Raw genomic sequence first — 57,671 nt, forward strand, 5'->3', positions numbered from 1 at the left:
TACGCAGATTTTTTCATACTAAACGCAAATTTTATCTTTGGGGCTAAATTTGAGTTTTTAAAACTTACTTTGCCGTTAGCGATTTCGTTTTTTACATTTCAACAAATCGCCTACCTAGTCGATAGTTACAAAGGCGAAACGAAAGAGTATGATTTTTTATCTTATGCTCTGTTTGTGTCGTTTTTTCCACAGCTCATAGCAGGTCCGATCGTCCATCACAAGGAAATGATGCCGCAGTTTGCAAAGCTCAAAAATAAGGTAAAAAACTATGGTAACATTTTACTAGGGCTTTTTATCTTTTCAATGGGGCTTTTCAAAAAAGTCGTCATCGCCGATACTTTCGCCGTTTATGCCACGCAGGGCTTTGATAAAATGGAAGTTTTAGAGTTTTTTACGGCGTGGCAGACTTCGTTATCTTATACTTTTCAGTTATATTTTGATTTTAGTGGATACTGTGATATGGCGATAGGTGCTGCACTTTTATTTAATATACGACTTCCTATAAATTTCAACTCACCTTATAAAGCTACTGACATACAGGACTTTTGGCGTAGGTGGCATATCACTTTGGGGCGATTTTTGCGTGATTATATCTATATTCCGCTTGGTGGAAATAGAGGCGGGCTTTATCAAACTTGTTTAAATTTACTAGCTACTTTTTTAATCGGCGGAATTTGGCACGGGGCTGGTTGGACATTTGTATTTTGGGGCTTTTTGCACGGCATAGCACTGGTAATCCACCGCCTTTGGTCTCTTACAAAAATAAAATTACCAAAAATTTTAGCTTGGATAATCACATTTAATTTTGTAAATTTCGCTTGGGTATTTTTTAGAGCAAATTCGTTTGATGATGCTATAAAAGTGCTAAAAGGTATGGTTGGGGTAAATGGGGTAAAATTTGATAAAATCTTAAATTTAACAGACAAGGCGATAAATTTAAATTTATCTTTTTTAGCTCTTTATCTTATTTTGGCTTTTGTTTTGGTGCTTTGTTTCAAAAATTCGCTTCAAATTTTAGAAAATAAACCAAAAATTTCTAATACTATATATTTTGCCATTATATTTTTAACCGCTCTTTTATCTATGAGTGTTGGTAAATACAGCGAATTTATATATTTTAATTTTTAAGGATAAAAAATGCAACGAAAAAAATTTGTTTTTATATTTTTTGGTTTTTCATTTTTTATGATTTTTGCATTTTTATCCATTATTTGGTATCGCGATCCGCTTCATTTGTATCACAAGCCATATTCTTGCAAAAACGAAATTTGGGATAATATGCGACTAGCAAGTGCAGGACTAATCAAGCATTATGATTTTGATAGTATAATTTTTGGCACCTCTATGCTAGAAAACAGTTCTGCCACAGAAGCAAGCGCAAATTTGGGTGGAAAATTTATGAATTTATCGCTTTCATCAAGTGATTTTTATGAAAGGGCGTTAATTTTAGATTTTGCATTTAAACATAAAAATTTTAAAAAAATTATTTATTCGTTAGATGCAAATAAATTTTTAGAACAGCAAAAAGGTAATCCAAACTACGCGCTTAGTGAATTTAAATTTTTATATGACAAAAATCCATTTAATGACATTAAGGTTTATTTTACAGATGAATTTTTAAAGAAAATTTTTAAATTTGGCAAAAAGTATCAATGCAAAAATAGTAATTTTGACAGACCAAAAGCTTGGTTTAAAAGTAAAGCTCATAGCGTTAGGTTTGGTGGTTTTGAAAATTGGTTAAAATACAAAGACAACTGGCAAATAAAGAATAGTTTTAAAGATATAAAAAACGCCGTATCGAAAATAAATAATAACAAAATTCAAAGCCTTGAAAATTTAGATGAGCAAATTTTAAAATCAAAACAATATGTCGATGAATATCTTTTAAAATTTGTTTCGCAAAATCCGAAAACCGAGTTTTATCTCGTCTTGCCACCGTATTCTCGCATACATAATGCCATAGAATTTCACACTAAAAAGCAAGATTTTTTGGTTACAAAAGAAGTTTTGCGTTATTTGGTAGAGCAAAGCCAAATTTACAAAAATTTAAAAATTTACGCTTGGGGTGATACCGACTACCCTGATAATATCGCAAATTACAAAGATTTAACGCATTATTCGCATAAATTTAACTCACAAATGCTTTTGTATTTAAAAGACGGCACAGGGCTTTTGACGCCACAAAATTTTGACAAATACTACGCAAAATTCGAGCAAAAATCTCGCGAATTCGACCTAATGCCGTATTATGAAAAGATAAAAGATTTGACAGAATAAAAAATGGAGAGATTTTAAATCTCTCCAAATATTTTAAAAAATTTACTGCGAAATTATGTCGAAATTTTGTGGAATTTCAGGGATCAATAAAGCTTCATTTACTTTTTGATCTTTTTGTGTCTGGGAAAGAGTGATTTCGACTTTGTTATCTAGTTTGTCTGTGTATTTTATTGTGTGCGGAAGCCCGTTTTTTAGCTCGATCTGATAAGTTACATCATCAAATTTAGCTTCATAAATTCCATTTTTATTTGGCTTTGCATTTGCCAAAATTTCGGTTAAATTTGGCGTGTTTTTTATCGTTGTGATTATGGCTTGTTCAAGGTCTGGTTCGATAACCACAACGCGATCAAAACTAAAATAAATGTCTTTTAAATTCGGGCTTTCGTAATGCCAAAAAGCATTGGTTCTTGTGGCGATAAAGTTTCCTGCGTATTCGATTTTGGCTTCTTCGCTTGTTACGCTTTGTTTGAAATTTGAGCTAAGCGTTTTAAATTCAAGCGGATTTGCTACAATAAAACTTGATAAAATCGATAAAGATAGGATAAATTTTTTCATTTTATCTCCTTTAAATTTGAAAATTTTGCATATTATAGCCATTTTTTGTGAGTATTTAATTAAATAAAAAATAAAATTGTGTTAAAATACCAAGTTAAATTTTTACAATACAAGGTGAATTATGATTAAATCAGTTATGCGTGGAATTTTTGGCACACAAAATGATAGAGTTGTGAAACGATATGCCACAAGAGCTTTACAAATAAATAAACTTGAACCAAAATATGAAAAAATGAGCGATGACGAGGTTCGTGGAGTTTTTAATGAATTTAAGGCAAAAGTCCAAGCAGAAGAAATTTCAATAGATGAAATTTTATATGATGTTTTTGCTATCGTGCGTGAAGCTTCAAAGCGAAGTTTAGGACTTCGCCACTTCGATGTTCAGCTAATAGGCGGTATGGTTTTACACGACGGAAATATCGCAGAGATGAAAACAGGCGAAGGAAAAACGCTTGTTGCAACACTTCCTGTTGTGCTAAATGCGATGACAGGCAAGGGCGTTCATGTCGTAACCGTAAATGACTATTTGGCAAAAAGAGATGCCGAGCAAATGGGCGTTTTGTATAACTTTTTAGGGCTTAGTGTCGGCGTTATCGTAGGTGGCGAATACGACGATACAAAACGCAAAGAAGCTTATAGCTGCGATATAACTTACGGCACAAATAACGAATACGGCTTTGATTATCTGCGTGATAATATGAAATTTAGCAGCGAAGATAAGGTTCAAAGGGGGCATAATTTCGTTATCGTCGATGAAGTCGATAGTATCTTGATTGACGAAGCTAGAACACCGCTTATAATCTCAGGTCCAACCAATCGCACACTTGATGGCTATATCAAAGCAAACGAAGTTGCAAAACAGCTAGTCCGTGGCGAAGCACCGCTTGATCCAAAAGAAAAACCAACTGGCGATTTTGTCGTAGATGAAAAAAATAGAACGATTTTGCCGACAGAAAGCGGAATTTCAAAAGCAGAAAAGCTTTTTGGCGTAGATAACCTTTATAGCCTTGAAAACGCCGTTTTGAGCCACTATTTAGATCAAGCTTTAAAGGCAAATTATCTTTTTGAAAAAGATGTGCATTATGTCGTTAGAGACGGCGAAATCGTAATCGTCGATGAATTTACAGGTAGATTAAGCGAAGGACGCCGTTTTAGCGAAGGTTTGCACCAAGCACTCGAAGCCAAGGAAGGCGTTGAAATAAAAGAAGAGAGCCAAACGCTAGCCGATATTACATTTCAAAACTATTTTAGACTTTATGAAAAACTAGCCGGTATGACAGGAACTGCTCAAACAGAAGCGACTGAATTTTCTCAAATTTACAAACTTGAAGTTGTTTCGATCCCTACAAATGTGCCTGTTATTCGCAAAGATCAAAACGATTTGATTTATAAAACAGAAGATGAAAAATTTGAAGCTGTGATAAATGAGATAAAAAGACTGCACGAAAAAGGTCAGCCTGTGCTTGTGGGAACTGCAAGTATCGAAAAGAGCGAAAAACTGCATAGTCTTTTGGTAAAAGAGAAAATTCCGCACTCCGTGCTAAATGCTAAAAACCACGAAAAAGAAGCGCAAATCATCGCAGAAGCCGGTGCAAAAGGCGCAGTAACAATCGCAACAAATATGGCAGGACGGGGCGTTGATATTCGCATAGACGATGAAGTTCGAAATTTGGGCGGTTTGTATATTTTAGGTACCGAACGCCACGAAAGTAGGCGAATAGATAATCAGCTCCGTGGTCGTTCAGGTCGTCAAGGCGATCCGGGTGAGAGTAGATTTTTCCTAAGCTTAGAAGATAATTTGCTTCGAATTTTTGGTAGCGACAAAATCAAAAATATCATGGATAGGCTTGGGCTTAAACACGGCGATAGTATCGAATCGAAAATGGTTACAAGGGCTGTTGAAAATGCGCAAAAGAAAGTCGAGAGTTTGCATTTTGAAGCTAGAAAACATATCTTAGAATACGATGATGTCGCAAACGAACAAAGAAAAACCGTTTATAAATATAGAAACGAGCTTTTAGATAAAGAATTTGATTTAAAAGAGAAAATTCTTTCAAATAGAGATGATTATATCGCAAATTTGCTCGATGAGCTTGAAATTTTTGATGGAGATTCGCAAGAAAGATTTGACTATGAAGCAGTTGCGACAAAGGTTATGAACGAAACAACCGAAGAAATCAGCCTTGAAGAGCTAAAAAAAGCGACTGATTATAAAGAGTTAAAAGGTGCGATTTTAGAAACACTCGAAAAATCCTATGAAGAAAAAATGTCGCAAATCGACCCAGAACAACGAAAAAATATCGAAAAAATGCTTTATTTGCAAATCGTAGATCGCGACTGGCGAGAGCATTTGTATCAAATGGATATTTTAAAAACAGGTATCGGTTTGCGCGGATATAATCACAAAGATCCACTAACCGAGTATAAAAAAGAGAGCTACAATCTTTTTATGGAACTTGTAATGCGGTTAAAATCTGATAGTGTGCGAACGCTTCATGCTATAAGGTTTAAAACACAAGAAGAAATACAAGCCGAGCAAAAAGCCTACGAAGAGCAAATGGCTAGACAAACAGCAGCCCAAGCAGCCTCAATGAGACAAAATTTAGGCGAAAATTCGGAGCTAAATAATACGCCAAGGCAAAAAAAAGTAGGTCGAAACGAGCCTTGCCCTTGTGGAAGCGGTAAAAAATATAAAGATTGCTGCGGCAAAGGTGGCCCTAAAAAAGGCATTTTTGCACAAAATGCGTAAAATTTTGCGTAAAATAAATTTCTGAAATAAAGGTTACAAATGAAAAAAATATCTTATTTTGTTACCTTTATTTTTATTTTGCTTTGTGCTATTTTTATCATTAACCAGCGAACAAATTACGGCATAATGTTTGGCGCATTGCAATTTTTAATACTATTTTTGGCTATGTTTGTTTTAAGCGGCAAAGTTTTAAAAAGCGTGAATTTTGCCGGTATTATATTGGTTTCACTTTTTTTTCTTAGCCGAATTTTTATGCACTATTACAAAAGACCACTTTTTTTAAGCGATTTTGTTTTATTTTCTAAGGTAGAAAATTGGGATACGATTTTGCAATACAAAGAACTTATTTTTGTAGTTTTAGCTTTTTTATTTTTGCTTTTATTTGCTATTTTTGGTTATGCGAAATTTAAAAAATTTGGATTAAAAAGTAGGATTTTTAGCCTTATTGTCTTGGTTTTACTTTCTATAATGCACCAAAATTTAATCTCAAACGAGAGAATCAAAAATTCTTGGTTAGCGACTTTTCCTGAACTTAAAGATAAATTTTTCAATTTTTCTATGTCGCTTGGTGCAATCGCCTATAAAAGCCCAAATTTTGGTGATAAATTCGAATATTTCAAAGAAAAATTAGGGCAAATTCAAAGTTACGAAACTTCAAATTTAAAACCAAATTTGGTTTTGTGGCTTAGCGAAAGCACGATGGACGCTTCGTTATTTAAAGGAAATTTACCCAAACTTTCTATGTTTGAAAATTCGCAAAATACCAAATTTAATTCGCTCGTTAGAGTTCATACTTACGGTGGCGGCACATATAAGAGTGAATTTGAAGTTCTAAGCGGATTAAGTCCTGATGATTTTGGAGTTTATTCATCGCTACTTTTTCATAGCGTAGCAGAGCATACAAAGTTTTCTTTGCCAAAAATTTTGAAGCAAAACGGCTACAAAACCATAGTTTTAAACCCTTTTGTGCCGGGAAATTACAATGCAGGCGAAGCGTATAAATTTTTAGGATTTGACGAACAATATCACCCGTTTGATTTAGGCTATGGCGATAAAAAGTCGAATTTATGGCATATTTCAAGCACCGATATGGCAAATTTGGTAAAAAAACTTTTTGAAAAATACGATGAGCCAATTTTTATCTATGTTTTGAGTATGAACGAACACGGACCTTACAACAGGGCAAAATCAATCAAATTTAACCTTGATAAATTCTATGATGAAAAAACGGCTCTGCAAATAAGCGATTATTACGAGCGTCAATCTGCTTTAAATGACGCTATTGAGAGCTTGGATAAGTTTTTAGCTAGTAACGAAAAAGAGTATGTTTTTGCATATTTTGGTGATCATCAAGGCGTTTTGGGCTTAAAAGAAAATGATTTTATTTACGACCATAAAAAGCCTTTTGAAATAACAAATTTTGTTGTTCGTGGTTCAAAAGGTATTAAAAAAATTGAAAATCCAAATTTAAGTGAGCTTGGGCTTATGGGTGGTGTTTTGCTAGAACTTATGCAGATTTCGCCTGATGAGTTTTTTAAAGCAAATTTTACTATGAGAAAATTTTGCGACGGGATTGATGATTGCGCTGATAAAAATCTTTCAAAATCCTATAAAAGCTATATTTTTGATGATTTGGATGTTGCAAATAGATAGAATTTCGTAAATTTACATAAATTTGGTAAAATTGCTGTTTTTTAAAATAAATTTGCAAATTTGGCTGGTTTGAGCCAAATTTTTTGACATAAAAAGGTTAAATTTGATTAAATATCTGCTTTTTAAATATTTGCGTTTTGATAAATCTCAGCCGTTTATCACGCTTTCGGCGATTTTGGCGTTTTTGGGCGTGAGTATCGGACTTATGGTTTTGATTGTGGCGATGGCGATTATGAACGGATTTGACAAAGAGTTCGAACGCAAACTTTTTACGATGAACTATCCGATTACCATTTTTGGGGCATTTAAAGGCGGAGTTAGCTTAGACGATGTAAATGAGCTAAAATCGCAGTTTGGTGATATGAAATTTAGCCCATATATTAGTTCGCAAGTTATCGTTAAAAACGGCGATAAGCTAGAAGGCGGGCTTGTTTTTGGCGTAAATTTAGACGATGAAAAAGCTATAAATTCGGTGGTAAATGACGGCATAAAAGAAGCAAATTTGGATAATTACGGCATTTTGGTCGGAAAAGGCATAAAAGATGAATTTATGCTAGAAAACGGCGAGAAACTGATACTAATTTTCACCAAAGGCGATCCGGGCGGATTTACGCTGATACCAAAAATGAAAAGATTTGAAGTCCGCGCGGATTTTTCATCTGGGCTTATTGCTTATGATAAGGCATATTTATATACAAACGCAAAAGATTTGGCTAGTGTTTTGGGCTATGAAAGCGATAAATTTGACGGAGTACATATTTATTCAGACGACCCTATGAACGATATTAAGCGAATTTCGGCTGTTTTGCCGAAGCATTTAAGAGCCATTGGCTGGTGGCAACAAAACGGAAACTTTTTTTCAGCCCTTGCACTTGAAAAACGCGCACTTTTTATCGTGCTAATGCTCATCATTTTGGTTGCGAGTTTAAATATTATTAGCTCACTTTTGATGACTGTTATGAACCGTCGCCAAGAAATCGCGCTTTTGCTTAGTCTTGGGGCGAGTAAAAATGAAGTAAAAAAGACATTTTTCGCGCTTGGTTCAGTCATCGGTGGAAGCGGGATTATTTTTGGGCTTATTTTGGGGCTTTTTGGTGTGTGGCTCTTTGGAAATTTTGACATTATAAATTTACCGGCTGATGTCTATGGAAGCTCAAAACTACCGATGGAGCTTTCAAGCGTGGATTTGGCGATGATTTTAGTGGGAGCTATTTTGATAGTGATTGCTTCGTCGTATTATCCAGCTAAAAAAGCCACGCAAATCGATGTTTTGCAAACTTTAAGAAATGAGTAAATTTAACTAAATTTAGTTTTATTGTCATTGCAAATTTTGAGAATTCGTTTGATTTGTCATTGCGAGTTTTTTGCAAATTTCGCTTCTATTATCATCGCAAGAAGCGAATCTACGAAGCAATCGCCTCTTTATTGTCATTGCGAGACGGCGAACGCCGTCGTGGCAATCGCCAATGGTTAAAATTAAAATTTGATTTTTTGAGAAAATTTATAAAATTCGGTTGTTTTTTGTAATTTTTTAAATTTGCAAATTTACATTATCGTTATTTTCAAATTTTTTTAATTCTGCAAATTCACATTTTTTATTTTAATACTGGCGATTGCCACAAATTTTGCTTTCGCAAAAATTCTCGCAATGACATTTGTTTCGCAAAAAATTTTTAATAACAAAAAATCAAAGCAGAATTTGCCAATTTTATCTTTAATTTTAAAAATTTTGTAACACTTTATTAAAATAAATAATTCTTTTAATTCATTTTATAAGGTTAAAAAATTTGCATATATCTTTTTTTAGCATACTTTAAGCTAAATAAAAATAAAAAAAGATAAAATTGACAGAATTTATATGTGAATTTAATTTAAACGACACAAAATGAGTTTCTATGAAGACGCGTTTTGTAAAGCTGAGTTTAGTAGCTTCGGCTGTGATTTATGCTGTAAATTTAAATGCCGATACATTTACTGTAACTTCAAGCGATACTTTCACTCATACCAAATCAGACGGCACAACTATCACTCAAAAGGTAACAAACAAGACTTTTAAACCGTCTTACGGAGCAATGAATGCAAGATATGCAGGAAGTGCAGGATTTTTTGATGTTATGGGTTCGGAAAATGCAGTGTCTATCGTGACTGGAACCCATGAGAACAAGCCATCGTGGTTTAATATAAATTTGGGTGCCAGTGGTGATACTACAAGTTTGGATAATATGGAAGCTTCGCTTGCAATTGCTAGTCGAACAAATGAACTAAGGGCGCAAGAAGCACTAAGAGAAGGTATAACTTTGCAAGAACAAAAAATATCCAACTCTGCAATGGCAATAACGCAAGCTAGAATAAATAAAGCTCGTTATGCTACGGGACACCCAGATAAAGACAATAATCATCATTGGTCTATCCCATGGGGAGTTGGTTATCAAAACTGGGGCGAAAATTTGGGTTGGGGTGGTTCATTTGCAAACAATCCGGCAGGAGTAGCCGATGCTTGGTATAACGAAAGAGTATGCTTAGATGATCCAAATAGTGCAGCTTGTGAAAAAGTCAAACGAGAAAATGGTAGTTATAGCCCAGAACAAGGCATAGAAAGTGCAATAGGGCATTATAAGTCTTTGGTTAAACCAGAAAACCTTATAACCGGCGTTGTGATAGGAAAATGGGAAGGAGCCAATAATTATGTTGTGGCTTTGGGTGCAAATTATTGGGGTCAAACATCAGAAGATACATATACCGTAGGTGAATACGAAGCTATGTTTAAGGCTTGGCGAAACGGTGAAGAACACTACAAAAATACTATTGTTATACTAGAAAGACCAAATCAAAAAAATGATGAATTTACTTTGATTGCAGGTGGTGCTAGTGCGACCAATGGCATTGTAGTAGAAAATAACGCTCTTAATATCACGGCTAATGAAAAAGTTAGAGAAGCTTTTGGCGGGTACCAAGTAGCCAACGGAAATGTTATAAACAATATCGTAAATATTGAAAGTGGAGCAACTATATATTTGATTGCAGGTGGTCAAGCCCAAAACGGCAATGCAAATTTAAATAAAGTTACACTAAATGGAGCTTCGGCGACAAATGTCAAAGGTGGCTTTACGACAACTGGCAACGCAAACAATAATGAAATAACCATAAGCGGTGGAAATATTAGTGGAGAAATAATAGCAGGACAAGGTTCTAGTAGTGCAATAGGCAATAAAATAACTATCAACAATAACACAAACATAAGTGGCACCTACATAATAGGTAGTAAAACTAACAACCAAAGCGCACAAGGCGAGTTAAATTTAATCTATGTAACAGCAAATAACGCAGATATAATCGGCGCAGAATCTACTTCCGGTGATGTCAAAGGAACTATCACGCTTGGCGGTAGCAATGTCGCCACAGCCAAAAATGTCTATGGTGGCAAAACAGGAAGCGGAAATGCAGACGAAAACACTGTAAATTTGGTAAATGTTGATATTAAAGGCGATGTTTATGGTGGATTTAGCCAAACTGGTTTAGAGACTAACAAAAATACAATCAACTTCTTCAAAGGCACAGTAGCAGGGACAATCTATGGTGCAAACAAATTTGGCTCAAACAATGTCCTAAACATCGGCTCAGCCACTAATAAAGTTGCTTCCGGTCTAAAAGCAGGAAACATAGCAAATTTCAACGATATAAATTTCTATCTAGCAGATAATGTGGCAAATGGCGCAACAATATTATCTCTAACAGGCGGAGTAAAAACAGAGTTAGATAATACTAATGTTTCTGTATATCTAGCTGATTCATCATCTATAACAGCAGACAATGTTAATTCGTGGGCTGTTCATTTATTAAACAATAGTGCAACTATAACAAATCCAAAAGGAACAAATACAAATGGTGTAGCTACCGTAAATTTATCAGGCTTTGCAACAGTAGATGCCATCATAGCTCTTGCTAATAATAATACAAATTTGGATTTAAAATTCAACGCTACCCCTGACAACCCTGGCGGTGACCAACTTGGTGGCGGTGACCAACTTGGTGGCGGTGACCAACTTGGTGGCGGTGACCAACTTGGTGGCGGTGACCAACTTGGTGGCGGTGACCAACTTGGTGGCGGTGACCAACTTGGTGGCGGTGACCAACTTGGTGGCGGTGACCAACTTGGTGGCGGTGACCAACTTGGTGGCGGTGACCAACTTGGTGGCGGTGAGCAACCTGGTGGCGGTGAGCAACCTGGTGGCGGTGAGCAACCTGGTGGCGGTGAGCAACCTGGTGGCGGTGAGCAACCTGGTGGCGGTGAGCAACCTGGTGGCGGTGAGCAACCTGGTGGCGGTGAGCAACCTGGTGGCGGTGAGCAACCTGGTGGCGGTGAGCAACCTGGTGGGCGGTGAGCAACCTGGTGGCGGTGAGCAACCTGGTGGCGGTGAGCAACCTGGTGGCGGTGAGCAACCTGGTGGCGGTGAGCAACCTGGTGGCGGTGAGCAACCTGGTGGCGGTGAGCAACCTGGTGGTGATACTGATAATCAACAAGGTGATAATAACGCAGATAATGACGGCGGAAATTCTGACGGCTTGACAGATGAAGAAAAGAAAAAAGCCGAAGAAGAAGCTAAGAAAAAAGAAATTCAAAAACAAAGAATGAAAGCTTCGCAAGAGGCTAAGTCTTTGTTAGAAACTAGACTATCAAATGTTGTATTTATTAACGCCGGTGGCAATATAGTATCAGATAATATAAATTCGTTACCGACCGGTGGAACATTTGTTTTATCGCAAGGAATTTCACAAGATGTTGAAACTGGTTCGCATATAGAGGTTTCAGGTCTTAATCTTAGTGCAGGTATAAGTAGTAAGAACGAAATAGGTAGGGGTAATTTAACAGTCGGCGCATTTGCAGAGTATGGAAAAGGAAAATATGATAGCTATTTAGATGACGGCACACACGGCAAAGGCGAAAGCATATACTATGGCGGTGGCGTGGTTGCTAAATTTATAGCAAATTCGGGTTTACATGCCGAGGGTAGCCTAAGAGCAGGTAGAACTAATTATGACTATGCCAATGATAATGGACTACTAAATACAAACAACTTTACATTTGATCTAAAATCAAATTACTTTGGTGCGCATTTTGGTCTTGGTAGAGAATTTTATAGCGACAACAACATATTTGATTTATATGCAAAATACTACTATTTGCGTGTAGGCGGAACAAGCTTTACACAAGGCGGTGTAGGTGTCGAATTTGATAGTGTAGAATCTCATCGTGCAAGAGTAGGATTTAGAGATAGAGTAAAACTTGGTGAATACAACTCACTATACATAGGTGCAGCTTACGAATATGAATTTAGCGGTGAAGCAAATGGCATAGTATCTCATCCTGCATTTGGTAGTGCCGACATCGCAAGTCCTAGACTAAAAGGTAGCACAGGTATCGGAGAAATCGGATATATCTTTGAAAACGGAAGATTGAGATTTGATATAGGTGCCAAAGGCTTTGTAGGCAGACAAAAAGGTTATAGTGGTAATATAGGATTTACATTTAAATTCTAGTTTAGATTTGTAAAAGAATTTACGGTTTTATAGCCGTAAATTCTTTTTTTAAGTATTTTAGAGTTATTTTCTAAGATAGTTTTTTGAATTCGCTCATTAGTTTTTCTTTTAGATTATCGCAAATTTCGGTTGAGTTTTGTAAATATTTTTCAATCACGCCGTCAATTTTGCTTAAAAAATTAAACAATTTTTCTTCCCAAACTTTTGCGTTTTTGTTCGTTGAGTGCATATTTTGGATAAAAACCAACTCTTTGCTTAAATTTGCTAGTTCGTTTAAAAATTCATCTTTTTCATCGCTGTTTTTAAGCTCTTCTAGCCTTAAATTCGAAATTTGCATATCGATTATATCGCAAAATTTTATATACTTGTCGTTTTGTGGCGAGAGTTCATAAATTTCAGCTTTTGCGACGATTCGTTTGATTTCACTATGCACTATGAGTGCTACGCCTACTATTACCAAAAAAATAATTGTAAAATTAACCATTTTTTGCCCCTTTTAAACTATCGATTGAAACTATTGCTATTCCTATCCAAATAATGATAAAACTTATTATTTTGTAAAAGTCTAAATTTTCGCCATACATAAAAACTGCTATGAGAATTTGCATAGTAGGGCTTATGTATTGCATAAATCCGAGTGTCGAAAGGCTTAGTTTTTTTGCGGCAAGATTAAATGTTATAAGCGGTAAAACCGTTACAATTCCACTAAAAATGAAAATCGGCGCAAGGTGATTTAGTCCAAATTCTGCGCTGCCACTGCCGCAAAGAAAAAGTCCATAAAGTAGTGCAAACGGAAATAAAAGCATGGTTTCGACAAAAAGCCCTTCCATCGAAGGCACGGCTAGTTTTTTCTTTAAAAGCCCGTATATCGCAAAACTTGCAGGCAAAATAATTGAAATAAAAGGCAATTTTCCAAGAGAGTAAATTTGGATAGCGATTGCGATAAAAACTAAAAAAACTGAGATTTTTCCTGCTAAATTCAGCCTTTCTTTTAAAAAAATTGCCCCCAAAAGCATAGAAAAAAGCGGATTTATAAAATATCCCAAACCGCTTTCAAGTATTTGATCTGAATTTACTGCATAAATATAAATTCCCCAGTTTGATGCGATAAAAAGCCCCGTTATAAAGAGCGTTTTGAGAGTTTTTTTGTTGTGGAGAATTTCTTGTAAAGTGCGAATTCGATTTTTGTATTTGATAAAGATTAGCAAAAATACAACCGACCAAATAATGCGATGAGCCAAAACTTCAAGTGCGCTAGCGTGTTCTAACATTTTAAAATAAATAGGAAAAACGCCCCACATAACAAATGTAGAAATTCCTAAAATAAGGGCTGTTGTTTGACTATTTTTTGGCATATCTTTCGCTTTTTTTGCGTGTATTTTAAAGTTTTTTGGTTTAATAAAAGCTTATTTTTGGTAAAATAATCCGCTAAATTTAAAATTAAAAGGAAAAATATGAGCTGGGATATAAATTCGTGGCAAAATTATAATATCTTGCAGCAGCCGACTTATCCGAATTTGGAGCAGTTGCAAGGTGTAAAAGATAGATTGCAAAAATTACCGCCGCTTGTGTTTGCGGGCGAAGTGCGAAACCTTAAAAAAGAACTTGCAAGGGCAACAAAAGGCGAAGCGTTTTTGCTTCAAGGTGGCGATTGTGCTGAGAGTTTTTCAAATTTTAGTGCAAACAACATAAGAGATATGTTTAAAGTTATGCTTCAAATGGCGATTGTTCTTACATTTGCAGCAGGTTGCCCTGTCGTAAAAGTAGGGCGCATAGCAGGTCAATTTGCAAAACCAAGAAGTAGCGATTTTGAAGAAGTTGGTGGCGTAAAACTACCAAGCTATCGTGGCGATATTATAAATGGCTTTGAATTTAATGAAGCTGCAAGAGTTCCTGATCCAAATCGTATGATAGAAGCTTATCATCAAAGTGCTTCTACGCTAAACTTGCTAAGAGCCTTTTCAAGGGGCGGTTTGGCAAATTTACACGAAGTGCATAAATGGAATTTGGGTTTTCTTAAAAAGGGCGATTTGCAAGATAAATTTAACGAACTTAGCGATGAAATTTCGCGAACGCTTAAATTTATGGAAGCATGTGGCGTAAATACCGATAACTCGCCAAGCCTAAGCGAAACCGTGCTTTATACTTCGCACGAAGCGTTACTTTTGCATTATGAAGAGTGCTTAACTCGCATAGATAGCCTAACAGGAGATCCTTATGATTGTTCTGCTCACATGGTGTGGATAGGCGAACGCACTCGTGGCGTTAATGATGCCCATGTGCATTATATGAGCGGGATTAAAAACCCTATCGGGGTAAAAGTCGGTCCAAAAATCGAAAGCGATGAGATTTTGCGTCTAGCAGATGCGTTAAATCCAAACAACGAAGCAGGGCGATTAAATGTGATAATTCGCATGGGAGCCGATATTATCGGCGAAAAATTGCCACAAATTTTGCGAAATCTTAAAAAAGAGGGCAGGGAAATTTTGTATAGTATCGATCCTATGCACGGCAACACCGTAAAAACTTCAAATAACTATAAAACACGCGAATTTGATAAAGTTTTAAGCGAAGTTAAGAGCTTTTTTGAAATTCATAAAGCCGAAGGCACCATTGCAGGTGGAATTCACCTTGAAATGACAGGTCAAGATGTAACAGAATGCACAGGCGGGGCGTTTAATGTAACCGAAAAAACACTAGAAGAACGCTACGAAACGCAGTGCGATCCGCGTCTAAATGCAGATCAAGCGCTTGAACTAGCATTTTTGATAGCAGACAACCTAAAAGATAGAAACAAATGAGATTTGTTACATTTAGGGATTTAAATCCAAAGCAAACGCTTGTTGAAACAGATAACGACGGCATAGGCGGACTGAATTTAGGAAAGCTGGAATTTGAAATTCCAAATGAAAAATTGGGCGTTTTAGGAAAAGACGAGAGCATTTTTGAATTTGGCGAATTTGGTTTAGAATTTGCCGATATGAACGATTTTATCATAAATAAAACCGAAAAAGATTTGCAAATTTTGCGTGAAATTTCGCAAAAAACCGGTGGAAAAAGCAGGGCAGAAGTGCAAATTCTTGCCCCCATTATCACGCCACGCCAAGACATAATTTGCTTGGGCATAAACTATATGGAACACGCAGAAGAAAGCTATAAATTTAAAAATATCAAATTTGACGGCAAACGCGAATTTGCCGTGTATTTTTCAAAGCGAGTAAATGAAGCTATCGGGGACGGCGCGTTTATAGACGGGCATTTTGATGTAACCGAAAAGCTTGATTATGAGTGCGAACTAGCCGTCATTATCGGCAAAGATGCAAAAAATGTTAGCACCCAAAACGCCAAAGACTACATTTTTGGCTATACGATTTTAAACGATATTAGCGCAAGAGATTTGCAAAATCGTCACAAGCAGTTTTATTTCGGCAAAAGTTTAGACGGCTTTACGGCAATGGGACCGCATATCGTTACAAGCGATGAAATCGATAGCTCAAATTTGGATATAAAATGCTTTATAAACGGCGAATTAAGGCAAAATTCAAACACTTCAAAGATGATTTTTAACGAGCATTTTGTAATCGCCGAGCTAAGTAGTGCAATGACTTTAAAAGCAGGAACAATCATATCTATGGGAACGCCAAGCGGTGTCGGTATGGGTTTTGAGCCTCCAAAATTCCTAAAAAGCGGTGATGAAGTGCTTTGTGAAATCGAAAAAATCGGAACTTTAAAAAATATCGTAAAATAGCAAATTTTTTAAATTTGCTATTTACTGCTGTTTTGTGTATATTTTTCTAATATTTCTTGCATTTTTGTTCGTGTGTTTTCAAGCCAGTTTTTGTCATTTAAATCGACTAAATCAAGACAGATAATTTTAACCAAACCACTTTTTAGCGTGAAATCGTGCGAATTCATAATCTCTTTTGTCCCAACTAACACGATAGGTTGAACCTTTAAATTTAGCTTTTCGGCGATGATTTTTGCACCTTTTTGAAATTCTAAAAGTTCATCGCCTCTTCGTCTAGTGCCTTCCGGAAACATCGCTATAACGCGTCCTTCGTTTAGGCGATCTTCGGCTTCTCTGACTATTCGAACGAGATCGCGTGGATTGTTTCTATCGACTGCTATCATTTTTGGAAGTGATAAAATTTTGCCTATTATTGGTATTTCGCCGATTTCTTTTTTGGCTATCCAGCATAAATTTGCAGGGTGCGTTTCTTCAAGTGCGATAATATCAAGTATGCTTTGATGATTTAGGATTATCATATCTGCTTCGTCACTAAATTCGCCGATTTGCTCGATTTTATATCCTATGCAAAAGCGTTGCACTTTCGCCCAAGCGCGTCTAAATTTGTGGTGGAATTTGTTAAACAGGGTCATTAATAGCACGACAAATGCGACTGTGCCGATGAAAATAGCCGCATAAATGAGCGCTCTAATTTTTCCTAATATCATTTTTTTCCACCCAGCCGATTTTCCCGTTTTCCAATAAAATTTTGTAATATTCGTTGTTTGCATCTAAAATTTCGGCATTTTCGCTTTTTTGCGTTACATAAAAAATCGTTGAATTCGCAATCGGCAAAATTTTAACTGCCGTTTTTTCGTTTAAAACTCCGTTGCCTTCGGGCTTTTGGAAATAAAAATTCACAGCCAAAACAAGTCCTGCAAATATAAGTGGTGTGATATTTTTACTAGCTATAAACATTACCACAAGTAGTGCAGCAAGGCTATAAATGGCAATATCTTTGTAAATTTTAAATTTGCTCTCTTTTGGATTTAGTCCGATTTGAGTGCTGAGATCTTCGGTTACTGCTCTTGCATCAACTGAAAAATTCTCCATTTTTTTGGTTTGCAAATTAAAATAACTAAAATCAAATTTAGTAATATTATTATCAAAAACGGCGAAATAATAACCGTTTTGATTTGCGTAATTTCCGCGAATGCTATCTACACCTTGTTTTAAAATGTTTGGATTTTCTAAATGAAATGAGCTTAAATTTGCGTTTTTTACGCTTAAATTTAGCGTTAGTAAATTTGAATTATCATCAAATTTGGTAGTTTTATAGTCTTTGACTTTAAGTTCATCTGCTGCGATATTTGCGTAATTATCTTTTTTTGCTATATCGATAAATTCTGGTGATTGTGGTTTGATACTGGCTTCTTGAAAAAACTCGCCGTTTCGATTTAGCACAAGCGTCATATCGTTTATTTTAGCGTTTTTATCACTTGCTTCAAACCAAAGCGTGGCTTCCAGCATATCTTCGCCGTTTATCCAAGTAAGATTTTCTGCATTTAGCCATTTTAGGCTTTCTGTTTTATCGATTTGTAAATTTGGCGTTACGCTGACTTTTTGTCCCAAATAAACGATGAAATCAATTTTAAAAATTTGATTAACATAGACTTTTTTTGGTGCATTTTCGGCTTTTAGTGTTAATTTTGTTATTTTTACACTTTGATAGACATCGCCCGTGCGATCTAGTTCGCTTTCATTTGTAGGTGCTAGCATATCCAAATCATCAAGGCTGAAACTATCTTTTTTTCTAATTTCTCGTTCGCTAAACTGGATAGGAATGCGTTTATTTGATTTTTTGATCTCTTTGTCGTTTTGCGGCGCAAATTTAGACAAATCTTCAAGCGAATTTATGTTTATATCGTCATTTCCAAAACTAAAACTAAAAAGTGCAAAAAGCACGAAAAGAACTCTTACCAAATCAAACCTTTTAACATTTTTGCGCCGTCATCGCCACCTAAAATCTTTTCGATAGCGCGTTCAGGGTGTGGCATAAGACCAAATATTTTTTTGTTTTTATCGCAAATTCCTGCTACGGCATCAACTGAGCCGTTTGGATTTGAAATCTCGCCGTTTTCATCGCAGTATTTTAGCAGAATTTGATCGTTTTCATACATCGATTTTAGCGTGTTTTCATCGACATAGTAGTTACCTTCGCCGTGCGCGATAGGAATATTTAAAATCTCATCTTTTTTGCAATTTGACAAGAATTTATTGTCATTTGAAACAACTTTTAGATGATGATATTTCGAGATAAAACTCAAATTTATGTTTCTATTCATCGCTCCGCTTAGAAGTTTAAGCTCTAAAAGCATTTGAAATCCGTTGCAAATTCCTAAAATATAACCGCCTTTTTTGGCATGTTCTACAACAGCGTTCATAATAGGGCTAAATTTAGCAATCGCAGCCGTCCTAAGGTAATCCCCATGGCTAAAACCGCCCGGAAGCACGACCAAATCAGCTTCCAAGCTAGTTTCTTTATGCCAGATTATTTCTGATTTTGCACCAAGCAAATCAAAAGCGTATTTTGTATCCCGTTCGCAGTTTGTGCCGGGAAAATTTATGATTGCAACTTTCATAGAACTATCTCGTAATCTTCAATAACTGTGTTTGCCAAAATTTCATCACACATATCGGTTGCGATTTTTCTAGCTTTTTCTTTATCGCTTTCTTCGATTTCTAAAACGATTTGTTTGCCGATTCTAACATCTCCAACGCCTTTAAATCCAAGTGAGCTAAGAGCGTGTTTGACGGCTTTTCCTTGCGGATCTAAAACGCCCGGTTTTAATTTTACATTTACTACAACTTTCATATTTTTCCTTAGTTTAAAATTCGTCTTAGAACTTCTTCGTAAGCAACTTTTACATTGCCTAAATTTTGTCTAAATACATCTTTATCAAGTTTTTGATTTGTTTTTGCGTCCCAAAAACGACAGCTATCAGGGCTTATTTCATCGGCTAGTAGGATATTTCCGTCTTTATCAAGTCCGAGTTCGATTTTAAAATCAACTAGTTTTAGCCCTTTTTCGGCAAAGAATTTAAATAAAATTTCGTTGATTTTTCTAGCGATTGCTTTTAGCTCATCGATTTCGCTTTGACTAGAAACTGCGCCTAAAATAATAGCGTGTTCATCATTTATCAGCGGATCCCCCAAATCATCGTCTTTATAACAAAATTCAACCAAAGTAAAAGGTAGTTCAGTGCCATCAGTAATGCCAAGTCGTTTTGTAAGTGAGCCTGTGGCGATATTTCGTGCGATTATTTCAAGTGGGAAAATTTTGCATTTTTTAACGAGTTGTTCGGTATCGTTTAGTGTTTCAACTAATGCAGTTTTAATACCATTTTGCTCTAATAAATGAAAAATTTGAGTTGAAATTTTGCAGTTTAGCGCACCTTTTCCGCTTTCTTCTGCCTTTTTAACGCCGTTAAATGCAGTTAGTGAATCTTTATACTCAGAGATAAGCAAATTTTCATCTTCGCTTACGCTCCACATTTTTTTGCCTTTTCCTTCGTAAATCATCTCTTTTTTAGTTGCCATGAAATTCTCCTATTTTTTTATATTTAAAACTTTAAGCGTATCTATTGCTGTTTTTAACTGAATATCATCGTTGATTTGAGCTTTTGTAATTATTTTTTTGTTATCTTTTTCTTTTGTTTCACTACTTTCTTCTTTTTTAGGCTCGATTTTAGCTAGTTCGCCCTCTAAATGTTTTTTCAAATCAGCTTCTTTGATAGAAAAATTATCTTCGCCTACTACTGGCACTTTGCCTGGATAAACTATGAGATCTGGCGTAACGCCGACAGCTTGGATAGTTCTGCCGCTTGAAAGATAATACCTTGCGATAGTAAGACGCAAAGCTTCTTTATTTTCTATCGGTAAAATTACCTGAACACTACCTTTTCCGAAAGTATTTTCGCCGACGACGACGGCTCGTTTTAAATCTTGAAGCGAACCGCTTACGATTTCACTTGCACTTGCACTTCCGCCATTGACTAAAACAACCAAAGGCAAATCGGTAACTTTTTTCTTTGGGTCTGCTTCGTGGCGTTCTTCTTTTGCGTCGCTTCTGCCTTTTTGAGATACGATTAAGCCCTTATCAACAAATAAATTTACTAGCCCGATAGCTTGATCTAAAAGTCCGCCCGGATTATTTCGCAAATCCAAAATAATGCCTTTTGCATTTGGCTGTTCTTTTATAAATTTAGTCGCATCGGCAGTTATGTGTTGATCAAAATTTGTAATTCTTAGATATAAAATATTTTCATCTTCAACCATTTTTGCATAAGCAGATTCGACTTTTATAATATCACGCACGATTTCGACATCAAAAGGTTTGCTTTCGCCTTTTCGCACAATCGTAAGCGTAATAGGCGTTTTTGGTTTTCCACGCATTTTGGAAACTGCTTCATCGATAGTTATGCCAAATGTCGCATTTCCGTCGATTCGCAAAATAACATCATTTGCTTTTATCCCTTTTTTATCGGCAGGCGTACCTTCAATCGGGGCAATAACCGTTAAAGCTCCGTCTTTCATACCAACTTGTATTCCAAGTCCGCCAAATTCGCCCTGAGTTTGCACTTTCGTATCATTAAAAGACTTTTCGTCCATAAAACTTGAATGAGCATCTAAATTTCCCATAAGTCCTGCGATTGTTTTATCCACGATTTCGGTAAAACTTAACTCTTCGACATAGTTATTTTCGATTATCGCCAAAGTTTTTGTAAGTTTTGCTAGTGCTTCTAAACGCGATTTTTCGCTAACTTCCTTTTTTTTCGTATCGGCAGCTTGAAGCTCTCCGCTAAAAAAAAGCCCCGCACAAAATGTTAAACACATACCGATTGTAAAAAATATTCTATTTGTTTTCAAAATTAGTTCGCCTTATAAATAAAATAGGCTGAATTTTATTAAATTTTGGCTAAAAAAAAGGTAAAAAAATGCAAAAAATTTAAATTTATTCATCGTAAAATTTTCAAATTTTGTTTAAATTTAGTTCAAAATTAAAAAATATTATTTAATAAACTTGACATTACTTGACTAAAAGTATATAATACGACAAATATAAAGTTAAGGAGAAAACTATGAAAGAAATATTCGAAATTTTAACTGACAAAATGCGCTCAGCTATCGATAGTGGCGTGTCTTTGGCTATTCACTCAAAAAATATAGAAGTAACAAATTTGCATATTTTTTGGGGTTTGGTTACGGACACTAGCTCGGTGGTTAATCAAATTTTAAACAAATTTGGTATCAATAAATCTGCCGTGGAGCTCGAATTTAAGAGTAAAATTTCAAATTTGCCGACTAGTTCAAATGTAAGTAAAGAAAATATAAAAATTTCGCAAGGTGTGATAAATTCGTTAGAAAATTCAAAAGGCTTAATGAAAAGTTTGGGCGATAGTTTTATTGCTGTGGATACTTGGATTTTGGCGAATTTAAGTAGCGAATTTGGCGAAATTTTGGCGAAATTTTGCGACATTAGCGAATTTAAAAAAGAGCTTGAAGCGCTTCGTGGTGGGAAAAATATAAATTCGCAAACTGCCGATGAAACGCTAGAAAGCCTAAGCAAATTTGGCGCAGATTTAACGCAAAAAGCCATGCAGGGCAAACTAGATCCGGTCATCGGTAGGGACGAAGTTATCAGCAGAGTTATGCAAATTTTAATCCGAAAAACAAAAAATAATCCTATTTTGCTTGGCGAACCGGGTGTCGGAAAAACGGCTATTGTCGAGGGCTTAGCTCAGCTCATCGCCAAAAAAGAAGTGCCACTTAGCTTACAAAACAAGCGAGTTATCGCGCTTGATATGAGTGCGTTAATCGCAGGTGCTAAGTATCGCGGCGAATTTGAAGATCGCTTAAAAGCCGTCATCGACGAAGTTATCAAAAGCGAAAATGTGATTTTATTTATCGATGAAATTCATACGATTGTGGGGGCAGGAGCCAGTGAAGGTAGCATGGACGCTGCAAATATCTTAAAACCGGCTCTTGCGCGTGGCGAACTCCACGCCATAGGCGCAACTACGCTTAAAGAATACCGAAAATATTTCGAAAAAGACGCCGCTTTGCAACGCCGTTTTCAGCCCGTAAATGTCGATGAGCCAAGCGTAAATGAAGCTATCGGAATTTTGCGTGGTATAAAAGAACGCCTTGAAGTCCATCACAATGTAACCATTACAGATAGTGCGCTCGTGGCAGCCGCAAAGCTAAGTCATCGCTATATCAGCGGTAGGTTTTTGCCTGATAAGGCGATTGATTTGATCGATGAAGCCGCTGCTGAGCTTAAAATGCAAATCGAGAGTGAGCCTTATGAACTTGCTAAAACAAAACGCGATATAATCGCTCTTGGCGTTGAAAAAGAAGCCTTAAAGCTTGAAAATGACGAGAAAAACGAAGCAAGACTTAGTGAAATCGAAAAAGAGATTGAGAATTTAAAAGAAAAGCAAAATTCGCTAAATGCTAAATTTGAAAACGAAAAGTCCGTATTTAACGGCATTAGCGAAGCAAAAAAACAAATCGATAGCCTTAAAAACGAAGCAAATTTGGCAAAAAGCAAGGGCGATTTAAGCAAAGCCGCCGAGATCGAATACGGCAAAATTCCCGCCGCACAGGCAAAGGTAAAAGAACTAGAAACTAAATGGGAAGCGATGAAAGAACAAGGTGTTTTGCTAAAAAATCGTGTCGATGAAGACGCTGTGGCTGAGATTTTAAGCAAATGGACGGGCATTTCGGTTAAAAAAATGTTATCTAGCGAAAAAGAGAAATATCTGCATATCGAAGAGCATTTAAAGAAGTCTGTAATAGGGCAAGACGCGGCACTTCACGCCATTGCAAGGGCTGTTAAACGCAACAAAGCAGGTCTTATAAATGAAAATCGTCCGATAGGAAGCTTTTTGTTTTTAGGACCAACGGGCGTTGGCAAAACCGAGAGCGCAAAGACTTTGGCGAAGTTTTTGTTTGACGATGAAAAGGCGATGATTCGCTTTGATATGAGCGAATATATGGAAAAACACAGCGTTTCGCGTTTGCTTGGTGCGCCTCCGGGATATGTCGGATACGACGAGGGCGGTCAGCTAAGCGAAGCAGTGCGAAGAAAGCCGTATTCTGTGCTACTTTTCGACGAAATAGAAAAGGCGCATAAAGATGTTTTTAATATCTTGCTTGGCATACTCGATGACGGCAGGGCGACCGATAACAAGGGCGTTACGGTGGATTTTAAAAATACGATTATCATTTTAACGAGCAACATCGCTTCTGATAAGATTATGAATTTAAACGCGAACGAGCGAGAAAATGCCGTTAAAATGGAGCTTAAAAACTATTTCAAGCCTGAATTTTTAAATCGCCTTGATGATATTGTGATTTTTAATCCTTTGGGCGAAGATGATTTGATAAAAATTGTAAAAATTATGTTTGCAAATTTGCAAAAAACGCTTGAAAATAGGGGCATAACTGCAATTTTGAGCGAAAACGGAGCTAAATTTATCGCAAGTGCGGGATTTGATGCAGAGTATGGCGCTAGACCACTTCGCAGGACACTTTACGAGCTAGTAGAAGATAAAATCGCCGATATGATTTTGCAAGATGAAATCAAATCAGGCGATAAACTTCAAATCTACGCAAACGGCGAAAATATCGAAATAAAGGTTGTTTCGTAGAATTTTTGCCGATAAGTTAAAACCAAAACTTCGCAATGACATTTGAAGCAAATTCGCTTTCCATTGTCATTGCTAGTGTCGTCAGACACGAAGCAATCGCCAATAATTAAATTCAGAATTTGGTTTTTGCAAATTTATTGCGATTAAAACTTGGTTGTTTTTTTTTGGATTTTTTAAATTCTGCAAATTTGCATTTTCGTTATTTCAGCACTGGCGATTGCCACGATTTTGCTAACGCAAAATCTCGCAATGACAACATCGTGTCATTCTGAGCTTTTTGAAAAAAGCGAAGAATCTAAAAGTTTAGAAATTTGCAAAAACCAAAACTCGGCTTTTTGTGAATTTTAAAAATTTATCAAAAAGCCGAGTTTTCCAAATTTATCTAAATTTAGAAATGTCGATCGCAGGGTCGGATTTTGGATTTTTTACCAAATTTTTTGCATTTAATGTGTCTTTTTGCGTAACTTCGCTGAAAATATCGCTAAATTCGCTAAAATTTGCAACTTCTACGCCAAGCCAACGAGCGAAATTTTGTGGAAAATAGTTTGCAAAGCTTTCGTTTTTTATAAATTTTTGCCCCACATCGTCGCTAGAAATTTTTATCAAAGGCACGGCAAAATGCTCTTTTGAAGCGTTTTCTAACACTATTAGTTCTATCGGATTTATATTGTGGTTTGTGCTAAGTCCGTGGTCACTAAAATAAATTATAGAAAAATTCTCGCCCGTTTTTTGCTGATTTTGATATAAAATTTCATAAATCAAACGCAAATTTTCATCGGTTTGAGCGATACTTTCGACATAGCAATTTATATTAAAAGTATTTTTATCCGAATATTTTTTATACTCGTTAGAAGTTAGTTTTTTGCAGGTTATCGGGTGCGAACCTATGGTGTGTAAGAAAAAAACTCTTGTATTTTCGCTTTTTTCTTCAAATTTTTTGGCAAATTGTTTTATCAAATTTTCATCGGATTTGTCATTTTGATTTAAGTCATTTTGCAGAAAATATGAAAATTTCGCCCTTTTTGCCACAAGGGTATTTGGCGTATCTGCAAAATCGATATAGCCTTGATTGCTAAACCAAAAAGTATCAAAATTCGCCAAATTTGCCAAATCTACAATGTTTAAATTTATATCTCCGTTTTCATTTAAGACAAATTTTAAGGCAGGAAGCGTATTTAAGCCGACAGCCGTAAAACCATCTACAAAAGTGCCGTTAATTTGGCGTAAAAACTGGGTATTTTTGAGCGGATAGCCGTAAATTTCAAAATAATCTCGCCTAGCGCTTTCGCCGATAACCACGACGAAGTTTTTGTATTTTGGTTTCACGCTATTTATTTGCCATTTTGGCGTGATTTCAACGCTTTTGTAATGTTTAAGATATTCTAAACTTTCGCCAAAATATCTAATCGCTTTTGAAAATGAACTAGTTGTTGCACTTTGCCAAATTTTTCCCGTTGCAGTCGTAATAATAAAAATCGCCAAAAATGCGATTATTTGGTGTTTTGATAGCGATTTTTTGTTTGTTATAAAATAGAAAAATATTATCAAAACAATGGATAAAATGGAAAAAATTATGTATTTAAGCGGAAAATTTTCTAAAAATTCCTTTGCTTCGTTGCTGTAAGTCCCCCAAAGAGTAAGCATAAAAGCGTTATTTATCTGCCCGTAAAGTAGCCCAACTGGTGCATAAAATGCCAAAAACAGAACAAAAACAAAAAAGAGCCAAAATAGCCTTTTTAAATGGATAAAAAGCAACGCCGAAAGCGTTAAATAGGCTACATTTACGAAAAACGGCACTCCACCAAAAAGGGCAAACCTTCCCGTGCCTAAAACCAAATAAATGCTAATTAAAATTAACGCAACAACGATAAGAGCGTATTTTGCTCTCTCTCTCTCTCTCTGTGTGTGTGTGTGTAAATTCACGATTTTTCCTTTAAATCAAAGTTACTTTTAGTTTGTGTTCGCTTAGGCTTTGTGGTTTTTCGCCTTTGGCAAGGGCTAAAAATTCATCGCATTTTAAAACATAAAATCCACTCAAATTTCGCCCAAAAAAGTTGCAAATTTCGCTGTTTTTGCCGTCAAATAGCTCAAATTCTTTTTGACTGCCGACAAGCAAAAAATCAGCCCCGCTATCATAAGCGTCAAAAATAATCTCGCTTAAAATTCCAAGCGCACACTCTTTGTCGATTTCGTAAATTTCTGAGTTAAATTTAAGCTCTTTTGCTTTGAAATTCAGGGTTTTAGCACCTAAATTTTGTGCGATTTTTTCCAAATTTTCATCGCCATAGACTGCAACGCTAAATTCATCAAATTTATGCTTAAAATCGTTTTTACTCAAATTCTCGTCAAGGTCGCAACGAGGCGTGATTTTGGGCTTTTTATAGTTAAATTCTTTGCAAAAATATTCAAACGCTTCGTCGCCGTTAGCCAAATTTAGCACCTTTGCAGGGGCAAAATATGCCATTTGTGGCTTGATAATTTCGCAAATTTGCGATTTTTTCTCAGGGTGTTTTTCGCACAGATATTTTGCAAAAATAAAGCTAGAATTTCCAAGATAATTTTCACTAAATTTAGCCATTTTATCGCAGTAAAAATTCGCTACCAAACTCTCATAAAATGCCTTATCATCGCTATTTGCAAATTCTTTAAAGATTTCAAATTTTGCATTAAATTCATCAGCGTGAAAATTTAGATCTTTATACGAAAATCTTTCGCTAAGTGGCGAAATCACAAGCTCTTTTCCAAATAAATTTATCAAATTTGATAAATTTTCGTCCAAACTCACACCAAAATCATTAACTTTTGCAAATTTCGCTTTCGAAAAGTCGAAATATGGGTCATTTGCCTTAATATCATTTAACAAATCTTTTAGCGTAGCAAATTCTAAATTTTCATAAAAATATGGCTTAAAATAGCTTAAAATATCGATTTTTGGCTCAAATCTAAAAACTCGCAAGTCAAACATAATTTCTCCTTAAAAAGTCGCATTTTACAAAATTTTGGCTTAATAAATAAGTTTTTTAGCCCAAATTTACTAAAATTCACCAAAAAAATTACCAAAGGTAACACTATGCCAAATTTTTTATATTATCTAAACCATAGCCCGATTAACGCACATTTTAGTAAAAACTCGGCTGATTTTATCGTGCGAGAAGTTCCGCTTTATGAATTTAGCGGTAGTGGCGAGTGGTGCGTGATTTTGGTGCAAAAAAAAGATCTTACAACTAGCCAAGCCTTGCAAATTTTTAGCGAACATTTGGGCGTGAAAATGCGTGAATTTGGCTATGCTGGGCTAAAAGATAAAGAAGGCTTGACGATACAATATATCTGTTTTCCTGCGAAATTTGAAGCGAATTTAGCGAATTTTAGCCACGAAAAGATTAAAATTTTAAGTCAAACTCGCCACGAAAACAAGCTTAGAATCGGGCATTTAAAGGGAAATAACTTTTTTATCCGTTTAAAAAAGGTTTTGCCGGTTGAAGCGCAAAAAATTAAAAATGCCTTTGAAAATATCGCAAATCAGGGCTTTGCAAACTATTTTGGTTATCAAAGATTTGGCAAATTTGGAGATAATTTTGAGTTAGGTTTGGCGATACTGCGCGGCGAAAAGTCTATGAAAAACCCTAAAATGCGAGATTTTTTAATCAGTGCGTATCAAAGCAAACTTTTTAACCTTTGGCTTGAAAAACGAGTTGAGATTTCAAAATTTGCTAAGGAATTTAGCCTGAGCGAACTAGCAAAAATTTATGGTTTTGATAAAGATAGTGCTAAGCAAATCGCTTCGCAACCGCAGTTTTATAAGCTTTTAAAGGGCGAAGTTTTGGGACATTTTCCGCACGGCAAATTTTTTCTTTGCGAAGATTTGGACGCAGAAGTGCAGCGTTTTTTACGCCGTGATATAACTAGTGCAGGGCTTTTAGTGGGAAAAAGCGGTATCGCTTCAAGCGAAATCGCCAAAAAATTTGAAGATGAAATTTTTGGCGTTGCTAGTGAATTTACGCACAAAATGACGGGCGGACGGCGATTTGCGTGGAGTTTTATCGAAAATGCAAAATTTTCTTACGATGAAAACAAGGCGCAGGTTTGTTTGGAATTTTATCTGCCAAAAGGCTCTTACGCCACCGTTGTGCTGGAAGAGATTTTGCATTGCGACATTTTCGACAGACTTGGTGAGATTTGATATTTATCATTACATTTAATTTAGCGAGAAACATCTTGAATAAATTTGCAATAGTAAGTTTAAATTTGTAAATTTAAATAAATTCAGCATCAAACGATACTTACCGAATTTAAATTTGCTAAAATTTGTCATTGCGAGAGTTTCGTAGAAACTCGAAGCAATCGCCAAAATTTGAATTTACAAAACAACTCAATCTAAAAATTTGCATTAGCAAATTTTTTATAAAATCAAATTTAAATTTGCGAATTTACATAGCGATTTCGTAACCATTGGCGATTGCCACGACTTTGCTGTCGCAAAGTCTCGCAATGACAGTTGAGACAAATTTAAAATTAAATTTCTAATTTTAAAAAGCTAAATTTTAACCATTTTTTGATACAATTTCGGCTCAAAAAGGCATGGCAAACGGTCGCTTGAAAAAGAGGAAAGTCCGAGCTGCAATAAGACAGTGTCGCGTCTAACGGACGCCGAGGGTAACCTTAGGGAAAGTGTAACAGAAAGCAAACTGCCGAGACCAACGGAATTTAAGCATTTCAAATCTTTTGAAAGAAATTGGCTCGGTGATGGTGAAACGGCGAGGTAAGAGCTCACCGGTATCTTTGGCGACAAAGATAGCCTTATAAACCCGACACGCAGCAAGAAGGGGTGGTTTTGTCTTATATTTTACCCTTCGCTTGAACTTGGTTGCAAAATCAAGTCTAGATAAATGGCCGTTACAACAGAACTCGGCTTATCGCCATGCCTTTTGTGAGTTTTTGCTTAAATTTAAAAGAAATCTCATTTTTAAATCTAACTTTCAATAACTTTTTGCTAGACTATTTGGATTATTTTTATCGGAGATTTTATGGATAATTTTTTGGATAAAATTTGGGGGATAAATAGGCTTTATATCGATCAAAATTTGCTTTTTAAAACTGAGCCGAGTGTCGCTGCTATCGTGCTTGGTGCGAACTGCGAAAATTTTGAAAAGTTTAAGTCGTTAAATGCTTTTAAAGAGATTTTAAAATCACTTGGATTTGAAGTGGGAATTTACGGCGTTCAAGCCCTGCAAATCGGCATTATAAATGCTATAAGGAAGCTAAAAATTTCCAAATTTGAGATTTTGCTCGATATGGAGATTTTAAAAAATGAAAATATCATTTGTGAGAGCGAATTTGCAAGGATTAGCGAGTTTTTGTATGGTTTAAAAACTGATGATTTTGCGAATTTATCGGTAGAAAATTCGGAATTTGCTTTTTATAAAAAGATTGATTTGTTAAATGAAAGTGCCGATAAACTCTCGCAAATCGATGAAAATTTTAAAAGTAGATTGCAAAATGCAAAAATAAGGGCAAATTCTAGCAACTTTACCGTTTCGGTTACAGGCGTGATAAACGCAGGAAAATCAAGTATGCTAAATGCGCTTTTGGATTTTAATGTGCTTGGCACTTCAAATATACCTGAAACGGCGAATTTAACGCTACTTAAATACGGCGAAAAAGCATGGGCGAAGATCAAATTTTATGATGAAAACGAAATGCAAATTTTGGGATTTTCCGATAAATTTAAAGACGAAATCGCTAAATTTAAAGCCGAATTTGGCGATAAAAATATCGAAATTTCCGAACTTATAAACTACACTTCGGCGAAAAATGAGATTTCAAAATATATAAAAATGATAGAAATGAGCCTAAATTCGGACATTTTAAAAGATAACATTAGCATTGTCGATACCCCGGGTCTCGATGATACGGTGGTTTTGCGTGAAGAGCTAACAAAAAATTTTATGTATGAAAGCGATGCGATAATCCACCTTATGAACGCTTCGCAAAGCTCGACAAAAAAGGATATGAGCTTCATCGTCGATACGCTAAAAAACTCAAAAAACAACTCGCTGATGGTCGTTTTAACTCACGCTGATTTGCTTAGCGATAAGGATTTAACCGATGCGCTAAAATACACTCGCAAAAGCATACAAGAAGAGCTTAGCGAGTATGAATTTGATGAAAATTTGATTTCAAATGTTTCGTTTTTTTGTATCGATAGCCTTAGCAAAAGGGGCATTAGTGAGCTTAAAAACCACATTTATGAGAGCTTTTTTGGCGAAAATTCGATTAAAGCCGGTGCGATTTTGGATTCATTTAGCAAGGAAATTTTGATTGTGGCGGATTTGATGATTTCAAATTTGCAAGAACAAAGGGCGAATTTACTAAGCGGAAAAGAAGAAATCATCGCAAAATCGGAGCAAATTTCAAAAGAAATTTGTGCGTTAAAGGCGAATTTAGAGCAACTAAGCATTTCGTTAAACGATACGATTTCAAAGCTTGATTATAGTAAAAGTTTGGATTTTTCTTCGCTAAAATCGGCTCAAATAGTGATAAAAGATCGAATTTTGAGCGATTTAAGATATGCAAAAAACAAAAAAATAAAACCTGATTTTGATAGATTAAAAATCATAGCAACAAGTGGCTTAAATGATTGTATTACCGATATTTTTAGATCGTTTTCGCAACGAATCGCAAAAGATAGTGCGAATTTAAAAGCCATGCTTGGCGAGAGTTTTTACGGGATTTCTGATTTTAAATTTGATACCAAAAAATTTATGGAAGAAAACTTTAAAAAGCCCGATTTTAGTTTAATGAATTCAAATCTCATAAACACACTAAAATCAAATTCCGACTTTAACGCACTTTCAAACGAGCTAGACGGGCTTTTTGGCGAATTTATAAGTGGGCTAAATTTAAGCGATGAATTTGCTAAAATCGCAAAAGATTGCACTCAAAGTTTTTTAAACGAAGTAAAAGAAATTTTCAAAAACCAAGAAGATAGCTTAAAACAAAAAGAATTTGACCTTAAATCGGCGTTAGAAATTTCGGGCAAAGACGCACAAAACGCTCTTAGCCAAGCAGAAAATTTACAAATCAAATTAAACGAAGTTTTAAGTATAAAACAAAGGATTTTAGCATGATTTTAAAGAATTTCATCGCCGAATATAAAGAAAAATACAACCCTGTTTTCAAAGACGGATTTTGGGGCGAGTGCGAGAGAATTTGCGCGAAATTAAAAGATCCTAGCTTTCACCCGTCAAAAAAATTAATCGAAATTTTAAGCGGGATTAGTGCAATCGAACACGAAGCCGTTAAAATTGCCGCAATAGGGCAGTTTAGCAGTGGAAAATCGACATTTTTAAACACGCTTTTAGGTAGTGAAATTTTGCCAACAGGTGTGGTGCCGGTAACTGCAAAACCAACGCTTATAAAATACGCTCCAAATGAAATGCTAAGCGTAACGCACACAAACGGGCAGGACGAAGTGCTTGAAATATCGGCACTAGCGAATTTTGTCGATCAGCGAAAAGATTTAAAAGATATAAAAAATATTACGATTTTTTGCAAAAATGAGATTTTAAAAAATATCTCATTTATCGATACTCCGGGGCTGAATTCTCGCTCAAATGCCGATACAAACGAAACTTTGGCGATATTTGATGAAGTTTTTGGCGTTTTGTGGATAAGTTTGATCGATAATGCTGCAAGAGCTAGTGAGATTAGCGAAATATCGCTGCTGCCTGAGTTTTTAAAAGATACTTCAATCGCGGTTTTGAGCCAAAAAGATAGGCTAAATGACGAAGAGATAAAAAGAGTAAGCGAGTATGCCAAAAATACAATCGGAAATCATTTTAGCGCTATCGTGCCGATTTCGTCGCACCAAGAGCGAAAAAATGAGCCACATAGCGGTTTTAGCGAAGTTAAGGGCTTTTTAAATTCGCTTGAAAATAGACGGAAAAATTTTGCTATAAATAAGCTAAATTTGATTTTAGATTCGCTTAAATTTGAGCGAAAATATTTGATTGAAATTTATGAAATTTTAGAAAATATTATCAAAACAAATGATGAAAAAATGCAGAATTTAATCACGCAAAAATCGCAAATTTACGCAGAAGAATTTGCAAAATTTTATGCCGAGATTAAAGAAATGTCGAATTTCATAAGCAAGATTATGGTTGAAAATGTTAGCTCGAAACAAGCCTCATATTTTCGCAAGAAAAAGGGCTTAATCTCAAAAGAAAATTTTGAAAAAATCGATTACGAAAGCCCGTATTTTAACAAAGACGGCGCACTTTCAAATCTCATTTACAACGACGATCGCCTAGCAAATTCGTTTAGAAAATTTAAAAATCGTTTGGCTAAATTTGGGGAGCAAATTTTGAGCGAATTTGATGAAATTTACGCTAGTTTTGAAAACGAAATTTTGCTATTTAAGGGTAAATTTGAAAGCCTAGAACGCCAAAATGAGATTTTTTCTATGGAAGAGATTTCATCTTTAAATAAAATCGCAGGCGAAGTTTATGAGCTGTTTTTGAAAGATTATGAAAGGGCATTTTTCGAATTTAAGGGAAAAGTAGAGCTATTTTTTGAAAAAATTATGATTAAAATCGCCACAAACTACACAAACGCCGTGGTTTTAACGGCAGATTTTATCGATAATAAAATCGCAAAATCGATTTCGGATTACGAAGATGATAGCGCTACTTTTTCGCTATATTATCCTAAATTTGAAGATTTTGAAAAGGTTTTGCTAAATAATTTGCACTATTATGAGTTTGAAAATGATTTTTTAGGCAACGGCGCGTTTATAAATAGAGCTTGCAAAAGCCTAGTTTTGGCTAATCAAACCACGACGGATAAAAATTTAAACTACATTTCCCAGCTAAAAAATCGTCAAATTTCTGCCTTTGATAGGCTGGAAAATATAAATTTGGATTTGATTTAGTTTAAATTTTGCACGAAAAATGAAATCAAAAGCAAATTCGTGCTAAATTTATCAAAAAATTTAAAGGAAAATGGTGTTTTTAAACTCTTTTGAAATTCATAGCGCAAAAGCAACACTTGGTTTGATAATCGCAAATATCGCAGTTTTTTTAATAGTTTTGCTTTGTGAAATTATTAAATTTAAATACGATTTATATATGATTTTTGGGCTAAATTTTCTCTTTTTTCAGGGATTTTTTTGGCAACTTTTAACGACTATGTTTATGCACGGCGGAATTTTTCATATCGCTATGAATATGGCGGTATTGTGGCAGTTTGGAAGCATTTTAGAAAGAGTTTTTGGGACGAAAAAATTCTTGTTTATGTATTTTATAACGGGGATTTTAACTTCGCTTTTGTGCCTAATTTTTATCTATATAAGCGCAAAAAACGGAAATATCGTAAATATGGTTGGCGCAAGTGGCGTAATCTGTGCGCTTCTTGGCGTTTTAGCGTATTTTGACAAACGCAACGCAAAAGGCATTTTTGTTGCGATTTTGCTTATGAGTTTTGCGCCACTGCTTGTAGGTTTAAAAGTAGCGTGGTATGCCCATATACTTGGCTTTTTGGTTGGATACGGCTATGGTTTTTTAAATAAGAGATATGGAATTTTTTAAAAGTATAGAAGAAATTTTAGAAGCCGGTAGCGTTGCAGAAAAAAAGGAAAAATTTGCAAAATTTTACGCAAAATTTTGCGTAAATGAAGTGGAATTTGAGCAAAAATTTAGCCCAAAACCACTTACCGAGCCGTTTTATGCAAAATTCTTAAAAATCGAGCAGGTAAAAGATATAAAGATAAAAAATAAAAATCTCAAAAAACAAAGTATGGATAAAAATGCTCTGTTTTTGCACTCTGTGGCACATATCGAATTCTCGGCAATCGACCTTGCGCTTGATGCGTGTTATCGCTTTGTAGGGCTACCGCGCGAATTTTATGCAGACTGGCTTGAAGTAGCAAGTGATGAAATTCGCCATTTTGATATGATAAATGCTGAGCTAGAAAAAACAGGCTTTAAATACGGCGATTTTAGCGTTCATGACGGACTTTTTGAAGCGTTAAAAAAGACGCAAAATTCGCTTTTGGAGCGTATGGCAGTAGTGCCTCGCCACCTTGAAGCAGGTGGGCTAGATGCGAATTTTTACCTGCTTTCAAAAATCGATGAAATGCCCGATAAAAAGCCTTTAAAACCACTTTTAGAAATAATTTTAAATGAAGAAATTTCGCACGCTAGTAAGGGCGATAAATGGTTTAAATTTGAGTGCGACCGACTTGGAATTTCGTATGATATTTTCTTTGAAATCGTGCAAAAACACTACCCAAAAGCTTACAAAACCACTCGCATGATAAATGAAAAAGCTAGACTAAAAGCCGGTTACTCGCCAAAAGAGATAGAAAAAATCAAAGAGTTGCAAGGGCAAATTTAAAGGACAAAAATGAAAGAAATTTACTTTATAAGACACGCAAAAACCGAAAAAATCGCAACTGCTGAGAATTTGCAAATTTTTTGTGATGAATTTGGAGATGAATTTTTAAGTGGTCGTGGTTACGACAAGGCAAACTTTGGTAGCGATTTTGTGCGAAATTTAAACGAAATAGGGCGCGAACAGGCAAAAATTTTAGCCCAAAAATTCGCTAGAAACGGCATTTTGCCTAGCGTTATCATCACAAGCAGTGCAAATAGGGCAGTTCAAACAGCCCAAATAATCGCAAACGAGTTAAAATTTAATGGCGAATTTATCACAAATGACGAGCTTTACGAAGCAGGTCAGGGCGAAATGCTAAATTTTATAAAGCAACTTAATGATAAATTTGAGCGAATTTTTATCGTCGCTCATAACCCAACCATAGCTCTTGCGGCTGATTTTTTATGCTTTGATTTTGAGATAGAGAGTTTTCCGCCAAGCTCGTGTTTGGGTGTAAAATTCCAAACTCAAAATTTCAGCCAAATCTCGCGAAATAGCGGTAAAATGGTATTTTATCATAATCCAAAAATAAATTTATAAAGGAATTTCAATGAAGAAACTATTTTTAACGGCGTTTTTAGGCATTATTGTTTTTAGCGGGTTAGGCAAAATAAATGCCCAAAATGTTTGCGAACTAGATTTTGTCAAACAAGAGCTACAAGCAAAATTCTCAAATGAAATGCTAACGCTCAAAAGTGCAAAATGCGAAAACGACACACTTATCTATGATTTCGCCTATTCAGCTAAGTATTCTGCCGCAATCGAAACAGCAAATGCAGAGCAAAAGGCTCAAAATGCGACAACCGTGAAAAATATGCTTAAATCAATGTATTGCGGTATGCCTGAATTTGAGCCTTATCGCACAAACAATATTGCTATACACTATAACTATTCGACAAAAAACTTTGCTAAATTCATAGAAGTTGAAATTTCAAATAAAGATTGTGAAAACTGATCTTTTTGAATTTTTTGCATTGTCAAATACTATGTCGAATTTGGAAAATTTTTAGGCTCTTAACTTGGAATTTACAAATTTGGCAATCTTTCAAAAAATCGTTTTTCGATAGCAAAGAATACGACCGCAAGTCGCAAAACGCCAAATTTCGTAATATTTTGTATTGAAAACTGCAATTTTCAAACTTTTTTATATTTTTCTTTTCGGCTACTTTCGCACAACGGAATTTACAAATTCATTAAAAAATTTAGTTTGTATCAGAAAAAAATAGTTAAATTGTTTTAAATATATTTCATCGTTCTTGCGATAATCCAAAACACAATAAAAATAATCACCGTTTTCGTTTAAATTCATAGCGCACCTACTCAATCACAAGTTGCATTAGGTAGAGATCTTCGCCGTCGGTTACTCGCAAATTTCTGCTCTCGCATTTTGGACAGATGAAGTTGTTTTGCTCCAAAACGCCGTTGTATCCGCACTTTTCGCACTCTATTACGACATCTTGGATATGGATTTTTAGCTCGGCATTTTCGCAGACCGTGCCCTGCCTAAACACATCGTAGCAACTCTGCAAATAATGCGCTTCCACGCCACTTAGCCTGCCTACTTTGACTACGATTTCTTTGATTTCTCCGCCACCGTTTTCGTTTAAATTTTTCTCGCAAAGCTCCACTAAGCTCTGCACTATCGACATTTCGTGCATATTTTTCCTTTTAAAATTTTTATCTTTTTAACAATGGTATTTTTTTATAAATGTAATAGTCAAATCCATTGTTAAGTCCCTTTTTTTCGGAATTTATAAGTAGAATTTTCTCATTATTTGAAATTTTGTAAAGGGTTTGTAAAAAACTATTTAGCTCATCTTCTTTCCATATTGGCACCAGAAGCCAAATTGATTGAATAAATTTTTCTTTCGTATAAAAATTTAAATCAGTTGTTTTTAAATCCCTGCTTCTGGAACCTGTATTTATAAGTATATCTTCAAGCAAAAAACTTTCGCCATTAAAGGCAATTAGCCTTTGATTTGTAATATAAAATCCTTGATATTTTATATTTTTTATTTCTCTTGATACCCAATAATAAAAATTAAAACAACCTATACATAACACAATCAAGGCTGATAAAATCGAAAATAAATCAGTGTGTGTAATTAAAGTTGCCCCTATGTATAATATCGTAAAAAAAGCTATGCCGACCCATGCAAATATATGCAAATAGGCATCGGATTTTAAATTGCACTTATATTTCATTAAAACAATTTCCTGCTCATTAGGTTTTATATGAAATTTTTCAAACAATTCTTGTTCTAAAAGCATAATTTACTCGTCTAGTTGCAAACCTTAGCAAATTCTAGGCAAAAGCTCACCCTTTGGAAGCTCCAAAAACCGCCCTGAGCCATACGCATTTTGGATTATCACCCTATTTTGCGATTTTGCCGTGCCTGTTACTTCGCCGATGATTTGCGCATTTTTATCAAATTTACGCAAAATTTCTAATGCTTTTTCTTCATCGCCGTTAGCAACGACTGCGACAAAAGTGCCTTCGTTTGCCAGTTCATAAGGCTCAAAACCTAGCAACTCGCACACGCCCACGACTTCATCGCAAACTGCGATTTTTTCTTCTAAAACTAAAATTTCATTGCCCGAAATCTCGGCAAATTCGTTTAGCACAGCGCTCAAACCCCCGCGCGTGGCATCTCTCATGGCTCTTATTTTCACGCCACTTGCTAGTAGCTCCCCTACTACGCCATTTAGCGGTTTGCAGTCGCTTTTAAGCTCACTTTCAAGCGAAAGCTCATCTCTGGCTGCCAAAATCACAGCCCCGTGTCTGCCCACATCTCCGCTAAGCAGGATTTTATCGCCGATTTTGATATTTTTTGCTTTGATATTTGGTGCTAGAATTTGCCCTATTCCGCTAGTGTTTATGAAAATCTTGTCGCATTTACCGTGCGGAACGACCTTGGTGTCGCCACAGACGATTTTTACGCCACACTGCTTTGCTGTTTCGGCAATGGAAGCTAAAATTCGCTCAAATTCGGCAAATTCCAGCCCTTCTTCGATGATGAAACCCACACTGATAAAAAGCGGTTTAGCTCCGACCATACAAAGGTCGTTTATCGTGCCACAAACTGCGATTTTACCGATGTCGCCACCGCTAAAAAATATCGGCGTAACGACATACGAATCAGTCGTAAAAGCTAACTCGCCACCGAAATTTGGCAAAATCGCGCTGTCGTTGCACTCACGCAAAATTTCATTATCAAATGCCCTAAAAATCATATCATTGATGAGTTTATTCATCTCTTCGCCACCACCACCATGGCTTAAAAGTATCGTTTTTTTCAAAATTTATCCTTATTTTGTAAAATTTTACGCAAAATTTTATGAATTTCGTGCATATTTGAAATACGCAGCACATGCGCCCTCGCTACTTACCATGCACGAGCCTATCGGGTTTTGCGGGGTGCAGACCTTGCCAAAAACCTTGCAATCATAAGGTTTTGCCTTGCCACGCAGTATCTCTCCACAGATACAGGCTTTGCTCTCGCCCTTACTTTGGATATTTTCCAAAATTTCAGCAAATTTAACTCTTGCATCAAATTTAGCAAATTCGGTTTTTAGCTTCATACCACTTTTTGGGATTTCGCCAAGCCCACGCCACGAAAAATCACAAATTTCAAAATATTTATCTATCAAATTTAACGCAGTTTTGTTGCCACCTGCCTTAACCACGCGGTCGTATTCGTTATAAACTTCATGTGTGCCATTTTCAAACTGAGTTACCAAATTTAGCACACCTGCCATAATATCAAGCGGCTCAAATCCGCTCACGGCGATTGGTTTTTTGTATTTGACGGCGATATTTTCGTAAATTTTGCTTCCTGTGATGACGCTGACATGGCTAGGTCCTAAAAATGCGTCGATTTTGGCATCTTTGTCTTGCAAAATGGCTTCTACTGGGGCTGGAACGGTTACATGATTTATATGAAAAAATAGATTTTTTAGCCCCAAATTTATCGCTTTATCCACCAAAACCGCACTCATCGGCGTGGTCGTCTCAAAGCCAATCGCAAAGAAAATGACATTTTTATCTGGGTTTTCTAGGGCGATTTTTATGGCATCGAGTGGGCTATAAAGTGCGCGTATGTCGGCTCCGTTCGCGCGCAGTTTTTGCAAGCTCGTGGTGCTTCCGGGGACTCTTAGCATATCAGCCAAAGTGCAAAAAATCACGCCGTCAAGACTAGCTAACGCAATCGCTTCATCTATGCGAGCTCGTGGCATTACACACACAGGACAGCCGGGGCCATGCACGAAATTTATATTTTCGCCTACCAAATTTGGCAGACCAAATTTCATAATGCTGTGCGTATGACCGCCGCAAATTTCCATTATATTTATGGGCTTTTTGCTTTTTTGCTTTATCGCTTCTGATAGCCCTAAAATCAGCTTTTTATCTCTAAAATCTTTAATTAAATCCATTTTATAAACTCTTTATTGCCAAAAATTTTATATTCAAATATTTTTGTAATATTTTATTTTAAAATTTCAGCTAATTTAGGATTTTTCTTTTTTATAAATTCATATACACTAAGTTCTTTATATGAACTTGAATATGGGTCGCTAATTTTAATGTTTTTAAAATTTTTGTTATGCTGCGAAATTGCTTTTAAGCATTTTTCAGAATTATGCTTTATTGCCTCAGCGACCAACATTGAAGTCCAATAGCTATCTTCTAAAATGCTCGTATCATTAACACTTTCAACACAAGCAGGCGCTTCATCTTTTTTAACAATATCAATGATGCTAGAATAATCAATTTCTGCTTCCAATCTAGGGTCTAGCTGAACTTCTATTTCTGTCGCATTTCCCAAACTAGACGCAACTGCAACTGATAGTAAAATCTTTGAAATTTTCATTTCTAACTCCTTAAAATTTAAATTAATTTTATTTTAAAATTTTCGCTTTTGCCGAAATTTCGTAAATTTTAAATTCATAAATTTTAGTGTGATTTAACGCACCCAAAGCCGCCGTCTTAAAAGCGCTCATAAATTTCGCACAATATTTTTCACTCAAAATTCGCAAAGCTTCCAACTTTGCCTTTTCGCCCACAATTTCATACGCTTTTGTTTTTACAACCGCACTTTTGTATTCGGTCGTAAAAACCTTATTTCCAAGCTCTTTTGGGTTATTTTTTATCGCTTCAAATTCGGCGTCATTTAAATTTGGCACAGCATTAAAACTAACGCAAACCACGCTCACATCGCGTCCGCCAGTGAAAAGCTCGGCTTTGCTACCGTGCGACGCACCGTGAATAAAAATACTCTCGCCACTACGCACGATTGAAAGCGGGATTGAAAAAATATCGCCGTCATCTTTTACGCACGAAAATACACCAAATTCGCTATTATCGATTATTTCATAAGCTTCATTTTGCGAAAGTTCTCTATCTTTTCTACGCATTATTTTTCCTTAAATATTTTTTAATCCTATACTTCCAATGACCCCACTTTTTTCTTAAAAACCACTCAAAATCGGCTATTACTTTTTTGATTTTATTTATCGGTTTGCTTTGAAATTTCACAAGCTCTTTGTAAAGCTGATCTAAAAGTTCAGCCATAATGCCATCTTCACACAAACTATATGTTAAATTTCCATGATACCGCTCAGTATAAAGCACCTTGCCAAAAACCGCCAAAGCTTCCGTTAAATCGTATTTTTGTATGTTTTCAGTGTTAAAAACATCGTCATTGTATTTTTCGCTAACGCCATGGTAAATCGCCGCACCATAAGGTGCTAACATATGCCAGTGCATAAAGCCTACGACTTCTGCAAAGTTGCCGTAGCAGTGCGTTTCATCGCCTATGGCTTCGCTTTCGGATACGCAAAGCTTAAAATCACGCCTTAAATCGCCAATCGTGGCTTTTAAAAGTTTCGTGTCAAATTCCATTAAACTTGAAAGTGGGCTATACATTTAAATTTGGCCTTTGAAATTTGCAAGTCCCATATCGCCTTCATTTTCGTCAATTTCGCCGTTATTCATTTGCTCGGCGATTTGCTCGTAAATTTTCAGGCTCTCTAACGCAATTTGCGTGTCGATTTTTTCCATTGCGAAGCCAACATGAATAAGCACATATTCGCCCACACTAACAGGCTCAGAAATCAAATCCAAACTCACACCACGCTTTACACCTAGCGTTTCGACGGTCGCGAAATTATTTTCATCGATTGAGATTACTTTTGACGGGATTGAAAGGCACATTATCTGAATTCCTTTTTAAATTCCAAAAATTTTAGCCATTTTTCTAGACCAGCACCTGTTTTACTATCAAGTGCGATAACAGCGGCTTTTGGATTTAGTTTTTTAACTTCTTTTTCGACTTCGCTAACGCTAAAATCAAAATGCTCTATTAGCGAGTGTTTAGTTACCACGACAAGGTCTGCTGTGCGAAACATTACAGGGTATTTTGCTACTTTATCGCTTCCTTCGGTTACGCTTAGAAGCACGACATTTGCGTGTGCGCCGACATCGTAGCTTGCAGGACAGACGAGATTTCCGACATTTTCGATAAAAATCAAATCAAGCCCGTTGGTATCAAGGTGATGAAGACCTTCATGCACCATAAAAGCGTCTAAATGACAGGCTTGTCCTGTGGTGATTTGGTGCGCTTTTGCACCAGCTTTAATGACGCGATCGGCGTCGCGGTTGGTTTCTAAATCGCCCTCGATTACGCCGATATTAAATTTACCGCTTTTTATAGTAGCTTCTAGTAGCGTTGTTTTGCCACTTCCAGGGCTACTCATTAAATTAATGCACAAAATTCCGTCTTTGTCGAAATGCTCTCTGATATGCGCTGCTTCGGCATCGTTTGCTGAGAGAATTTTTGTTATAACATCTATCGTTTTTTGTTCGTTTAATGTCGGGTGGGCGTGTTCGCCGTGCGAATGACCGTCGTGGCTGTGGTCGTGCGAATGACCGTGAGAGTGGGTGTGAGCATGGTTATGCTCGTGAGTGTGCGTAGTGCCGTCGCTGTGCGTGTGGCTGTGAGTGTGTCCTGTAAGAGAACAACCGCAATCTTTACACATTTTATGTCCTTTTTTTTAAGTTGAAATCAGCCTAGCTTTTGCAAGAGTTTCGCTGTTCGCTACGCCCGATAGACATAAGTCTTATCTCGCTACTCACAGCTCGCAACTTGCAAAATCGTCGGCATAAGCCGTTAAATTTTGCAAATTCACAAAATCGTCGGCATAAGCCGTTAAATTTGCAAATTTGTAAATTATCGGCATAAATCATTAAATTCGCCGAATTTATCAAGCCTTTGTTATGGCAACTTTTGTTAATTTTGCGAATTTAACACCCTTTAAACCTGCTATTTTAGCGCTAAATTTTTCTATTTCATCAGCAGTGCCACGCAAATTTAGCACTTCTAAGCAATTATCGTGATCGACATGCAGATGATTTGTGCAGATGATTTCCACTTTTGCGTGGTGTTCAAGTTCTAACATTTGCGAAACCAAATCACCTTGATGATGCGAATACGCAATGCAAAGCACTCCAAGCATTTTTTCTTTGCTTTTTTTATCCCACTCATCTTGCACCATTTTTTCGCGGATTAAATCACGCACATATTCGCTTCTTGATGAATATTCAAGGTTTTCAACGCGCTTGTCAAATTCGACAAAAAGTTCGCTAGGAAGCGACACGCTAAAACGAACAACTTTTTCTTTTTCGCTCATATTTTATCCTTTTAAACTTGATATTTTATTCAAATTTAGTTGAAAATTTGCCTAAATTAAAGCATTATAATTTTTTGTTAGATGAAATTAAGAAATATTGTAAGAATTTAAGGTCGTATCGCTGGGCGATACGACAAAGTTTATCTTTTTATATAGTCATTTTGGTTATATTCTTTTGCGTCGTTAAAATCTTTCAAAAGCTTTACGACCGTTCCGCTAAGCAACAAAATAGCAATCAAGTTCGGAATAACCATAAGTCCGTTAAAAAGATCGGCTAATTCCCAAACAAGGTCGATTTTAAGAAGCGAACCCGTAAAGACAAAGGCGATAACTAAAATTTGCAAAAATATAATGCTTTTTGGTCCAAACAGGTAGCGAACATTGATTTCAGCGAAATAATACCAGCTCATAATCGTTGTAAATGCAAAAAACAAAAGACAAATCGCTACAAAGCTATAACCAATGCTTTTTCCCAAAAGATGCGAAGAAAAGGCCTCTTGCACAAGTGCAATTCCACTAAAAACTGCCGTTCCGTCAGCATTAAAGCTTACCACTCCGGAAGTTAAAATCACAAAAACGGTAATGTTTAAAACTATAAAAGTATCGATAAAAACGCTTATAACGCCTAGCATTGCTTGATCTACTGGATGTTTTACCTGTGCAACTGCGTGAGCGTGTGGGGTCGAGCCCATACCTGCTTCATTACTAAAAAGTCCCCTAGCTACGCCGTATCGCATAGCAGCAGCTATACTAGCTCCCGTTACACCGCCCCACGCAGCAGAGGGATCAAAAGCTGCTTTAATGATAAGTGCAAATGCGTTTGGAAGCTCAGAAATATTTGCTCCTATTATACAAAGCCCAACAATAATGTATAAAATCGCCATTAACGGCACTACTTTTTCAGCAACTCTTGCGATAGTCTTAACACCGCCTATAAAAATCACGCCACAAACTATGGCTAAAAGTGCGCCAAAAAAGCGTTTATCTATATCAAAAGCCTTGCTAAATCCATCGCTTATGGCGTTTGCTTGAACCATATTTCCCATACAACCAAGTGCCAAAATAATGGCTACGGCAAAAAATATAGCCAAAATTTTGCCAAATTTACCGCCGATTCCTTGCGAAATATAAAACGCAGGACCGCCTATTAGATGACCGCTTTTATCCCTTTGGCGATAAACTTGTGCTAAGCAAATTTCGGCGAAATTTGTCGCCATACCAAAAAATGCAGCTAACCACATCCAAAAAATAGCTCCTGGACCACCCATAATGAGTGCTGTTGAAGCTCCCACTAAATTTCCCGTGCCGACTTGTGCTGCAATCGCGGTGGTGATTGCCTGAAATGAGCTCATACCGTGTTTTCCTGCTTTTTCGCCGTGCAACGAAAAATCTCCAAAAAGTCTTTTTGAAGCTTGTTTAAATTTAAAAATTTGAACAAATTTAAGTCTGATTGTAAAGTAAATTCCGGTACCACAAAGCAGAGTAATCAAAAAATATGGTCCCCAAATAAACGAATTTAGATCGGTTACAAATTTGGTTAAATTTTCCATTAAAATGCCTTTTTTATGCCTTAATTTTATTTTAAAAAACTTGTTATTTTACTTATTTAAGGCTTAATATAACTTAAAATTTGATAAATTTAAGTTATATTTTATTTGGAAATTTTAATTCACTTTCCCAAATCCTGCGAAGCGATTTGAAGTAAGGCAACTTTTATCATTTCTTTTACAAACAACTATATAGCTATTTTCGATTTTTTTGCCGTTTAAATGGATATTTTTCTTATTTAAATTCATATAATCACTTTTATTTTTTCCGCGCGTATTATGCACAAAGCGAATTCGTCCGTCAGGGTAAATTTCACGAATAACGCCGATATGGCTAATCTCACCATTTATTTTATGTTTATTTGTGCGAAGCGTATTTTGAAAAAACACCAAATCACCGATTTGTGGTTTTTCAAGGCTTAGGCGTTTTTTGTTTCTATAATAATTAAAAATCGCCTGAGTTTTGCGTTTATTTGTGTAAAATTTATTTAGTTCGTTATTATCAAAAAAAACCGACCTATGCTCATTATTTAGCACAGTTATAAAACCACTACAATCCCCGCCCTTTTTCGTGCCGATATATTTATCAATACTTGCTAGCAAACCGGCATGTTTTTTTGCCCTTTGTTCTGGGCTTTGAGCCAAAAGAAGAGCTTCGAATTCTTTATCTAACTCAAAAAATTCAGCTTCACTTATATCATTATACGGGCTTTTAAAAAGCGAACAACCGATAAAAAGTGTCGCAAAAAGAAATAAATTTACAAATTTAAACATATCAAATTCCTAAATTTTAGTTTTCACGAAAGCGATTTTAACATAAAAAAATAATGAAATGGTTAATTTATAAGCTAAATTTTGTATAATTATAGGATTTTTTATTTTGGAGAGATTATGTATTACTTACAAATTCAAGGCGGAAGCAAACTTAGCGGCGAAGTGAAAATCAGCGGTGCAAAAAACGCTGCATTGCCACTTATCGCACTAACTATATTATCTAAAAATGAAGTAAATATTAAAAATTTGCCCGATGTTTCTGATATAAAAACACTTATTTTATTACTTTCAAATTTGGGTTCAAAATTTGAATTTATTACGCCAAATCACGCTAAAATCGATACAAAATCTATAAATTCGACAAAAGCAACTTATGACATAGTTCGCAAAATGAGAGCTTCGATTTTAACTCTTGGACCACTTCTTGCTAGATTTGAGCATTGTGAAGTAAGTTTGCCGGGGGGTTGCGCGATTGGGGCTAGACCTATTGATTTGCATTTAAGTGCATTAGAAAAAATGGGTGCAAAAATCGATATTAAAGAAGGCTATGTCGTTTGTGATGCAAAAGGCGGTTTAAAGGGCGCAAATATATCTTTTGATAAAGTAACCGTTACAGGAACGGAAAATATCATCATGGCAGCAGCCCTAGCGCACGGAGAAACAAAGCTAATAAATGCCGCAAAAGAACCAGAAGTGGTCGCACTTTGCGAAGCTTTGGTAGAAGCAGGAGTAAAGATTAGCGGTGTCGGAACCGATGAAATAACAATACAAGGAAGCGGCGGAGAGCTACTTGATATAAAAGAAATCAGCGTAATCCCCGATCGCATAGAAGCTGGAACCTACCTTTGCGCTGGTGCCATTACAAAATCAAAAATCACCGTAACTAGCGTAAATCCAAATCATTTGGGCGCAGTTTTGGCTAAATTTGAAGATATGGGCTTTAAATTTGATATAAATGACGATAAAATCACTATTTTGCCGCCTGAAATAATAAAACCTGTTAAAATCACAACTGCTGAATATCCGGGCTTTCCGACCGACATGCAAGCGCAATTTATGGCACTAGCGTGTGTGGCTAACGGCACAAGTGTCATCGACGAAAGGCTTTTTGAAAATCGCTTTATGCATGTCAGCGAACTTTCACGCATGGGAGCTGATATTAAACTAAACGGGCATATTGCCACCATTAACGGCAAAGCTTTAAATTCAGCCGATGTTATGGCGACTGACCTGCGTGCTAGTTCTGCGCTTGTTTTGGCTGCCCTTGTAGCAAACGGCACGACAAAGGTGCATAGAATTTATCATCTAGATCGTGGTTATGAAAAACTCGAAGAAAAATTTCGAAAACTTGGCGCAAAAATAGAAAGGCTTGAAGAGTGAAAAGCTTAGATGAAGCGATAAATTCGGTAATCTCGTACTTAAATTTAGACCTAAAAAGTGAATTTGTAAATTTAAATGTAGCTTTGGGACGAATTTTGGCTATGAGCTTTAAGGCATTACGAAATTCGCCCGTTTTTGATAACTCGGCACTCGACGGATATGCTTATAATGCCGAATTTAAAGGCGAATTTTTACAAATAGTAGAACCTACTATTTTTGCAGGTTGCAAAGAAATTTATAAAATAAAAGAAAACGAAGCGCAAAAAATAATGACGGGTGCGCCGTTTCCAAAAGGCGCAAACTGCGTAATTCGCCTTGAAGATGCCGAATTTGAAAACGGAAAATTAAAAATGCCAAAAGATCCAAAATTCGGCGACGGACACCGAAAAATGGGCGAAGAATTCGCTAACGGCGAAATTCTCATAAAAAAAGGCGAAATTTTAACTCCGCCAAAAATCATGCTTTTAGCTTCGCAGGGCGTAAGCAAAATAGAAGTTTTTACTAAACCCAAAATCGCCCTATTTTCAAGCGGAGATGAGCTTTTAAATTTAGACGAAAAGGCTGATAAATTTGGCATTTTTGATGCAAATTCTCATGGCGTATCTGCCCTGCTTTTATCTAACGGCTTTGAGTGCGAAAATTTAGGTATCATAAAAGATGATTATGGCGTGGTTTTAGATACTTTGAAAAAGATTTGCGAAAACTATGACATTATCATTACAAGCGGCGGTGCTAGTGTCGGAGAAGCCGATTTTATGGAAAAAGTAGCACAAAAACTTGGCTTTGAAAATATTTTAAACGGCATAAATTTAAAACCGGGCGGAAAGCCTATGAAATGCTTCAAAAACGGCGAAAAACTATTTTTTATTCTTCCTGGAAACCCTATGGCGGCTTATATTTTATCGCTTGTTTTTATGTTGCCGATTTTAAGGTATTTAAGCGGAAATTCGCACTTTAAAAATATCGAATTTAACGCCGTTTTGGAAGGAAATTTAAAATTTAGCCCAAAAAGAGCAAATTTGATTTTAGGCGAATTTAATGAAGGTAAATTTATCCCAAAATTTGATAAATTTAGCTCTTTTATGATCTCGCCGTTAGCAAATTCTAGCTTTGTTTTTTTAACTCCGCTTGGTAAAGAGTGCCTAAATAACGGCGATTTAATAAAAATTTTAAAGGCATATTGACAAATGAGAAAAATTTTAGTAAAATCACATTTCTTTTTTTGCGGGAATAGCTCAGTGGTAGAGCGCGACCTTGCCATGGTCGATGTCGCGAGTTCGACTCTCGTTTCCCGCTCCACTTCCTTTTTTAAAAGATCTCAAAAATGAAAATCTTAGTTTGCATTAGCGGTGCTAGTTTTGCTGGTTTGGGGCTTGATTTATTACAAAATTTATCAAATACAAATCACGAAATTTACGCAATCGTAAGCCAAAATGCAAAAATAGTTTTACAAAAAGAAGAAAATATCAAATTTAACCAAAACGAATTTAAAAATGTCATTTTTTTTGATAATGACGACATTAGCGCAAGTGTCGCATCAGGGTCATTTGGCATAGAAAAAACGATAATAGCGCCGTGCTCTGTAAATTCTCTTGCAAAAATCGCCAACGGAATTTGCGATACGCTTATCACAAGAGCCGCCGCAGTTGCACTAAAAGAGCAAAAAAAGCTGATTTTAGGTGTCAGAGAAATGCCTTTTAGCCCTATTTCGCTTCGCCAAATGAGCGAATTATCAAATTTAGGCGTAATAATCGCACCGCCTGTGGTCGCAAACTACGCAAACTGCGAGAATTTAGGTAATTTAAAAAATTTTATAATCGGAAAGTGGCTTGATTTATTAAATATTGAAAATGAAATTTATAAAAGGTGGAAATGATGAAATCGTGCATTTATCCGGGGACTTTTGATCCTATCACAAACGGACATGTTGATATTATAACACGGGCTTTGGGAATTTTTGATAAAGTCTATGTGGCAGTGGCAAAAAGCGAGAGCAAAAGTCCGCATTTTGACCTTGATTTGCGTGTAAAAATGGTAAAAATAGCACTTAAAGATATGCCAAATGTCGAAGTCATGGGTTTTGATAACCTGCTTGTTGATTTAGCAAAAAGCCTAAATACTAAATTTGCAATTCGCGGTCTTAGGGCGGTTAGCGACTTTGAATATGAACTTCAACTAGGCTATGCAAATAACTCGCTTTGGAGCGAATTTGAAAGCGTATATCTTATGCCAAGCCTTAAAAATGCTTTCATTTCAAGCTCAATTGTCCGCACTATTTTTAGACATGGCGGCGATGTTTCGCATTTGGTTCCCAACGAAATTTTGCCGTATTTAAAAGGATAAGAGTTGCTAGTTACATTTGAAGGCATTGACGGCGTCGGAAAAACCACGCAAATGGAGCTTTTAAAGCAAATTTATCCAAATGCAATTCTCACACGAGAACCGGGCGGAACCGAATTTGGTAAAATTTTGCGTAAAATTTTACTAAATGAAAATGGCGAAAAAAACGAGATAAAATCAAAAAATGCAGAAATGTTTCTATTTTTAGCCGACCGTGCCGAGCATTACGAAAAAGTCGTAAAACCAAATAAAAATGAGCTTATTTTATGCGATCGTGGCTTTATCTCAGGTATTTCTTATGCTTTGGCAAATGATAAAAATGCAGATTTTAACGAGCTTGTAAATTTAAATAAAATCGCACTGCAAAACGATTTTGGCGATAAATTTATATTTTTTAAAATCGACGAAAATGATTTAATATCGCGACTAAAAGAGAGAAATATAGAATTTGATCGTATCGAAAAACGGGGAATTTCATATCTTATGCAAGTCCAAGAAAATATGCAAATGTGCCTAAAAGCCCTAAATTTAGACTTTTTAACAATCAATGCAGTAGAAAAAATAGATGAAATTCATAAAAAAATCAAGGAGTTTATAAAATGATAAAAGCACTTCGCGGAATGAACGATTTGTTTGACGAAAAAGCAAAACTTTACACAAAAATAGTCCAAATTTGCGAACAAGTAGCAAAAAACTACGGATATGAATTTATAGAAACACCGAAACTCGAAGAGACAGCACTTTTTAGAAGGAGCGTAGGCGAAAGTAGCGACATTGTCGGCAAAGAAATGTATGAATTTAGCGATAAAGGCGGAACTAGCGTGTGTTTGCGACCAGAAGGCACAGCTGGTGTTGTTAGAGCCTTTATAGAAAATAAATTTGATAGAGCCGGCGGTGTGCGAAAATATTATTATTTTGGTAGTATGTTTCGCTACGAACGCCCACAAAAAGGTCGTTTGCGAGAGTTTCATCAATTTGGCGTCGAGTGCTTCGGACAAGAAAGCGTTTATGAAGATGCGAGTGTGATTTTAATGCTAAATGAGATCTTAGAACGCCTTGAAATTCGCACTACGCTAAAAATAAATTCGCTCGGCGATAACGAGTGTATGCCAAAATATAAAGAAAAATTAGTGCGATTTTTGGACGCAAATAAAGCAAATTTATGCGAAGATTGTTTGCGCCGCATTGCGACAAATCCGATTCGAGTGCTTGATTGCAAAAATGAAAATTGTCAAAAAGTCTTGCAAAATGCACCTTTGATAACCAAGAATCTAAACGAAATTTGTCAAAAAGATTTTGAAAAACTACAAGTTATCTTGCGCGAGAATGGCGTTAAATTTGAAGTCGATGCGAAGCTCGTTAGGGGGCTAGATTATTACTGCAAGAGCGCGTTTGAGTTTATTAGCGATGAAATTGGTTCTCAAAGTGCAGTCGGCGGCGGCGGACGATATGATAGACTAGTTGAATTTTTAGGCGGACGCCCTACTTTTGGGGTTGGCTTTGCGATTGGTATTGAAAGATTGATGGAAATTTTATCGCTAAAAGAAGCTAAAAAAGAGCGAAACGGCGTTTATATCTGTGCGATGGATGAAAAATATATCGATAAAGTCTTTGCTATCGGACAAGAACTTCGCAAATTTATAAAAACCGAAATCTCTTACGAAGCAAAAAATTTAGCCAAACACCTTAAAAACGCAGACGCAAAAGAAGCGAAAATTTTCCTTTGCATGGGCGAAAACGAAGCCCAAAAAGGTGAGCTTTGGTGTAAAAATTTGGTAACAAAACAAGAAAAAATGGTAAAATTATCAAATATTAAAACGGAGATTGAAAATGCATGATTATGGATTAAATATCTGGGGAAATTCGAATTTTACGGTTGATAGCGGTAAAGTTTGCATAAATTCAGACTACAAACCGGCACTTGTCGATATTATAAAAGAAATTCGAAGCGATGGAATAAGAGGCCCTATTTTGCTTCGTTTTCCACACCTAATCAAAAAACAAATTGTCGATATTTATTCGAATTTCAATCGCGCGATAAAAGAATTCGAATACGAAGGTAAATTTCACGCAGTTTATCCGCTAAAAGTAAATCAATATCCCGGTTTTGTAAAAAATCTTGTCGAGCTTGGTAAGCCCTATGGATACGGGCTTGAAGCCGGTTCTAAACCTGAACTTCTTTTAGCTATGGCGTATAATAACGAAAATGCGCCAATTACCGTAAATGGCTTTAAGGACAAAGAGCTTATAAATATCGGCTTTATCGCAGCTGAAATGGGACATAATATCACGCTTACAATCGAAGGTCTAAACGAGCTTGAAACAATAATCCAAACCGCAAAAGAACGCTTTGCGCCAAAACCTTTTATAGGGCTTCGAATTCGTCTGCACAACTCAGGTAGTGGAATTTGGGCGAAAAGTGGCGGTATAAATTCTAAATTTGGTCTAACTTCGACTGAACTTATAGAAGCTATAAATTTGCTAAAAGAAAACAATTTAATCGATAAATTTACAATGATTCATTTTCATATCGGCTCGCAAATCACCGAAATTCACCCGCTTAAAAAAGCTTTGATAGAAGCCGGAAATATCTATGCCGAACTACGCAAAATGGGTGCAAAAAATTTAAAATCGATAAATTTAGGCGGCGGTTTGGCGATTGAATATTCGCAGACAAATGAAACCACAAGCAGAAATTATACACTAAAAGAGTATGCAAACGATGTTGTGTTTTTACTAAAAACTATCGCCGAGCAAAAAAATGTCGATCAGCCTGACATTTTTATAGAAAGCGGTCGCTATGTAGCGGCGAACCACGCTGTTTTGGTGGCTCCCGTACTTGAACTTTTCACGCAAGAATACACAGAAGCAAAACTTGCTCTAAAAAAAGAAAATCCGCCAGTAGTCGCTGAGCTGTATGATTTGTATAAAAGCTTAAAGCCGTCAAATGCACTCGAATATCTCCACGATGCCGTTAGCCACATGGAAAGCGTTTTAACGCTTTTTGATTTGGGCTATGTTGATTTAATAGATCGCTCAAACGGCGAAATTCTTGTTCATTTGATACTTCGCAAAGCCTATGCTATGCTTGGAAATAAACAAAATTTTGAAGAATTTATCAAATTTCAAAATGAAGTGCAAGAAAAATATCTTGTAAATTTTTCATTATTTCAGTCTTTGCCTGATTTTTGGGGCTTGGGACAGCATTTTCCGATTATGCCGCTTGAAAGGCTAGATGAGCGCCCTACTTTATCGGCTTCGATTTGGGATATTACTTGCGACAGCGACGGCGAAATCGGCTTTGATAGTAAAAATAATCCGCTTTTTTTACACGACATTAACCCTGAGCTTGAAGAGTATTTTTTGGGATTTTTCCTAGTGGGGGCTTATCAAGAAGTTTTAGGTATGAATCATAATCTTTTTGCGCACCCGACAGAAGCGACTGTGATTTTAAAAGACGGCGGATACGAAATAGAAAATTTAATAGAATCACAATCAGTTATCGATATACTCGAAGATATGGATTATGATGTTTATGAAATTCGAGATACGCTAAATGAGAGAATAGAAAAGTCAAATTTAGTCGATGAAAAGCAGAAAAAGCACATTTTAGGCGAACTTTATCTATTTTTAAATGATAATAGCTATCTAAAAACAATTCAATAAGGAAAAAAATGAGTTTTTGGCAAATTTTAAAAGAAGACTTTACTGAACCAAAACGCCAAGATCCGGCGTATAACGGAATTTGCGATCTGTTTTTTTGTTATCCGGGCGTTTGGGCGTTAATCAACTATCGCTTTGCTCACTTTTTTTACGAGCGAAATTTCAAACGCTTCGCAAGATTTATTTCAGGGGTTTCGCGCATTTTAACGGCGGTTGATATAAATCCGGGTGCGAAAATCGGGCGAAATGTATTTTTTGACCATGCCACAGGCTTGGTTATCGGCGAAACTGCCGAGATAGGAAATAACTGCCTTATTTATCAAGGCGTTACGCTTGGTGGAGTTAGTTTAGGAAAAGAAAAACGCCACCCGACACTTGAAGACGGCGTCGTCGTAGGAGCGGGAGCTAAAATTTTAGGAAATATCACAATCGGAGCAAATTCAAAGGTCGGAGCAAATTCGGTCGTGGTAAAAAACATACCTGCGAATTCCACAGCCGTTGGCGTTCCGGCACGAGTTGTTGGCACTTGCGACAAAGATCCGTTTGCGCACGATAAAATCCCTGATATTTCAAAAGAGCTTATCAAGTATCTCATCGGCAGAATAGAAAATTTGGAAAATTGCCTAACCGACAATAATATCGAGCTTGGCATAAAAGATAGAGAGCTGGATAAAAAATATGAATCTTACTTAAATTCGCTAAAAAATTAACATTAAAATTTGCTGAATTTAAGCTATTTTTTAAGCCGATTTTGGTATAAATAATGTTTGCTAAATTTAGGAGGAAATATGATACTTTCAAATCGCATAGGAAGACTTTCTGAGAGCCTTACAATCGCAATTAGCTCAAAAGCAAAAGAACTAAAAGCACAAGGAAAAGATGTCGTTATTTTTAGTGCAGGTGAGCCTGACTTTGATACGGCAGAAGTTTCTAAAAAAGCCGTTATTGGCGCAATGGAAAAAGGCTGCGGTAAATACACGCCGATTCCGGGAACAAATGAAATCTTAAACGCTGTTGTCGGCAAATTAAAACGAGATAATAATTTAACTTATAAAACTAGTCAAATCATCACAAATGTGGGCGCAAAACACTCATTATTTAACATTTTTGAGTGCATTATAGATAGCGGCGATGAGGTTATAATTCCTGCACCATACTGGGTAACCTACCCTGAAATCGTTAAATTTTGTGGCGGAAAACCTGTCATTATCGACACAAAAGCCGAAAATAGATACAAAATCACAGCAGAAGAGCTAAAAAAAGCAATTACACCAAAAACAAAAGCCCTTGTGCTTTGCAGTCCTAGCAATCCAAGCGGTGCAGTTTATAGCAAAGAAGAGCTTGAAAGCATAGCAGAAGTGCTAAAAGGCACTGAAATTTTGGTTTTAGCCGATGAAATTTACGAAAAAATCATTTTTGATAAAAAATTTGTAGCCGTTGCAAGTATCAGCGAAGATATGTTTAAGCGAACTATCACTATAAACGGACTTAGCAAGTGTGGAGCGATGCCGGGTTGGAGATTTGGATACTGCGCAACTGCGATCGATGAGCTAGCAGCAGCCATGCGAAAACTTCAAAGCCAAAGCACAAGCAACATTTCTAGCATAGTTCAAGCAGGTGCGATTCCTGTACTAAACGGCGAAGCTGATGATTATATCGAAATGATGAGAAAAGAATTTGGGAAACGCCGCGATTACGCCGTAGAAGCGATAAATGCGATTGACGGATTAAGCGTAGTTAAACCTGACGGGGCGTTTTATCTATTTATCGACTGCTCAAAGGTCGAAAAAGATAGTATGAAATTTTGTATGAATTTGCTTGAAAATGCGCTAGTAGCGACTGTGCCGGGCTGTGGGTTTGGTATGGACGGACATTTTAGAGTTAGCTTTGCTTGTAGCATGGACGAGCTAAAAACAGGCATTTCACGCATAGCCGAATTTGTTAAAAATTATAAAGCTTAATAAATTTGCAAATTTAAATCCGTAAATTTAGCTCAAATTTACGGATTTTTCTTTTAAATTCTTATTTTATCATTATTTTGTAATTCGTTTTTTTTTTTTTTTGTTTTGATAAACTTTTTTATTTTCTTAAACTTCTTGATAAATTTAATAAACAAATATTATAAATCAGTCCTATTTTGTGCTATTTGAAAACATATACTAGGCTACTTTTAGCAAATTTAGGATATAAAACATAAAACATATAATTTTTTATGCTAGAATCGGGATATAAATCAAAAAATGAGTTTTGATTTATATTTGTTATGCAAAAGGATTTGCTATGAAAAACTACAAATTTAACAATTTCAGCATTGTTTTGGCGACATTTTTATTTGCCGTTGGCGGTGTAAATATCGCAAATGCCGATAAGATTATCGGAACTAATAATGCCAGTCCGTATGTAGGCGTAGATAGTGCAGGAAACAAATTGACAACAGGCGCTTCGGTTACTATTAGCGGCACCTCCACAGACGGCTTTACATTTAGCCCTAACAGAGATGCTTATGGTGGTTATGCAAAAGGGGTTGCAGATTCAAATATTTCTGGCAATAAAATAAATATCGAAAATGCAAATATTCAAGGTCCTAACTCTTCAAGAAATATTATGGCCGGTAGAGCAGAAGGCGATGGTAGCGAAGGTTCGATTGCCCAAGAAAATAAACTTATAATCAAAGATTCTAATATTACAATAGGCAGTGGAACCATTTATCCTTCTGTCATAGGTGGTAGAGTCGATAGAACAGGCGGTGAAGCCAAAAATAATACAGTAGAAATAAGCAACTCAGATGTAACCTACTATATCTATGGCGGAAAAGGTAGTAATCATGCAGACAATAATAGCACAATTTACAACAACCATGTTTATATAAAAGATTCAACATTTGGAAGCGTATGGGGCGGTCAAGCACAGGCTGCAACCGATGATAAAAATCACGCCAAGTATAATACTCTCGTTATAGTAGGTGGTGGATATTCACAAAAAGCTAAATCGGGAGATCTTCGTGCTGGAACCACTTACGGAGCGGGAGATAGTGAATACAATACCCTATTTATAAGTGGCGGAACGACACTAAATCGCGACAATGTTAGTATTTTTGGTGGTTATTCACAAGGCAAAGCGACAGGAAATAATCGCTATAATCAGCTTATCTTAGATAATGTAAAAATACCAAACGCTAGTGATACTATATATGCGGGCGGTATTAAGACCAACACCACTACTCTATCAAATACAGAAGCAGTTGGCAACAGAGCATATATAAATGACTTAAAATTTGCAAAAGGTATCGTAGTCGGTGGCGGTAGCGAACTAGGCAACACAAGCGATAATATACTTGTCATCAATGGCACTACCGAGCTAAAATCTGCTTATAGTGGCGAAGTAAGAGAAGGTGCTGACGGAACAGCAAAAGATAATCTTGTTATTATGTCTGGTGGCACTATTAGCGAAAATATTTACGGCGGATATACTCAGGGTGGTGAAACGAGTGGAAATGCTGTATATCTAATCAAAGGCGAAGTCTCAGGCATAGTCGGTGGCGGAAATAACGGTAACAAAAACACCCTAATCCTAGGCAAAGACACAAGTAGTATCGGTACTATAAATGCAGGTGCAATTACTGGATTTGATAGTTTGCAATTCAATACCCTTGAAAAAAACGGCAAAGCTGTGTTAAATTTAACCGGGAATAAGGGTTCTGATTTAAATAACACTGAGATTAAATTTTTGCAAACTACCCTAAATACAGACACTGTCCGAATAAGAGTCGGTGGCGAAAATAATGACACATTGGGTATCAAAGATAGGGGTGATGGAAGCGGTGGAGCCAAGGCAATAGAAGCACTAACCAAAAATACCGTTTCATATAACGCAAAAACGCTAGAAAAAATATCTGTTGTTACAGGTGGTGCTAAGGCAAACAACGACATAGACGAAAACTTGACACGAGAAGATGGCTCATCCCAAGCAAATTACGGCATAGGTGATACACTTAATTATACATACGACAATACAACTGTCGATTTAACTAAACCGGGCAAATACTATTTAATAAAATCTAATGAAAATTTGGAAAACTACGATAAGATAAAAATTGCTGAACCGCAAAACGAAAAACGCAAAGGCGATAAAATCAAATACGAAAACAACCAAACAATAGAATTAGAGATAGTCGATGCATATCAACCTGACCAAGTTTATAGAATTTTGGACGCTAATACTTACACAAGAAATCTACGCGGTATGTTTGTAGAAAATAATAAAAGTCTTTTAATTACAGGAACAGACAGCATAGTAGAAGATTGGTCTGATAAAGAATTTGGCAATTATGACAATACTAACGATGGCGAATTTAATAGATTTAATCAGCCGTCAAACAAAGGCAACACAGTCTATATCGAAGCAAACGCTGGTAATTTAGGTGGTAAAACAATCTATGGCGGATATAGCGAAAAAGGCAATGTTTCAGACAATAACATTTCTATTAATCAAGACGCCAACCTATCAAATGCTACAATCATAGGCGGATATTCTAAATCAGGTAAAGTTTCAAACAACACTGTTGATTTAAACAATACTAGTGTAATAGCAGATATTACACTAGCTCAAACTGATAACGGAAGCATAGATATAGCTTCAAATAAACTAAATAATGCAAATAATCAAACAATAACAGGCTCTTTAACAGTAGCTAAATCAAATTCTACAAATTTAGAAAACGCTACCTATACAATGCCTGAAAACATAACAATAACAGGGGATTTCATCTTAGCTAATAGCAATAGCGGAAATACTTCAAATAATACGCTAGATGTAACAAATGTAAAAGCTACAAATATCTATGTAGGAAAAAGCAGTAGTGGCGAAGCTTCAAATAATACTATCAACATAAAAGGCGATAAAGTAGAAGGTAATATTTATGTAGGATATAGCCAATCAGGAGCTACAAATAACAATATCGCAAACTTTGAAAAAGGTGAAGTTACAGGAACAATCTATGGTGGAAACAATGGCACAACAGGCAATACTCTAAATGTAAAGGATACTCAGCTAAAAGCAGGAAATGTGGCGAATTTCCAAGTTATAAATTTCGACAATAGCAATAACAAGTTAGCTTCTACTAAGGATAATAATGCTAATGCAGCTTTGATTATAACTAAAAATGAAGCAACTGATTTAAGTGGAGTTAGAATAGATATTTCAAATAACCCATACAATATAGAAAACAATCCGGGTTATGCTACGCTAGATAAAAATAGCAAATACTATCTAATCCGTAATGAAAACAGCACATTAACAAACTACGATCAAATCACAAATACCCCTATGCCAAATCCAAGTAGCACAGTAGGAAATGGAGATATAGCAGTAGGCGCACTTCAAACAGATCAAATTTACAAGATAAAAAGCTCTGCTTTATACACAAGAAATCTAGCAGGTATGTTTGTAAGTAGCGATGAAAAAGATCTTTATATTACAGGTGCAAATGAAGTAGAAGAAAACTGGTCTAACAGCGATAACGAATTTAACAGTAATGAATTTATTAAATTCGGAAAACCTAATAACAAAGATAATCATATCTATATCGAAGCAAACGCTGGTGATTTAGGTGGTAAAACAATCTATGGCGG

50 protein-coding genes, 1 tRNA gene and 1 other RNA gene (2 of these 52 cut by a window edge) are annotated in these 57,671 nt (G+C 36.0%); 29 read left to right on the plus strand and 23 right to left on the minus strand.

What is annotated here, in order from left to right; translation table 11 throughout:
* Both PF026_RS03225 and PF026_RS03230 read left to right on the plus strand, forming a co-directional pair.
* Nucleotides 1–1,128 carry the 3' portion of an MBOAT family O-acyltransferase gene (locus PF026_RS03225; protein ID WP_270870481.1) on the plus strand. 309 nt of this gene lie to the left of the window's left edge, so the window shows 1,128 of its 1,437 coding nt (coding positions 310–1,437); the start codon falls outside the window, past its left edge; the stop codon is at nt 1,126–1,128.
* Between the two features lie 9 nt (nt 1,129–1,137).
* Complete coding sequence (locus tag PF026_RS03230; protein WP_270870480.1) at nt 1,138–2,277, plus strand: hypothetical protein; 1,140 nt, start codon at nt 1,138–1,140, stop codon at nt 2,275–2,277.
* A 42-nt stretch (nt 2,278–2,319) separates the two neighbouring features.
* On the opposite strand, the gene lolA is transcribed toward PF026_RS03230, so the two are convergent.
* The gene (gene lolA, locus PF026_RS03235; RefSeq protein WP_270864315.1) at nt 2,320–2,832 is read right to left on the minus strand and encodes a LolA-like outer membrane lipoprotein chaperone; all 513 of its coding nucleotides are present in this window, start codon (nt 2,830–2,832) and stop codon (nt 2,320–2,322) included.
* Nucleotides 2,833–2,953: 121 nt separating this feature from the next.
* Here lolA and secA point away from each other — a divergent pair, with 121 nt between their 5' ends.
* The 5 genes from secA (at nt 2,954) to PF026_RS03260 (ending at nt 12,772) form a co-directional block, all read left to right on the plus strand.
* On the plus strand, nt 2,954–5,581 hold the full coding sequence (secA, locus tag PF026_RS03240) for a preprotein translocase subunit SecA (protein ID WP_270864316.1): 2,628 nt from the start codon (nt 2,954–2,956) through the stop codon (nt 5,579–5,581).
* A 39-nt stretch (nt 5,582–5,620) separates the two neighbouring features.
* Nucleotides 5,621–7,234, plus strand: a complete 1,614-nt coding sequence (locus PF026_RS03245; protein ID WP_270864317.1) for an LTA synthase family protein — start codon at nt 5,621–5,623, stop codon at nt 7,232–7,234.
* A gap of 103 nt (nt 7,235–7,337) precedes the next feature.
* Complete coding sequence (locus PF026_RS03250) at nt 7,338–8,528, plus strand: ABC transporter permease (RefSeq protein ID WP_270864318.1); 1,191 nt, start codon at nt 7,338–7,340, stop codon at nt 8,526–8,528.
* Between the two features lie 601 nt (nt 8,529–9,129).
* Nucleotides 9,130–11,616 (plus strand): hypothetical protein, encoded by a 2,487-nt coding sequence (locus PF026_RS03255; protein ID WP_270877196.1) that lies wholly within the window; start codon nt 9,130–9,132, stop codon nt 11,614–11,616.
* A complete protein-coding gene (locus PF026_RS03260) occupies nt 11,606–12,772 on the plus strand; it encodes an autotransporter outer membrane beta-barrel domain-containing protein (protein WP_270877197.1) in 1,167 nt (388 codons plus the stop codon). Before PF026_RS03255 ends, PF026_RS03260 begins: the two co-directional genes overlap by 11 nt.
* Before the next feature lie 70 nt (nt 12,773–12,842).
* Here the strand turns inward: PF026_RS03260 and PF026_RS03265 are convergent, their stop codons facing one another.
* The gene (locus tag PF026_RS03265) at nt 12,843–13,256 is read right to left on the minus strand and encodes a hypothetical protein (RefSeq protein ID WP_270861358.1); all 414 of its coding nucleotides are present in this window, start codon (nt 13,254–13,256) and stop codon (nt 12,843–12,845) included.
* Entirely contained in the window at nt 13,249–14,127 is an 879-nt protein-coding gene (gene rarD / locus PF026_RS03270; RefSeq protein WP_270863740.1) for an EamA family transporter RarD, read from the minus strand. The genes PF026_RS03265 and rarD overlap by 8 nt, the downstream gene beginning before the upstream one ends.
* A 99-nt stretch (nt 14,128–14,226) precedes the next feature.
* Here rarD and PF026_RS03275 point away from each other — a divergent pair, with 99 nt between their 5' ends.
* Nucleotides 14,227–15,573: a class II 3-deoxy-7-phosphoheptulonate synthase gene (locus PF026_RS03275; protein ID WP_270863741.1), complete on the plus strand. Its 1,347-nt coding sequence runs from the start codon at nt 14,227–14,229 to the stop codon at nt 15,571–15,573.
* Nucleotides 15,570–16,520, plus strand: a complete 951-nt coding sequence (locus tag PF026_RS03280) for a fumarylacetoacetate hydrolase family protein (protein WP_270863742.1) — start codon at nt 15,570–15,572, stop codon at nt 16,518–16,520. Before PF026_RS03275 ends, PF026_RS03280 begins: the two co-directional genes overlap by 4 nt.
* A 17-nt stretch (nt 16,521–16,537) precedes the next feature.
* On the opposite strand, the gene PF026_RS03285 is transcribed toward PF026_RS03280, so the two are convergent.
* The 6 genes from PF026_RS03285 to PF026_RS03310 are packed head-to-tail and all read right to left on the minus strand — an operon-like array spanning nt 16,538 to nt 21,395.
* Entirely contained in the window at nt 16,538–17,227 is a 690-nt protein-coding gene (locus tag PF026_RS03285; protein WP_270863743.1) for a lysophospholipid acyltransferase family protein, read from the minus strand.
* Nucleotides 17,208–18,482: an SH3 domain-containing protein gene (locus tag PF026_RS03290; protein ID WP_270863744.1), complete on the minus strand. Its 1,275-nt coding sequence runs from the start codon at nt 18,480–18,482 to the stop codon at nt 17,208–17,210. The genes PF026_RS03285 and PF026_RS03290 overlap by 20 nt, the downstream gene beginning before the upstream one ends.
* Nucleotides 18,476–19,141, minus strand: coding sequence for a phosphoribosylformylglycinamidine synthase I (gene purQ / locus PF026_RS03295; RefSeq protein WP_270863745.1), 666 nt, complete (start codon nt 19,139–19,141; stop codon nt 18,476–18,478). The genes PF026_RS03290 and purQ overlap by 7 nt, the downstream gene beginning before the upstream one ends.
* Nucleotides 19,138–19,374: a phosphoribosylformylglycinamidine synthase subunit PurS gene (purS, locus tag PF026_RS03300; protein WP_270870451.1), complete on the minus strand. Its 237-nt coding sequence runs from the start codon at nt 19,372–19,374 to the stop codon at nt 19,138–19,140. The genes purQ and purS overlap by 4 nt, the downstream gene beginning before the upstream one ends.
* A gap of 8 nt (nt 19,375–19,382) precedes the next feature.
* On the minus strand, nt 19,383–20,099 hold the full coding sequence (purC, locus tag PF026_RS03305; RefSeq protein WP_270863746.1) for a phosphoribosylaminoimidazolesuccinocarboxamide synthase: 717 nt from the start codon (nt 20,097–20,099) through the stop codon (nt 19,383–19,385).
* A 9-nt stretch (nt 20,100–20,108) separates the two neighbouring features.
* A complete protein-coding gene (locus tag PF026_RS03310) occupies nt 20,109–21,395 on the minus strand; it encodes a S41 family peptidase (RefSeq protein ID WP_270864023.1) in 1,287 nt (428 codons plus the stop codon).
* 245 nt (nt 21,396–21,640) lie between these two features.
* Between PF026_RS03310 and PF026_RS03315 the strand changes: the two genes are divergently transcribed.
* Entirely contained in the window at nt 21,641–24,214 is a 2,574-nt protein-coding gene (locus PF026_RS03315; RefSeq protein WP_270870450.1) for an ATP-dependent Clp protease ATP-binding subunit, read from the plus strand.
* A gap of 378 nt (nt 24,215–24,592) precedes the next feature.
* On the opposite strand, the gene PF026_RS03320 is transcribed toward PF026_RS03315, so the two are convergent.
* Together PF026_RS03320 and PF026_RS03325 are read right to left on the minus strand one after the other, a co-directional pair.
* Nucleotides 24,593–26,137 (minus strand): phosphoethanolamine transferase, encoded by a 1,545-nt coding sequence (locus tag PF026_RS03320; RefSeq protein WP_270863748.1) that lies wholly within the window; start codon nt 26,135–26,137, stop codon nt 24,593–24,595.
* 10 nt (nt 26,138–26,147) lie between these two features.
* A complete protein-coding gene (locus tag PF026_RS03325; protein WP_270863749.1) occupies nt 26,148–27,179 on the minus strand; it encodes a hypothetical protein in 1,032 nt (343 codons plus the stop codon).
* A gap of 105 nt (nt 27,180–27,284) precedes the next feature.
* On the opposite strand from PF026_RS03325, the gene truD reads away from it, so the two are divergent.
* From truD to PF026_RS03365, 8 genes are all read left to right on the plus strand, one after another.
* Nucleotides 27,285–28,394, plus strand: coding sequence for a tRNA pseudouridine(13) synthase TruD (gene truD, locus PF026_RS03330; protein WP_270863750.1), 1,110 nt, complete (start codon nt 27,285–27,287; stop codon nt 28,392–28,394).
* A gap of 393 nt (nt 28,395–28,787) precedes the next feature.
* Nucleotides 28,788–29,143, plus strand: an RNA gene (rnpB, locus tag PF026_RS03335) — RNase P RNA component class A.
* 95 nt (nt 29,144–29,238) lie between these two features.
* Nucleotides 29,239–31,341: a dynamin family protein gene (locus PF026_RS03340; RefSeq protein WP_270863751.1), complete on the plus strand. Its 2,103-nt coding sequence runs from the start codon at nt 29,239–29,241 to the stop codon at nt 31,339–31,341.
* The gene (locus PF026_RS03345; protein WP_270863752.1) at nt 31,338–33,146 is read left to right on the plus strand and encodes a dynamin family protein; all 1,809 of its coding nucleotides are present in this window, start codon (nt 31,338–31,340) and stop codon (nt 33,144–33,146) included. The genes PF026_RS03340 and PF026_RS03345 overlap by 4 nt, the downstream gene beginning before the upstream one ends.
* Before the next feature lie 196 nt (nt 33,147–33,342).
* Nucleotides 33,343–33,801, plus strand: coding sequence for a rhomboid family intramembrane serine protease (locus PF026_RS03350; RefSeq protein ID WP_270864024.1), 459 nt, complete (start codon nt 33,343–33,345; stop codon nt 33,799–33,801).
* Entirely contained in the window at nt 33,788–34,609 is an 822-nt protein-coding gene (locus tag PF026_RS03355) for a ferritin-like domain-containing protein (RefSeq protein ID WP_270863753.1), read from the plus strand. Before PF026_RS03350 ends, PF026_RS03355 begins: the two co-directional genes overlap by 14 nt.
* A gap of 9 nt (nt 34,610–34,618) precedes the next feature.
* The gene (locus tag PF026_RS03360) at nt 34,619–35,188 is read left to right on the plus strand and encodes a SixA phosphatase family protein (protein WP_270863754.1); all 570 of its coding nucleotides are present in this window, start codon (nt 34,619–34,621) and stop codon (nt 35,186–35,188) included.
* A 10-nt stretch (nt 35,189–35,198) separates the two neighbouring features.
* Nucleotides 35,199–35,603: a hypothetical protein gene (locus tag PF026_RS03365; protein ID WP_270863755.1), complete on the plus strand. Its 405-nt coding sequence runs from the start codon at nt 35,199–35,201 to the stop codon at nt 35,601–35,603.
* A gap of 361 nt (nt 35,604–35,964) precedes the next feature.
* Here the strand turns inward: PF026_RS03365 and hypA are convergent, their stop codons facing one another.
* The 12 genes from hypA to PF026_RS03425 all read right to left on the minus strand — a co-directional run bounded on the left by hypA (nt 35,965) and on the right by PF026_RS03425 (nt 44,658).
* On the minus strand, nt 35,965–36,306 hold the full coding sequence (gene hypA / locus PF026_RS03370; RefSeq protein WP_270863756.1) for a hydrogenase maturation nickel metallochaperone HypA: 342 nt from the start codon (nt 36,304–36,306) through the stop codon (nt 35,965–35,967).
* 19 nt (nt 36,307–36,325) lie between these two features.
* Nucleotides 36,326–36,919, minus strand: coding sequence for a hypothetical protein (locus PF026_RS03375; RefSeq protein ID WP_270863757.1), 594 nt, complete (start codon nt 36,917–36,919; stop codon nt 36,326–36,328).
* A gap of 24 nt (nt 36,920–36,943) precedes the next feature.
* A complete protein-coding gene (gene hypE, locus PF026_RS03380; RefSeq protein WP_270863758.1) occupies nt 36,944–37,948 on the minus strand; it encodes a hydrogenase expression/formation protein HypE in 1,005 nt (334 codons plus the stop codon).
* Between the two features lie 36 nt (nt 37,949–37,984).
* Nucleotides 37,985–39,082 carry a hydrogenase formation protein HypD gene (gene hypD, locus PF026_RS03385; RefSeq protein ID WP_270863759.1) on the minus strand — a complete coding sequence of 366 codons (1,098 nt, stop codon included), beginning with the start codon at nt 39,080–39,082 and terminating at the stop codon, nt 37,985–37,987.
* Between the two features lie 53 nt (nt 39,083–39,135).
* Complete coding sequence (locus tag PF026_RS03390; protein ID WP_270863760.1) at nt 39,136–39,519, minus strand: hypothetical protein; 384 nt, start codon at nt 39,517–39,519, stop codon at nt 39,136–39,138.
* Between the two features lie 28 nt (nt 39,520–39,547).
* A complete protein-coding gene (locus PF026_RS03395; protein WP_270863761.1) occupies nt 39,548–40,063 on the minus strand; it encodes a pyridoxamine 5'-phosphate oxidase family protein in 516 nt (171 codons plus the stop codon).
* A complete protein-coding gene (locus PF026_RS03400) occupies nt 40,056–40,574 on the minus strand; it encodes a hypothetical protein (protein ID WP_270863762.1) in 519 nt (172 codons plus the stop codon). Before PF026_RS03400 ends, PF026_RS03395 begins: the two co-directional genes overlap by 8 nt.
* Entirely contained in the window at nt 40,575–40,862 is a 288-nt protein-coding gene (locus PF026_RS03405) for a HypC/HybG/HupF family hydrogenase formation chaperone (RefSeq protein WP_270863763.1), read from the minus strand.
* Complete coding sequence (hypB, locus tag PF026_RS03410; RefSeq protein WP_270863764.1) at nt 40,862–41,686, minus strand: hydrogenase nickel incorporation protein HypB; 825 nt, start codon at nt 41,684–41,686, stop codon at nt 40,862–40,864. Before hypB ends, PF026_RS03405 begins: the two co-directional genes overlap by 1 nt.
* Before the next feature lie 225 nt (nt 41,687–41,911).
* Nucleotides 41,912–42,337 (minus strand): nickel-responsive transcriptional regulator NikR, encoded by a 426-nt coding sequence (gene nikR, locus PF026_RS03415; protein WP_270863765.1) that lies wholly within the window; start codon nt 42,335–42,337, stop codon nt 41,912–41,914.
* Between the two features lie 140 nt (nt 42,338–42,477).
* The gene (locus PF026_RS03420; protein ID WP_270863766.1) at nt 42,478–43,887 is read right to left on the minus strand and encodes an alanine/glycine:cation symporter family protein; all 1,410 of its coding nucleotides are present in this window, start codon (nt 43,885–43,887) and stop codon (nt 42,478–42,480) included.
* Between the two features lie 114 nt (nt 43,888–44,001).
* Nucleotides 44,002–44,658: an NlpC/P60 family protein gene (locus PF026_RS03425; RefSeq protein ID WP_270863767.1), complete on the minus strand. Its 657-nt coding sequence runs from the start codon at nt 44,656–44,658 to the stop codon at nt 44,002–44,004.
* 117 nt (nt 44,659–44,775) lie between these two features.
* Between PF026_RS03425 and murA the strand changes: the two genes are divergently transcribed.
* The 11 genes from murA to PF026_RS03480 form a co-directional block, all read left to right on the plus strand.
* The gene (murA, locus tag PF026_RS03430) at nt 44,776–46,038 is read left to right on the plus strand and encodes a UDP-N-acetylglucosamine 1-carboxyvinyltransferase (RefSeq protein WP_270863768.1); all 1,263 of its coding nucleotides are present in this window, start codon (nt 44,776–44,778) and stop codon (nt 46,036–46,038) included.
* Entirely contained in the window at nt 46,035–47,222 is a 1,188-nt protein-coding gene (locus tag PF026_RS03435; RefSeq protein ID WP_270863769.1) for a molybdopterin molybdotransferase MoeA, read from the plus strand. The genes murA and PF026_RS03435 overlap by 4 nt, the downstream gene beginning before the upstream one ends.
* Before the next feature lie 40 nt (nt 47,223–47,262).
* Nucleotides 47,263–47,337: transfer RNA gene (locus tag PF026_RS03440), tRNA-Gly, on the plus strand.
* 25 nt (nt 47,338–47,362) lie between these two features.
* A complete protein-coding gene (locus PF026_RS03445) occupies nt 47,363–47,914 on the plus strand; it encodes a UbiX family flavin prenyltransferase (protein ID WP_270863770.1) in 552 nt (183 codons plus the stop codon).
* Nucleotides 47,911–48,381, plus strand: coding sequence for a pantetheine-phosphate adenylyltransferase (coaD, locus tag PF026_RS03450; protein WP_270863771.1), 471 nt, complete (start codon nt 47,911–47,913; stop codon nt 48,379–48,381). The genes PF026_RS03445 and coaD overlap by 4 nt, the downstream gene beginning before the upstream one ends.
* A 3-nt stretch (nt 48,382–48,384) precedes the next feature.
* On the plus strand, nt 48,385–48,981 hold the full coding sequence (tmk, locus tag PF026_RS03455) for a dTMP kinase (protein WP_270863772.1): 597 nt from the start codon (nt 48,385–48,387) through the stop codon (nt 48,979–48,981).
* The gene (gene hisS, locus PF026_RS03460) at nt 48,978–50,216 is read left to right on the plus strand and encodes a histidine--tRNA ligase (protein WP_270863773.1); all 1,239 of its coding nucleotides are present in this window, start codon (nt 48,978–48,980) and stop codon (nt 50,214–50,216) included. The genes tmk and hisS overlap by 4 nt, the downstream gene beginning before the upstream one ends.
* The gene (speA, locus tag PF026_RS03465) at nt 50,209–52,044 is read left to right on the plus strand and encodes a biosynthetic arginine decarboxylase (protein ID WP_270863774.1); all 1,836 of its coding nucleotides are present in this window, start codon (nt 50,209–50,211) and stop codon (nt 52,042–52,044) included. Before hisS ends, speA begins: the two co-directional genes overlap by 8 nt.
* 8 nt (nt 52,045–52,052) lie before the next feature.
* A complete protein-coding gene (gene cysE / locus PF026_RS03470; protein WP_270863775.1) occupies nt 52,053–52,751 on the plus strand; it encodes a serine O-acetyltransferase in 699 nt (232 codons plus the stop codon).
* 78 nt (nt 52,752–52,829) lie between these two features.
* On the plus strand, nt 52,830–54,002 hold the full coding sequence (locus PF026_RS03475) for a pyridoxal phosphate-dependent aminotransferase (RefSeq protein ID WP_270863776.1): 1,173 nt from the start codon (nt 52,830–52,832) through the stop codon (nt 54,000–54,002).
* Nucleotides 54,003–54,321: 319 nt separating this feature from the next.
* Nucleotides 54,322–57,671, plus strand: partial view of a hypothetical protein gene (locus PF026_RS03480; RefSeq protein ID WP_270863777.1) — the 5' portion only. 3,640 nt of this gene lie beyond the right edge of the window; 3,350 of the gene's 6,990 nt are visible here — the first part of the coding sequence; its start codon is at nt 54,322–54,324; its stop codon lies off the right edge, out of view.

The organism is Campylobacter sp. CS_NA3, from assembly GCF_027797495.1.
In the GTDB taxonomy this organism is placed as follows: Bacteria; Campylobacterota; Campylobacteria; order Campylobacterales; family Campylobacteraceae; genus Campylobacter_B.

Excerpts from the sequence above, each read along its gene's own strand:
- PF026_RS03230 (WP_270870480.1), top strand. The coding sequence starts at position 1,138 with ATGCAACGAAAAAAATTTGTTTTTATATTTTTTGGTTTTTCATTTTTT.
- lolA (WP_270864315.1), bottom strand. The coding sequence starts at position 2,832 with ATGAAAAAATTTATCCTATCTTTATCGATTTTATCAAGTTTTATTGTA.
- secA (WP_270864316.1), top strand. The coding sequence starts at position 2,954 with ATGATTAAATCAGTTATGCGTGGAATTTTTGGCACACAAAATGATAGA.
- PF026_RS03245 (WP_270864317.1), top strand. The coding sequence starts at position 5,621 with ATGAAAAAAATATCTTATTTTGTTACCTTTATTTTTATTTTGCTTTGT.
- PF026_RS03255 (WP_270877196.1), top strand. The coding sequence starts at position 9,130 with ATGAAGACGCGTTTTGTAAAGCTGAGTTTAGTAGCTTCGGCTGTGATT.
- PF026_RS03265 (WP_270861358.1), bottom strand. The coding sequence starts at position 13,256 with ATGGTTAATTTTACAATTATTTTTTTGGTAATAGTAGGCGTAGCACTC.
- rarD (WP_270863740.1), bottom strand. The coding sequence starts at position 14,127 with ATGCCAAAAAATAGTCAAACAACAGCCCTTATTTTAGGAATTTCTACA.
- PF026_RS03275 (WP_270863741.1), top strand. The coding sequence starts at position 14,227 with ATGAGCTGGGATATAAATTCGTGGCAAAATTATAATATCTTGCAGCAG.
- PF026_RS03280 (WP_270863742.1), top strand. The coding sequence starts at position 15,570 with ATGAGATTTGTTACATTTAGGGATTTAAATCCAAAGCAAACGCTTGTT.
- PF026_RS03285 (WP_270863743.1), bottom strand. The coding sequence starts at position 17,227 with ATGATATTAGGAAAAATTAGAGCGCTCATTTATGCGGCTATTTTCATC.
- purQ (WP_270863745.1), bottom strand. The coding sequence starts at position 19,141 with ATGAAAGTTGCAATCATAAATTTTCCCGGCACAAACTGCGAACGGGAT.
- purS (WP_270870451.1), bottom strand. The coding sequence starts at position 19,374 with ATGAAAGTTGTAGTAAATGTAAAATTAAAACCGGGCGTTTTAGATCCG.
- purC (WP_270863746.1), bottom strand. The coding sequence starts at position 20,099 with ATGGCAACTAAAAAAGAGATGATTTACGAAGGAAAAGGCAAAAAAATG.
- PF026_RS03310 (WP_270864023.1), bottom strand. The coding sequence starts at position 21,395 with ATGTGTTTAACATTTTGTGCGGGGCTTTTTTTTAGCGGAGAGCTTCAA.
- PF026_RS03315 (WP_270870450.1), top strand. The coding sequence starts at position 21,641 with ATGAAAGAAATATTCGAAATTTTAACTGACAAAATGCGCTCAGCTATC.
- PF026_RS03325 (WP_270863749.1), bottom strand. The coding sequence starts at position 27,179 with ATGTTTGACTTGCGAGTTTTTAGATTTGAGCCAAAAATCGATATTTTA.
- truD (WP_270863750.1), top strand. The coding sequence starts at position 27,285 with ATGCCAAATTTTTTATATTATCTAAACCATAGCCCGATTAACGCACAT.
- PF026_RS03340 (WP_270863751.1), top strand. The coding sequence starts at position 29,239 with ATGGATAATTTTTTGGATAAAATTTGGGGGATAAATAGGCTTTATATC.
- PF026_RS03345 (WP_270863752.1), top strand. The coding sequence starts at position 31,338 with ATGATTTTAAAGAATTTCATCGCCGAATATAAAGAAAAATACAACCCT.
- PF026_RS03350 (WP_270864024.1), top strand. The coding sequence starts at position 33,343 with ATGATTTTTGGGCTAAATTTTCTCTTTTTTCAGGGATTTTTTTGGCAA.
- PF026_RS03355 (WP_270863753.1), top strand. The coding sequence starts at position 33,788 with ATGGAATTTTTTAAAAGTATAGAAGAAATTTTAGAAGCCGGTAGCGTT.
- PF026_RS03360 (WP_270863754.1), top strand. The coding sequence starts at position 34,619 with ATGAAAGAAATTTACTTTATAAGACACGCAAAAACCGAAAAAATCGCA.
- PF026_RS03365 (WP_270863755.1), top strand. The coding sequence starts at position 35,199 with ATGAAGAAACTATTTTTAACGGCGTTTTTAGGCATTATTGTTTTTAGC.
- hypA (WP_270863756.1), bottom strand. The coding sequence starts at position 36,306 with ATGCACGAAATGTCGATAGTGCAGAGCTTAGTGGAGCTTTGCGAGAAA.
- PF026_RS03375 (WP_270863757.1), bottom strand. The coding sequence starts at position 36,919 with ATGCTTTTAGAACAAGAATTGTTTGAAAAATTTCATATAAAACCTAAT.
- hypD (WP_270863759.1), bottom strand. The coding sequence starts at position 39,082 with ATGGATTTAATTAAAGATTTTAGAGATAAAAAGCTGATTTTAGGGCTA.
- PF026_RS03390 (WP_270863760.1), bottom strand. The coding sequence starts at position 39,519 with ATGAAAATTTCAAAGATTTTACTATCAGTTGCAGTTGCGTCTAGTTTG.
- PF026_RS03395 (WP_270863761.1), bottom strand. The coding sequence starts at position 40,063 with ATGCGTAGAAAAGATAGAGAACTTTCGCAAAATGAAGCTTATGAAATA.
- PF026_RS03400 (WP_270863762.1), bottom strand. The coding sequence starts at position 40,574 with ATGTATAGCCCACTTTCAAGTTTAATGGAATTTGACACGAAACTTTTA.
- PF026_RS03405 (WP_270863763.1), bottom strand. The coding sequence starts at position 40,862 with ATGTGCCTTTCAATCCCGTCAAAAGTAATCTCAATCGATGAAAATAAT.
- hypB (WP_270863764.1), bottom strand. The coding sequence starts at position 41,686 with ATGTGTAAAGATTGCGGTTGTTCTCTTACAGGACACACTCACAGCCAC.
- nikR (WP_270863765.1), bottom strand. The coding sequence starts at position 42,337 with ATGAGCGAAAAAGAAAAAGTTGTTCGTTTTAGCGTGTCGCTTCCTAGC.
- PF026_RS03420 (WP_270863766.1), bottom strand. The coding sequence starts at position 43,887 with ATGGAAAATTTAACCAAATTTGTAACCGATCTAAATTCGTTTATTTGG.
- PF026_RS03425 (WP_270863767.1), bottom strand. The coding sequence starts at position 44,658 with ATGTTTAAATTTGTAAATTTATTTCTTTTTGCGACACTTTTTATCGGT.
- murA (WP_270863768.1), top strand. The coding sequence starts at position 44,776 with ATGTATTACTTACAAATTCAAGGCGGAAGCAAACTTAGCGGCGAAGTG.
- PF026_RS03445 (WP_270863770.1), top strand. The coding sequence starts at position 47,363 with ATGAAAATCTTAGTTTGCATTAGCGGTGCTAGTTTTGCTGGTTTGGGG.
- coaD (WP_270863771.1), top strand. The coding sequence starts at position 47,911 with ATGATGAAATCGTGCATTTATCCGGGGACTTTTGATCCTATCACAAAC.
- hisS (WP_270863773.1), top strand. The coding sequence starts at position 48,978 with ATGATAAAAGCACTTCGCGGAATGAACGATTTGTTTGACGAAAAAGCA.
- speA (WP_270863774.1), top strand. The coding sequence starts at position 50,209 with ATGCATGATTATGGATTAAATATCTGGGGAAATTCGAATTTTACGGTT.
- cysE (WP_270863775.1), top strand. The coding sequence starts at position 52,053 with ATGAGTTTTTGGCAAATTTTAAAAGAAGACTTTACTGAACCAAAACGC.
- PF026_RS03475 (WP_270863776.1), top strand. The coding sequence starts at position 52,830 with ATGATACTTTCAAATCGCATAGGAAGACTTTCTGAGAGCCTTACAATC.